This window comes from Rhizobium azibense (assembly GCF_004342325.1).
GTDB classification, from domain to species: Bacteria; Pseudomonadota; Alphaproteobacteria; order Rhizobiales; family Rhizobiaceae; genus Rhizobium; species Rhizobium etli_B.
Genome location: NZ_SMBJ01000011.1, coordinates 173,015 through 230,685, shown reverse-complemented (window position 1 = coordinate 230,685; position 57,671 = coordinate 173,015). Strand labels below are relative to the sequence as shown.

The 57,671-nt window shown below is 59.0% G+C and carries 53 protein-coding genes and 1 pseudogene (1 of these 54 cut by a window edge); 21 read left to right on the top strand and 33 right to left on the bottom strand.

Features of this window, described 5'->3' with window-relative positions:
* Positions 1-497 precede the first annotated feature (497 nt).
* The 4 genes from EV130_RS25920 to EV130_RS25905 form a co-directional block, all read right to left on the bottom strand.
* Entirely contained in the window at positions 498-797 is a 300-nt protein-coding gene (locus tag EV130_RS25920) for a putative quinol monooxygenase (RefSeq protein WP_132553606.1), read from the bottom strand.
* A gap of 121 nt (positions 798-918) precedes the next feature.
* Complete coding sequence (locus tag EV130_RS25915) at positions 919-1,617, bottom strand: DJ-1/PfpI family protein (RefSeq protein WP_281029329.1); 699 nt, start codon at positions 1,615-1,617, stop codon at positions 919-921.
* A gap of 205 nt (positions 1,618-1,822) precedes the next feature.
* Complete coding sequence (locus tag EV130_RS25910) at positions 1,823-2,578, bottom strand: alpha/beta fold hydrolase (protein WP_132662098.1); 756 nt, start codon at positions 2,576-2,578, stop codon at positions 1,823-1,825.
* A gap of 353 nt (positions 2,579-2,931) precedes the next feature.
* Positions 2,932-4,482: an ATP-binding protein gene (locus EV130_RS25905; RefSeq protein WP_132662182.1), complete on the bottom strand. Its 1,551-nt coding sequence runs from the start codon at positions 4,480-4,482 to the stop codon at positions 2,932-2,934.
* Between the two features lie 416 nt (positions 4,483-4,898).
* Here EV130_RS25905 and EV130_RS34395 point away from each other — a divergent pair.
* Positions 4,899-5,192 (top strand): annotated as a pseudogene (locus tag EV130_RS34395) (winged helix-turn-helix domain-containing protein); the annotation flags it as partial.
* 381 nt (positions 5,193-5,573) lie between these two features.
* On the top strand, positions 5,574-7,742 hold the full coding sequence (locus tag EV130_RS25900) for an ATP-binding protein (protein ID WP_245520124.1): 2,169 nt from the start codon (positions 5,574-5,576) through the stop codon (positions 7,740-7,742).
* A 27-nt stretch (positions 7,743-7,769) separates the two neighbouring features.
* Here EV130_RS25900 and EV130_RS25895 read toward each other — a convergent pair whose 3' ends face one another.
* The 11 genes from EV130_RS25895 to EV130_RS25845 form a co-directional block, all read right to left on the bottom strand.
* Positions 7,770-9,479: an FAD-dependent oxidoreductase gene (locus tag EV130_RS25895; RefSeq protein WP_132553598.1), complete on the bottom strand. Its 1,710-nt coding sequence runs from the start codon at positions 9,477-9,479 to the stop codon at positions 7,770-7,772.
* Positions 9,480-10,110: 631 nt separating this feature from the next.
* Positions 10,111-10,530, bottom strand: coding sequence for a putative quinol monooxygenase (locus tag EV130_RS25890; protein ID WP_132553596.1), 420 nt, complete (start codon positions 10,528-10,530; stop codon positions 10,111-10,113).
* Positions 10,531-10,617: 87 nt separating this feature from the next.
* Positions 10,618-11,472: a VOC family protein gene (locus EV130_RS25885; protein WP_132662094.1), complete on the bottom strand. Its 855-nt coding sequence runs from the start codon at positions 11,470-11,472 to the stop codon at positions 10,618-10,620.
* A 323-nt stretch (positions 11,473-11,795) separates the two neighbouring features.
* Positions 11,796-12,560: a bestrophin-like domain gene (locus EV130_RS25880; RefSeq protein WP_132662092.1), complete on the bottom strand. Its 765-nt coding sequence runs from the start codon at positions 12,558-12,560 to the stop codon at positions 11,796-11,798.
* A 37-nt stretch (positions 12,561-12,597) separates the two neighbouring features.
* Complete coding sequence (locus EV130_RS25875) at positions 12,598-12,936, bottom strand: DUF2147 domain-containing protein (protein WP_132553590.1); 339 nt, start codon at positions 12,934-12,936, stop codon at positions 12,598-12,600.
* 407 nt (positions 12,937-13,343) lie between these two features.
* Positions 13,344-13,742: a hypothetical protein gene (locus tag EV130_RS33505; protein WP_074062255.1), complete on the bottom strand. Its 399-nt coding sequence runs from the start codon at positions 13,740-13,742 to the stop codon at positions 13,344-13,346.
* A 271-nt stretch (positions 13,743-14,013) separates the two neighbouring features.
* Positions 14,014-14,802, bottom strand: a complete 789-nt coding sequence (locus EV130_RS25865) for a hypothetical protein (RefSeq protein ID WP_132662090.1) — start codon at positions 14,800-14,802, stop codon at positions 14,014-14,016.
* 120 nt (positions 14,803-14,922) lie between these two features.
* Positions 14,923-16,113: an alpha/beta hydrolase gene (locus tag EV130_RS25860; protein ID WP_245520112.1), complete on the bottom strand. Its 1,191-nt coding sequence runs from the start codon at positions 16,111-16,113 to the stop codon at positions 14,923-14,925.
* A 252-nt stretch (positions 16,114-16,365) separates the two neighbouring features.
* The gene (locus tag EV130_RS25855; RefSeq protein WP_132662088.1) at positions 16,366-18,177 is read right to left on the bottom strand and encodes an adenylate cyclase; all 1,812 of its coding nucleotides are present in this window, start codon (positions 18,175-18,177) and stop codon (positions 16,366-16,368) included.
* A gap of 199 nt (positions 18,178-18,376) precedes the next feature.
* The gene (gene fabF / locus EV130_RS25850; RefSeq protein WP_132553582.1) at positions 18,377-19,678 is read right to left on the bottom strand and encodes a beta-ketoacyl-ACP synthase II; all 1,302 of its coding nucleotides are present in this window, start codon (positions 19,676-19,678) and stop codon (positions 18,377-18,379) included.
* A gap of 165 nt (positions 19,679-19,843) precedes the next feature.
* On the bottom strand, positions 19,844-20,431 hold the full coding sequence (locus EV130_RS25845; RefSeq protein ID WP_132662086.1) for a TetR/AcrR family transcriptional regulator: 588 nt from the start codon (positions 20,429-20,431) through the stop codon (positions 19,844-19,846).
* 96 nt (positions 20,432-20,527) lie between these two features.
* Between EV130_RS25845 and EV130_RS25840 the strand changes: the two genes are divergently transcribed.
* The 5 genes from EV130_RS25840 to EV130_RS25820 all read left to right on the top strand — a co-directional run bounded on the left by EV130_RS25840 (position 20,528) and on the right by EV130_RS25820 (position 27,570).
* On the top strand, positions 20,528-21,646 hold the full coding sequence (locus tag EV130_RS25840) for an efflux RND transporter periplasmic adaptor subunit (protein WP_132662084.1): 1,119 nt from the start codon (positions 20,528-20,530) through the stop codon (positions 21,644-21,646).
* Positions 21,643-24,756 (top strand): efflux RND transporter permease subunit, encoded by a 3,114-nt coding sequence (locus EV130_RS25835; RefSeq protein ID WP_132662082.1) that lies wholly within the window; start codon positions 21,643-21,645, stop codon positions 24,754-24,756. Before EV130_RS25840 ends, EV130_RS25835 begins: the two co-directional genes overlap by 4 nt.
* Positions 24,757-25,145: 389 nt before the next feature.
* Positions 25,146-26,126 carry a quinoprotein relay system zinc metallohydrolase 2 gene (locus tag EV130_RS25830; RefSeq protein WP_132553574.1) on the top strand — a complete coding sequence of 327 codons (981 nt, stop codon included), beginning with the start codon at positions 25,146-25,148 and terminating at the stop codon, positions 26,124-26,126.
* Positions 26,127-26,155: 29 nt separating this feature from the next.
* Complete coding sequence (locus EV130_RS25825) at positions 26,156-26,974, top strand: quinoprotein dehydrogenase-associated SoxYZ-like carrier (protein ID WP_074062249.1); 819 nt, start codon at positions 26,156-26,158, stop codon at positions 26,972-26,974.
* A gap of 11 nt (positions 26,975-26,985) precedes the next feature.
* Positions 26,986-27,570, top strand: coding sequence for a rhodanese-like domain-containing protein (locus EV130_RS25820; RefSeq protein WP_074062248.1), 585 nt, complete (start codon positions 26,986-26,988; stop codon positions 27,568-27,570).
* 294 nt (positions 27,571-27,864) lie between these two features.
* Here the strand turns inward: EV130_RS25820 and EV130_RS25815 are convergent, their stop codons facing one another.
* From EV130_RS25815 to EV130_RS25770, 10 genes are all read right to left on the bottom strand, one after another.
* Positions 27,865-28,998 carry an ABC transporter ATP-binding protein gene (locus EV130_RS25815; protein WP_074062247.1) on the bottom strand — a complete coding sequence of 378 codons (1,134 nt, stop codon included), beginning with the start codon at positions 28,996-28,998 and terminating at the stop codon, positions 27,865-27,867.
* Between the two features lie 84 nt (positions 28,999-29,082).
* On the bottom strand, positions 29,083-30,288 hold the full coding sequence (locus EV130_RS25810) for an ABC transporter substrate-binding protein (RefSeq protein WP_074062246.1): 1,206 nt from the start codon (positions 30,286-30,288) through the stop codon (positions 29,083-29,085).
* A 74-nt stretch (positions 30,289-30,362) separates the two neighbouring features.
* Entirely contained in the window at positions 30,363-31,220 is an 858-nt protein-coding gene (locus tag EV130_RS25805) for a carbohydrate ABC transporter permease (protein WP_074062245.1), read from the bottom strand.
* Complete coding sequence (locus tag EV130_RS25800) at positions 31,217-32,101, bottom strand: carbohydrate ABC transporter permease (RefSeq protein ID WP_074062244.1); 885 nt, start codon at positions 32,099-32,101, stop codon at positions 31,217-31,219. Before EV130_RS25800 ends, EV130_RS25805 begins: the two co-directional genes overlap by 4 nt.
* A 13-nt stretch (positions 32,102-32,114) precedes the next feature.
* Positions 32,115-33,272: a Gfo/Idh/MocA family protein gene (locus EV130_RS25795; RefSeq protein ID WP_074062243.1), complete on the bottom strand. Its 1,158-nt coding sequence runs from the start codon at positions 33,270-33,272 to the stop codon at positions 32,115-32,117.
* Positions 33,273-33,402: 130 nt separating this feature from the next.
* Positions 33,403-33,927, bottom strand: coding sequence for a GNAT family N-acetyltransferase (locus EV130_RS25790; RefSeq protein ID WP_132662080.1), 525 nt, complete (start codon positions 33,925-33,927; stop codon positions 33,403-33,405).
* Positions 33,928-33,945: 18 nt separating this feature from the next.
* Positions 33,946-34,824 carry a carbohydrate ABC transporter permease gene (locus EV130_RS25785; protein ID WP_074062241.1) on the bottom strand — a complete coding sequence of 293 codons (879 nt, stop codon included), beginning with the start codon at positions 34,822-34,824 and terminating at the stop codon, positions 33,946-33,948.
* On the bottom strand, positions 34,821-35,720 hold the full coding sequence (locus EV130_RS25780) for a carbohydrate ABC transporter permease (protein WP_074062240.1): 900 nt from the start codon (positions 35,718-35,720) through the stop codon (positions 34,821-34,823). Before EV130_RS25780 ends, EV130_RS25785 begins: the two co-directional genes overlap by 4 nt.
* Positions 35,717-36,832 carry an ABC transporter ATP-binding protein gene (locus tag EV130_RS25775; RefSeq protein ID WP_074063287.1) on the bottom strand — a complete coding sequence of 372 codons (1,116 nt, stop codon included), beginning with the start codon at positions 36,830-36,832 and terminating at the stop codon, positions 35,717-35,719. Before EV130_RS25775 ends, EV130_RS25780 begins: the two co-directional genes overlap by 4 nt.
* Positions 36,833-36,954: 122 nt before the next feature.
* Positions 36,955-38,211: an ABC transporter substrate-binding protein gene (locus tag EV130_RS25770; RefSeq protein WP_132553568.1), complete on the bottom strand. Its 1,257-nt coding sequence runs from the start codon at positions 38,209-38,211 to the stop codon at positions 36,955-36,957.
* Between the two features lie 193 nt (positions 38,212-38,404).
* On the opposite strand from EV130_RS25770, the gene EV130_RS25765 reads away from it, so the two are divergent.
* Positions 38,405-39,169 (top strand): GntR family transcriptional regulator, encoded by a 765-nt coding sequence (locus EV130_RS25765; protein ID WP_074063286.1) that lies wholly within the window; start codon positions 38,405-38,407, stop codon positions 39,167-39,169.
* Between the two features lie 101 nt (positions 39,170-39,270).
* On the opposite strand, the gene EV130_RS25760 is transcribed toward EV130_RS25765, so the two are convergent.
* From EV130_RS25760 to EV130_RS25735, 6 genes are all read right to left on the bottom strand, one after another.
* Positions 39,271-39,942: an RES family NAD+ phosphorylase gene (locus tag EV130_RS25760; protein ID WP_132553566.1), complete on the bottom strand. Its 672-nt coding sequence runs from the start codon at positions 39,940-39,942 to the stop codon at positions 39,271-39,273.
* Positions 39,939-40,463, bottom strand: coding sequence for an MbcA/ParS/Xre antitoxin family protein (locus EV130_RS25755; RefSeq protein WP_074062237.1), 525 nt, complete (start codon positions 40,461-40,463; stop codon positions 39,939-39,941). Before EV130_RS25755 ends, EV130_RS25760 begins: the two co-directional genes overlap by 4 nt.
* A 175-nt stretch (positions 40,464-40,638) precedes the next feature.
* Complete coding sequence (locus tag EV130_RS25750) at positions 40,639-41,172, bottom strand: DUF1003 domain-containing protein (protein ID WP_132553564.1); 534 nt, start codon at positions 41,170-41,172, stop codon at positions 40,639-40,641.
* Positions 41,123-41,524, bottom strand: a complete 402-nt coding sequence (locus tag EV130_RS25745; protein WP_132662078.1) for a hypothetical protein — start codon at positions 41,522-41,524, stop codon at positions 41,123-41,125. The genes EV130_RS25750 and EV130_RS25745 overlap by 50 nt, the downstream gene beginning before the upstream one ends.
* Positions 41,525-41,750: 226 nt before the next feature.
* Complete coding sequence (locus tag EV130_RS25740; protein ID WP_132662076.1) at positions 41,751-42,782, bottom strand: Gfo/Idh/MocA family protein; 1,032 nt, start codon at positions 42,780-42,782, stop codon at positions 41,751-41,753.
* Positions 42,779-43,768, bottom strand: a complete 990-nt coding sequence (locus EV130_RS25735) for an MDR/zinc-dependent alcohol dehydrogenase-like family protein (protein WP_132662074.1) — start codon at positions 43,766-43,768, stop codon at positions 42,779-42,781. The genes EV130_RS25740 and EV130_RS25735 overlap by 4 nt, the downstream gene beginning before the upstream one ends.
* Positions 43,769-43,945: 177 nt before the next feature.
* Here EV130_RS25735 and EV130_RS25730 point away from each other — a divergent pair, with 177 nt between their 5' ends.
* From EV130_RS25730 to EV130_RS25695, 8 genes are read left to right on the top strand one after another with little or no spacing between them, the layout of a single operon-like run.
* Positions 43,946-45,052, top strand: coding sequence for an NAD-dependent epimerase/dehydratase family protein (locus tag EV130_RS25730; RefSeq protein ID WP_132553556.1), 1,107 nt, complete (start codon positions 43,946-43,948; stop codon positions 45,050-45,052).
* Positions 45,049-47,091, top strand: a complete 2,043-nt coding sequence (locus EV130_RS25725; protein ID WP_074062233.1) for an NAD-dependent epimerase/dehydratase family protein — start codon at positions 45,049-45,051, stop codon at positions 47,089-47,091. Before EV130_RS25730 ends, EV130_RS25725 begins: the two co-directional genes overlap by 4 nt.
* Positions 47,088-48,200, top strand: a complete 1,113-nt coding sequence (locus EV130_RS25720; RefSeq protein WP_132662072.1) for a glycosyltransferase family 4 protein — start codon at positions 47,088-47,090, stop codon at positions 48,198-48,200. Before EV130_RS25725 ends, EV130_RS25720 begins: the two co-directional genes overlap by 4 nt.
* Before the next feature lie 2 nt (positions 48,201-48,202).
* On the top strand, positions 48,203-49,333 hold the full coding sequence (locus tag EV130_RS25715; protein WP_132662070.1) for a CgeB family protein: 1,131 nt from the start codon (positions 48,203-48,205) through the stop codon (positions 49,331-49,333).
* Positions 49,330-50,421 (top strand): CgeB family protein, encoded by a 1,092-nt coding sequence (locus EV130_RS25710; protein ID WP_132662068.1) that lies wholly within the window; start codon positions 49,330-49,332, stop codon positions 50,419-50,421. The genes EV130_RS25715 and EV130_RS25710 overlap by 4 nt, the downstream gene beginning before the upstream one ends.
* Positions 50,418-51,518 carry a CgeB family protein gene (locus tag EV130_RS25705; RefSeq protein WP_132662066.1) on the top strand — a complete coding sequence of 367 codons (1,101 nt, stop codon included), beginning with the start codon at positions 50,418-50,420 and terminating at the stop codon, positions 51,516-51,518. Before EV130_RS25710 ends, EV130_RS25705 begins: the two co-directional genes overlap by 4 nt.
* 13 nt (positions 51,519-51,531) lie before the next feature.
* The gene (locus tag EV130_RS25700) at positions 51,532-52,578 is read left to right on the top strand and encodes a UDP-glucuronic acid decarboxylase family protein (protein ID WP_132553546.1); all 1,047 of its coding nucleotides are present in this window, start codon (positions 51,532-51,534) and stop codon (positions 52,576-52,578) included.
* A gap of 18 nt (positions 52,579-52,596) precedes the next feature.
* The gene (locus EV130_RS25695; protein ID WP_132662064.1) at positions 52,597-53,331 is read left to right on the top strand and encodes a TIGR04290 family methyltransferase; all 735 of its coding nucleotides are present in this window, start codon (positions 52,597-52,599) and stop codon (positions 53,329-53,331) included.
* A 514-nt stretch (positions 53,332-53,845) separates the two neighbouring features.
* On the opposite strand, the gene EV130_RS25690 is transcribed toward EV130_RS25695, so the two are convergent.
* Both EV130_RS25690 and EV130_RS25685 read right to left on the bottom strand, forming a co-directional pair.
* Positions 53,846-54,049 (bottom strand): cold-shock protein, encoded by a 204-nt coding sequence (locus tag EV130_RS25690; protein ID WP_132553636.1) that lies wholly within the window; start codon positions 54,047-54,049, stop codon positions 53,846-53,848.
* 164 nt (positions 54,050-54,213) lie between these two features.
* Positions 54,214-54,600: a MarR family transcriptional regulator gene (locus tag EV130_RS25685; protein ID WP_132662062.1), complete on the bottom strand. Its 387-nt coding sequence runs from the start codon at positions 54,598-54,600 to the stop codon at positions 54,214-54,216.
* Positions 54,601-54,692: 92 nt separating this feature from the next.
* Between EV130_RS25685 and EV130_RS33500 the strand changes: the two genes are divergently transcribed.
* The 5 genes in view from EV130_RS33500 to EV130_RS25660 are tightly spaced (at most 5 nt apart) and all read left to right on the top strand, a layout consistent with a single transcriptional unit that may run on beyond the window.
* Positions 54,693-55,214 carry a hypothetical protein gene (locus EV130_RS33500; protein WP_132662060.1) on the top strand — a complete coding sequence of 174 codons (522 nt, stop codon included), beginning with the start codon at positions 54,693-54,695 and terminating at the stop codon, positions 55,212-55,214.
* Positions 55,215-55,217: 3 nt separating this feature from the next.
* A complete protein-coding gene (locus tag EV130_RS25675) occupies positions 55,218-55,880 on the top strand; it encodes a lysozyme family protein (protein WP_132662058.1) in 663 nt (220 codons plus the stop codon).
* Entirely contained in the window at positions 55,877-56,176 is a 300-nt protein-coding gene (locus tag EV130_RS25670; protein ID WP_132553538.1) for a TrbC/VirB2 family protein, read from the top strand. The genes EV130_RS25675 and EV130_RS25670 overlap by 4 nt, the downstream gene beginning before the upstream one ends.
* Before the next feature lie 5 nt (positions 56,177-56,181).
* Complete coding sequence (locus EV130_RS25665) at positions 56,182-56,520, top strand: VirB3 family type IV secretion system protein (RefSeq protein WP_074062223.1); 339 nt, start codon at positions 56,182-56,184, stop codon at positions 56,518-56,520.
* On the top strand, positions 56,513-57,671 hold the 5' portion of the coding sequence (locus EV130_RS25660; protein ID WP_132662056.1) for a VirB4 family type IV secretion/conjugal transfer ATPase. The gene runs 1,208 nt beyond the window's last position; 1,159 of the gene's 2,367 nt are visible here — the first part of the coding sequence; it begins with the start codon at positions 56,513-56,515; the stop codon falls past the right edge of the window. The genes EV130_RS25665 and EV130_RS25660 overlap by 8 nt, the downstream gene beginning before the upstream one ends.

The window sequence follows — 57,671 nt, the reverse complement described above, 5'->3', positions numbered from 1 at the left end:
CTGCGGCAGGTTCAGAGGCTCGACATCCAGCGCCTTAAAGGAATAACGTGCAAATGGATCGGGAGGGTGTGGTTCGAGGTGGATCAGATCGAAGACTTAGGTCTTGCCGCGCTCGGGCTGGCGATGAGCGGCGGCAAGTCCCCTTGTGTTCGGTTTCCGGCCAGGCGACGTCGTTGGTTCTCCAGAAAAAACTCAGCAGGTGCAGCCGGGATGAGGCGATAAGTGGTCGGTTGCGGCGCCAAGCCGACTTAGTTGCCCTCTTCAATCTGGTATGCGGTGCAAACGTGTCCGGTAGTGTGATCAGCAAAAGATCAACGATCGCTCACGCTGCCACTTTTGGTATTTGACGCTCGGCCAATCGCAGTGGCTGTGAGCCCCCGCAACCAAAAATCCAAAACATAATAACTAAAAAAAGCCCTCCGATCGAGGGCTTTCTGCGTTTCTAGGGGATGACGTCGCGGAGATCCTGCGGATTTGAATACGCCATGCGTGGCCCATTATCCGACCTCTATCGCATCCAGTATCCACGCCGTTCGCTCGGCAAGTTTGGGAATCGTCGCCAGATAGGCCTGATAATGGGGCGTCATACGATGCGCGTCGACGGCGGCGGCATCCAGGTAGAGCTCATCGAGCACGTAGCGCTCGCCATGTGCCCGGTCGCGCCAGACATCCCAGCGCAGATTGCCGGGTTCGGCTCTGCAAAGCGGTGCCATGCCAACAAGCAATGCTCGTAACTCGGCGGCCTTGCCGAGATGGGCAGTTAGGATGGCCGTGATCTTGGTTGGCGATTGGGTCATACCGAAGGCTCCCGACGGAATGCACGAAGGTCAGCTCGTTTGGGTGGGCGAGACGAAACGTTGCGACTGTGGGACAACAGCATGGAAGGCACGCCGGCACCTCCATGCCGGATTCGCCAGATCACGCCGACACCGCCACCCGGCTGAGGGCCTCGACCAGCTTCGCTGCAAGGGGATGATCCGATCGCGGGTTCTGGCCTGTAATAAGCTCGCGGTCCTCAACAACATGAGGGGAGAAGTCGACAGGCGTTGTGGTGACGTCGCCGCCCGCCGTCCGCAATGCATCGGGCATGTTGAAATAGAGCTTTCCGTGGAGGACCTGTTGTTCGATCGGTTTCTCCTCACTGGCGGAAAATACGGTCATCTTATAGCCGGCATATTGCCATCCTTTCGCCAGTTCGGACGCCTTGGCCAGGTCGCCGGAAATCAGCGCGGCCCGGTATTCCTTTGCCTGCGGCAGCGCGGCAAGCGCGGCGATCGGCCCGTGACACAGGAAGGCAGTGGGTTTCCGGCGCGCATGGACGTGGCGCAGGATCTCTCCTAGATCGGCGTCCTGCATAAGATCGACGACCGGCGCCTGACCGCCGGGCACGAAGACACCCGCATAGCCGTCGAGCCTTTCGTTGGTCACCGATCTCAATGTCCTCACATCGTTCATCGCCGGATGGCCGTCGAAGAAGGCGCGCCCGCGCTTGTGAGCAACTCCGTCGCCGCCAAAATGCTGCGCCACGTCCGACACCGGATCGATGTGCGGCTTGGTGCCGTTGGGCGTTGCCAATACGATCTCGTATCCGGCGTCAACAAGCGCCATGGCCGGCACCACGGTTTCGTTGAGGTATTGGCCTGTCGGCCCCGTGCCGCCTCGCTGAATCTCGATCCGAGTGGCATTCGACCCGACGATAAGAACTTTCCCCTTGCTCATGGAACTCTCCTCATTTGATGTTGTTGAACCGGTGCGGTTCAGGGCTCAGCAAAAGGGGTCTTCTTGCCCCCGCGCGCCCGTTGATACTCCTTCGGGGGCTACTCTATTGGGCAGCCTTCACAATTAGATCCGCAACCTCTTCGGGATGGGAGAGCATCGCCACGTGGCCGGACGGCACTTCGAGCATCTCGGCTTTCGCGGATTTCACCTGGTCCCTTTGTAGCGAGGGAGCGATGATCTGATCCTCCGTGGCCACAACCATGAAAGACGGCTTGTCACGCCAGGCGGCATGACTGACGGGGGTGGTGGTGGCGCGAACATGGAACCGTCCCTGCACGACGGCAACGAGCCTCTGCTCGTCCGGAGGCAGGCCAGCCGCGAAGTACCTGGAAATACCGCCGTCGCTTATCTTGAGATAACCATCCTCGTCCTTGACATAAGACTTCCGGCTTTCCTGGTCAGGATACTTGGAGGCGATGTCGACCAGCGATTGGCCGGCATCAGGTGCGTAGGCAGCCACGTAGACCAGTGATTTGACCTTTTGGCCATTACCCGCTTCGGTGATGACCACGCCGCCCCACGAATGACCGACGAGTACGACGGGTCCTTCGGCATCTCGGATCGCGCGTTTGGTGAAGGCCACGTCGCTTTCCAGGGACTCCAATGGATTTTGGACAGCGATCACTTTCAGACCGGCCTTTTCCAAAAGCGGGATGACCTTCTGCCAGGACGATCCGTCGGCGAAAGCGCCGTGAACAAGGACAACGGTCTTGGCTTTGAGATCCGCCGCGACCGCGGCGGGAGATGTGCTTGCGAACGCCACGAGGGCGCTGAAGATAAGTCCAAGATTACGGGACATGTGACGTTCTCCGATCATTGATCTCGATGGCGACATTGGGGATGATCATCCAATCAGGCCTCGGACGCATATTAATTGTGGTTAAATCCTGCGATTATGCCGTGAGACGCACGTGAGACGACCGGATCATTCCGGTTTCGCCTTCAGAGCCGTCGCCCCACCTCGTTTGGGCAAGTTCGCAAATGGGAGATCAGGACGGCCAGTGGGCGTCGTGTCGATAGCGCGTGCCAGACCATTCGCATCGGTAACAACTGCGAAATCCGCGGAACACGGGAAGAATCTTCGGGCGTTGATCATTCGCCAAGTGATGATCGGGCGAATGCAGATCGCTGCACGAACTCGAGATTGCAAGTTTAAGATGCCTGCAGCTGGATCGCTTGTCCGGTATCCCAAGAGCCAACCATGCTCGCGCTGCACTCTTGAGGTACTTGATCATGGTACAAGGACTGGCGTTGTTCGATGAGTGCGCGCTTCCGAGAGGCAAGAAGCTTGAACGCCGCATAGGTTTTAGCGATGCCGGATAGCTTGAGGTGGCCAGGTCCCATTCCGGGGTGAAGTGAGAGGAGGGACTTGTCGATAAGATTGCCGATCGATTTGATGATATCTGCCTGCTCGAAGTCATCGTCTTCCATCACTGCGAGGGCAGCATCAACGGAGAACTCGCCCGGGAATACCGACAGTTGCCTGAATACCCGTTGATCCATGTCGGATAAAAGAGCGTAACTCCAATCCATCATCGCTTCCGCGGTTTGATGGCGCGGGTTGGCGTATCGACTGCCCCTCCATCGCAAGGAGAGCTGGTTGTCCAACAGCTCCGCGACCCGATCCAGACCGTACGGGCCCATGCGGCTCGCCACAAGTTCGATCGCCAGCGGATTGCCGTCCAATCTCCGGCAAATAGCCGCTATTGTCGCTGCTTCCTCGTCGCCTAACGACTCCAGATAGCCGCTATCGACCGCACGTTCCACGAAAAGCTGGATCGCGGGCCAAAGTAGCGCCTGAGCGGCAGTCAAACGCCCTGGGTGCGCAGGAACACCAAGTGGCCGGAGAAGATATACGGCCTCGCCGGGCAAACGGAACGCTTCTCGACTCGTGGCGAGAATATGCGCACTGGCGGTCCGCCTGAGCAGCGGACCCACGATTTCGGCCACGGCGTCAATAACGTGTTCGCAGTTGTCAAGGATCACGAGGGTGCTTCGTGGAGACAACTGACCAATGATGTCGCCGATGGCATCGCTTGCTGAAAAGGGGATCTCCAGAGCCGAGGCTACCGCTCCCAATACGGCCGTTTGATCATCGATCATGCCGAGATCGACAAAACACGCATGGTCGAACATGTGGAGGGCGTGCGCCACCAAGATGGCCAGAGTCGTCTTGCCGACCCCTCCTGCACCCACAACGGTCACGAAGCGGCGCTCAGCCACCATCTGCGAAAGTTTGGAAATACTCTCGTCTCTGCCGATAGGGTGGCTCAAACGAGGCGGAAAAGAGGTAGTCGTTGCGCCGTCAGATCCATTGCAGCAAGCCTGGTGGCAGCTCAAGGACGCATACCTGTCCTCCGGCTCGGACGCCTCTTCCCATATGACCGGGGCGACGAAGCTGTAGCCGCGGCCCGCCACGCTGACAATATAGCGATTGCCGTTTTCGCCACAGCCGATTTCGCGCCTCAGATGTGTCATTTGCACTCTTATGTTAGAGGTTTCGACGTGGAGACCGGGCCATGCGAATGCCATGAGCTCCCCGTGAGAGAGGACCCGTCCGTGATTTTGAACGAGAGCGGCAAGGATGTCGAAGGCACGGCTGCCTATCGCAAGCAGATCGTCGCCTCGCCGGAGAACCCTTGCAGCCGGATTCAAGCGATATGGTCCGAATCCGAAATAGCCGTTCCCAGCGTGAGATCCCATATTGGTTCCCCTCAATGGTTTTGCACTCGTAGGGCAGTCAATCCATATATATTCAGTTTCAATATTATAAGAGTTCGCTCCCAAAGGGGGGTAAAATCCGGTAAATATTAGCGCGGGATGGTTTGCCACGGCAGAAGCTTCGGAGGCACTGACGAGCAGACCTTTGCGGCGACGTTGTTTATTGATTTTAAGATCAAGTATCGGGTGTCCCGTCGAGGAAAGACTTAGCGGCGGGCGGTGGGCGGCCCGTAAGAATGAGGCAACTGGGGTAAGTTCGTCCAACAGGCCCCCACAGGTGGGAGGCAAACCTCCCGTGTTCGTTCGCTTAGAGTGATGTGGAGATTGCCGCGTCCGCCCGCGATAGTGACCTCGATATCATTCTTCCGGCGGGATCATCAGCGCGTGAAGGGGAACACATGGTATCGACGGATCCGAATGATGTGGTGGCATTTGGTCCCTTTCGCCTTCACCGGGAACATCGCCGTTTGTTTTGCGGTGCCGAAGAGGTTCAGCTTGGTGGTCGGGCAATGGAGATGCTTGTGACGTTGGCCCGGAAGAAGGGCGAATTGGTACATAAGCAAGAGCTATACAATGCTGCATGGCCCGGCATCTTTGTTCATGAGGCCAATCTGAAAGTGACAATCGCTTCGCTCAGACGGACACTCAAGGAATATTCTCCCGCAGAGGACTATATCAGGACGCTTATAGGCCGCGGCTATTGGCTAAGCGATCAGGTGAATAGCGGAGATATCCCGGGCATTGCGGATCTGCCAGTTGTGGCAAATACCCGGTTCCCCGAATTGGGAACGGTTATTGGGCGGGATGCCGAAATCGCTGCATTGCGAGACAATGTTGCTGCCAACCGTTTGACGACGATCGTTGGCCCGGGGGGCATCGGAAAGACAACGGTTGCCGTGGCTACTGTGCAACTGCTCGAGGACGAGGAGGGAGGTCTCGTTACCTTCATAGATTTCTCCCGCGCGGCCGGCGAGGAATTCGTCATCTCTTCAGTTGCCGCGGCTCTCGGCATCAGTTCAGGTAGCCAGGATCGGCTCGAGGCGATCTCATCCATCCTCGCTCGAAGGAAGACCTTGCTCTTGCTGGACACGTGCGAGCATGTGCTCAATGCCGTTGCGCATCTTTGCGATGTCATTCTTGTGAACACTAGTGACGTCAGGATCGTTGCGACGAGCCGCCAGGCTCTTCGCGCGAAGCGAGAAGAGGTCTTCTGGCTTGCTCCTCTGCAAGTGCCACCGCCTGGCCGTACCTACACGGCCGAACAGGTCCTTGGCTATTCCGCACCACAACTTCTCGTCGAACGAGCCTCCGAGAAGGGTCAATACACGATGGAAGAGGGGGATGCGCCTGCGATCGCTGAGATCTGCAGGCGGCTCGATGGATCGCCTCTTGCCATCGAGCTAATTTCGTCACGACTGTCAAGCCGAAGTGCTCCTGACGTCCTTAAAGAACTTGACGATCGTTTCACCACGCTGGTTGGTCCCGACCAGGAAGGACCGCTTCGTCAACAGACCCTGCTCGCGACGTTGGAGTGGAGTTACGCGCTCCTGACGAACAACGAAGCAGCCGTGTTGCGTGCCATCTCAATCTTCATGGGTACGTTCGACATGGATGCGGTTGTGAGCGTCGTTATCCACCATGAGCTGGATCCAACGGCCGTTTTCGATGCCGTCGCAGGGCTGCGCGCCAAGTCGATGCTGATCGTTGAACGGATAGCGGGTGGGATGCGATACCGCCTTCTCGACAGCACTCGAGCCTTCGCAGGCAAGCTGCTGGAAGCTTCGGCGGAGTTGACCGCCGTGTCGGAGGCTTATGCCCGCCTTGTATTGGGTGTCTTCGCGCGTGCGAATGCCGACCAGGCAAGACTTCCGGCGCGGCAGTGGCACGCCGCCTACGCCAGTCATGCGGACGATTTACGCAGGGCCATCAGTTGGGCGCTCTTTCTTGGCGGCGATCCGCTACTTGGCATGCAACTGGTCGCGTCTGGCATACCTTTATGGCATGAGTTGTCGTTGAGCGAAGAAGCCCGCATGAATTGCGAGCGTGCGCTGGCCGAGTTCGATCGCATCGGCTGCAATGATCGAGCTCTGAAGCTTAAGCTGATCGTAGGGCTGGCGGCCGTAAGCAGCTACATATCAGCCGATGCGGAGAAGGCCATTAAGACGTTTGAAACCGCAATTCGGTTGTCACGTGAGATCGGCGATACTCATGCCGAGTGCCAGGCCTTGGGCGCCCTGGCGAGATATCGGCTTCTGCCTGGCAACCAGACCGAGGTCCGGAAGATCCTCAAGGAGTTGAAGCGTGTCGCAACGCGCTCGAACAATCGCTCGGCGCAGTGGGAGCATGAGTTTCTTCTTACTGAAATGGACATCATCCATTGCCAATATCCACCCGCAATAGCTCGGATGGAGAAGTTGCGTCAAGAGCTGCGGAGCGCTTCGGAGGCTTCCTTTTCGCGTTTTGATCTTGATCCCAGGATCAGATCGGAAACGGCAATAAGCGCGCTCACGTGGCTTGGCTCGCGCAGACCCGGAACAGGCCTGAGCGGCGCCCAAATTATTGCGCGCGAGGCGTTGGAGGCCCACCATGGATGGACACTAATCTACTCTTATGTGCACGGAATACTTTTCGTTCTGAGCGAATGTCAGGAGTGGGCTCAAGCCAAGTATTACGCCGAGCTACTGAAGGACACGATCTATCGTCACGGTATGCCGGCGTGGATTCCGGTCGCAAACTGCCATATTGAAGCTTTGGACGCGCTTTCCGGCGTTCGAAAGGATCCGGATGGACTAATGTCAGCGTTTGATGAGCTCCGCATGGGCCTTAAGCAGATCGGACGTCACGTTTACTATGCGCTTTTGATAAGGGCCCTCTATGCGAACGGGCACGTGGACCAAGGCGCACGGATTCTCGACTATTTGTTCGAGGTAGGGCCGCAACGTTCGATGGTGCCTGAGCTGCTACGTCTTAGGGCTGCCAAGGAACGGTCGGTCGGCCGCGACGAAGAAGCGCTTTCCACCCTGCGGCAATCTTTGATAGTGGCAGAGGAAAATGGAGCATGGGCGTGGCGGATCCGTTGTGCAACCGATCTTGCCGTCCTCTTGAAAGACCAGAGGCAGATCGACGACGCCAAGCGGGTGCTTGAGCCGGTATACGGCCGCTTCCTTGACGGATTTGACATTCCTGACTTGCAACAGGCCCGAAGTGTCTTGACGGAGCTGCAGAATTTTGGGGTGTCGTGAGTTCATAGCGGATAATTCGGTGTTTGCTCATACGCCCACCGGCCGGTCAGCGGTTTTTCGGGTCACAACATTGCTTGCCAGCCAGCCGTGTATCGAATGCACCACGACCGATCCCTCGCCAACACTCGATGCAACGCGCTTCACGGATTGAGAACGAACATCGCCGACCGCGAATATGCCAGAGACACTGGTCGCATATGGCGAACCCTTAGGCACGCCATTGTTGTCGTTCCCGGTAAGAATAAAACCGCGGCTGTCGAGTTGGACGCAACCGTCAAGCCAATCGGTGTTCGGGACAGCCCCGATCATCAGAAAGAGATTTGAAATCGCCTGCTCGCACTCCTCCTTCCCGCGTTGTTGCCATCGGACGCTGGAAAGATGGTCTTCGCCGAGAAGTGAAGTGATTTCGCTCCGGGTATGCAGCGTGATCCGGGGGGACATGGTGATGCGCCCGACAAGATAGTCCGACATGGTGTCCGAAAGCCCGGCTCCTCGGACGAGCAGATGCACGTGACGGGCCTGTGCCGACAGGAAGATCGCGGCCTGCCCGGCGGAGTTTCCACCACCCACCACCGCGACTTGCGTGCCTGCGCAAAGCTGTGCTTCGATCGACGTGGCCGCATAGTGAATTCCCTTCCCTTCGAAGCGCTGGGACTCAGGAGTATCCAATCTTCGGTATCGCGCGCCAGTCGCAACAACGACAGATCGGCCAAATACGACGTTGCCCCCTTCCAAATGCACCCCAAACGGATAGCAAGTGCAATCGAGACGCAAAGCCGCATCGGCGACGACGAACCGGGCACCGAACTTCTGAGCCTGTATTTGTGCTCGCCGAGCAAGATCCTGTCCCGAAATACCCATTGGAAATCCGAGGTAGTTCTCGATACGCGAACTCGCGCTCGCCTGCCCACCGGGTCCAACTGCCTCTATGACCAGCGTGTCCAATCCTTCGGATGCAGCGTAGACCGCCGCGGCGAGTCCCGATGGCCCGGCACCCACCACAACCACGTCGTATACATGCGAAGAGTTTAGCCTCTCGGTGATACCAAGAGCTTCGGCAAGATCATGGTTGGTCGGCTGAATGAGCACCCTCAGGCCATTGAGAACTACGATCGGCAGGCTGTCGGCATCTGCATGAAAGGATTCCATTGCCGCCCGCGCATCGTCGTCGACATCGGTGTCGAGGCAGCGATAGGGATAGCCGTTCATTTCCAGAAAGGTTTGAATTCGTACCGTATTTCCGGAGCGGCAACTGCCCACGATCACGGTGCCGCCCTCGGCGTAATCCAGAAGTCTGGCGCGCCTCAATATAAGCGCGCGCAGAACGATCTCTCCGATATCCGGTTCGGCGTTGACCAGCCTTAGAAGCGATGCGCGGGAAAGGCGGATGACAGACGTGGAAGCCGTGGTTTGCGCGCACACCAGGACCGCCCGCCCGTTGAGATGATGCAACTCTCCGGTGAATTGGTTTTGCCGGTGCGTGGCGACAAGCGCATGACCGCCGTGCCCGTCGCTTTCGAACACGTCGACCGACCCGTTCAGAATGACGAAGAAATCGACCTCCCGATCACCGACTTCATACAAATATTCACCGCTGTCGAAGCGATCCTTTCGTCCGAACGGGGCAATGCGTGCCACCATGTCGGGCGTGAGGCGAGGAAACGCCTCGCCGGGGATCTCCCGCAGTGCGGCGGAAATCGGGCTATTGGCCGTGCTTGAGTCACCGCTATGGGCCATCAGGAAAACCTCGGTACGGCCCGCGCTGCGACGTTTGGATGTGCCGTGGCGAAAAAATGCGCGGTCGAAAGTTGGTTTCTGTCATCGCTGGGTCATCCAACGGGAATTACTCGATGATGAGCCTAACCGCGCGTGCTTGCTGCGGCTTGTAAAAAAGCGCTTATCGTCGCGAAATTCTGCAAACTCGAAGTATTGTTCGGGCCGTACTTCCTCATGCGCTGGCCTGCATTGCGTACCGACGTAACTACCGTACTCGACGAGCGCTATTTCGGCACGCGTTGCCGGCAATATGATCCGAGCCGCCCTCGGCAAGGTGATCGAGTTTGCCCGGAGGTTAGGATCATGGCCCGGTTCACTTCATTCGAATTGCCTTGGGGCGCGTCAACGTCATCTCGAATTAAGACCGATCAAATGATGCCGCTACCGTGACGGGGCTATAGCCGTTGTTAAATGAGGTTAAACTCCGGAAAAATGTGCTGCTTTTCGGCGTGAGCCGTCTCGGCTGCATTTGGGCGCTCGACGACTGCTCTTTCGCGTTTGGGGCCTGGTAGGTTGCAGGCCGCTTGTGGGACGGGCGTGTCCTGTTGGTAATCGGGGCTTCGTTCGTCGACGCTGATTCGCGGGAAGTGTGCTAGTTGCCCGCCGGCGCGAGAACTTGCATTCGTATCACCTTCACGCCGCCCACAGCCAGGTCCGGCAGCCTGGCAAACCAGTCTTGGACATAGGGCATGGCATTGTGAGCCTCGAAGTCGGCCTCGTTGGCGAAGATCTCATAGAAGATGAAGTGCCCGGGGACTTCACGGTTTTCCTGGAGAAAATAGACAAGGTTGGCGGGGTCGGTGCGGACAAGATCAATGAGCGGCAGCGTAATGGCACGCAATTCTGCCTCCTTGCCCGGTTTGGCGTGAACCTCGGCAACAACTGAATAGGCTCCATTGGCAATCTTGGCGTAGCCTTGGCCCGGGCCCTGCTGCGCCGCGGCCGCGCTGGCGCTGAAAATCGACCCCGCGAGCAGGACGGCTGAAGTCTGCAATCGTAGCGGTGTGAACATTCGTTTCTCCATATCCTGCAAAGTCGCAAGGTTGACCGCAACCCAACTGGCTCAGGGTCGAAAATCAAACGCGATTGCCTGCGAGGTTCACTTTGCTCCTGCAACGGCAAGATGTGCCTGCAGCCCATCGGCGAACCGCTTCTTCACGGGGCCGAGCGCCTTGACGAATTCGAGCTGTTCGCCCTCCGGCCCCTTGCAGTAGATCAGCTCCCAGCCGTCCGATGGCGCAACCGTAACCTTGTTGGTATTGGCGCTGAGGGGGGCCGCCTTTCGTTCCTCTTCCGTCGAAACTCGAATGATGCGATTGGCCCGCACCTGGGTCATGCCGCGCCTGGCGGACTCCGCTTCGAGATCGGCGATGAACTGGTTGAAGTCGACATCATCCCGAACATAGAAGCAGATGTGCATCATGCGCGGGAACGCCGGGCTCATGTGCTCCAGCGGTTCCGCGAAACTTTTGGAACCGCCCATGGGCTGGTCGGCATCGCGATACTGCAGGAGTTCGATCACCACATTGTCGAACTGGATGAACCGCACGTCGAGGCGCTGGGCGCCGTCCCTCAGGTCGGGCACGCCGATCGTTCTTGGATTGACGCCCTGTTGCTTGGCGAGGATTTCCTGGTCGGCAAGCAGCGTGTTCTGGACAGCGTCGCCTTGAAAGTCACCGTGGCGAAAGACTTCTGTCCCACCAAGAACTTCGGTGTAGAATTCATACGCGCGTGTCATGTTCTGCACGGTGAGGCCGAAATGCTGTATGCCCTGGAGCCGGGCACTCAGCAAACCTGGATCGCGGATTGCGGCGGGCGTTTCCTGAGCGGATGCAGTTGTGTTGGCTGTGAGGGCAGCGGCAAATCCGCCAATTGCAGCGCCTCCGGCGGCGCGAATGATGGCGCGGCGATCCGGGTTGTCCGGTTGTACAATGGTCTCTTGCTGGTGAGACATCGTCGTCTCCTGTTGATCGGGAAGTGACCGCCCAAACATTAGCGCAACCGCAGTTGCGGTGGTTGTTAAGATGGGCGAAATTTGGTGAATCGAGATTGTCGTCCTGGTGAGACGAGCGTTCTGGCTACGCGGAAGCGGGCGGTCGTCTCAAGCTGTTAACCGGGCATGGCCCGTTGAATGCAAGTCTCCGTGCAGTCAGGGCGGGCCCCCGGGTACCGGCAAAACTGCTCCTGCAAATCCCATTCTTTGTCGTCTCGACCCCGGCTGCGAGGCGGTGACCTCAACCATGTCGGCGGTCAACACCGCATGCTTGATCACAGCCTTCACTGCTTGCCGATATGAGCGAGGGCAGATCTCAGCGGCTCGTCGGAGACATGAACGGCGCCGAGGTACGGATGCGCCATGTCCACGATCAGAAATACCGCTCCCGCAACCGAGACCGCGCATACAAGGATGATGCAGACAACCGTTGCATTCGGCGGCGCCTGAAGCCCGAATGTCGCGAACAGCCACGCCAGCCAGAACACGAGGATCACAAGAAACGCGGTCGGGAGCCCTTCCGTACCGGTCTCCACCATCATCCAATGCGCTTCGGCGATTTCGCCGCTGACCACCAAGGCGCGGGACTGAAGTGTGCGATGAGCCTCGTCCACCCGCGCCAATGCACGGATTTCGACCTGTACCGGCTCGACAGTCTGCGATGCGTCATATGGATCGACAGGCGCCTCGTCCTCGTTCCTGTCGCCCCAACCGCTTCTCAGCCTTGTTTCGATGAGCTCACGCAAACGGCCGCGCGCCTCCGAGGTCTCGTCGCCGTACTGGGCCAGGATGCGGTCGAGCAGAATGACACGGGCGACCGAGCTTCGAAGTTCCGCGTCCGCATTGTCGTAGACGTTCTTCGCAGAAACGATGAGAAGGCCGAGCGCGAGCGCTGACAATGTTCCAACGATAGCCGTCGCCAAGCGGATGACCTCCTTGGAGTCGGCATCCAGATGATCGTTCGGCAGGCGGGCACGCAGCGCCATGCCGGCAAAGGTGGCGGCGACCAGGGATGCGAAGACGATCCCGCCGACTAAGATGGAGCCCATCTCGCAGTTTCCCTGTCGTGCGTGGTTCCCGATGATCTCAAAGGCGTGGCCAGGTCTGCGATTCACACACTACTTTCAGGACGCAACCCTTCAGTTTCAGTGCCTTGCCTGATACCGTCAGAGTACCGTCGTATGTCTTGTTGGCGTCGGGATCGGTGATCTTGCCTTCATAGCTGCCGTCCTTGCCCCTGAAGGTACCAATCTGCTTTCCAACATGCTTGCCGGACTTAAGCGTGATGCAGTAGCCTGCACCGCAGGACGTGATCGCGGCAGTGTCTCCAAGCTCAGTTTTCCAGTTTCCCACGATCGGATCTTCTGCATGGGCGATGGCGGCGCCGCCAGCGAGTGCGGTGATGGCAATAAACATGCGCTTCATGTCGTTCTCCCAGGTTGGATTGCAATTCCTTCAGTTTCATTCTCGGCCACAGCCATTGTTGGCTGGCCTCCGCTACAGGCCCGCAGGGCTAGGCCGGCGGAGCGTTCCAATTTCGGGGTGGAGCAGCAAACGGAGCACAGCACCGCAAGTAAAAGGAGCCCCACGCCAGATGAACCCGCCCTCGTGCAGCCCGAAATCTTGAACGTTCGATACCAATGGGCGCCTTGCAACAGCGCAACGTTCGGCGCAACCATTGCGACCATCGGCGCATCCGCGGGCACCAGCACGTGACCGGGATCGTCCAACAACATTGGCTCAGCAGAGTCGCGGACCCAGTCGCCTGTATGGTCAAGAGCCATGAAGATAGCGCTCGCGGAAGTCTTCATCCGAGCTTCGTCCTGGCCGCTCTACGAGGGGCACACGTCCCAGAAGCCAGTCGTTTTGGCAGGCGTCGTATAATACCAGCAATATCCCGGCTTGGGAGGCGTGCCCGCTATCGAGGCCGCTGTCGCCCCGGCGATGAAGCCTATCGCGGCGCCTGCAGCGATGGCGCCGCCTGGCCTCCAGTAGCGATGGGGAGAGATGACAACGACGCCACGGCGTGGAACAGGACGATAAACCGGAGCGGTTCGTGCCCCGGCGGCACAGCCGCGTGGTCCGCACGCCGCCGCCGCACAACCTCTAGGTCCGCACGCGGCTGCTGCCCGCCTCGCCTCCGCGGGCGAGGGGTCGAGTATCGGCGCGCAGACAAGCGTCAAAACAGATATCGTTGCGAGTAGGTTGGCGGTGGGTTTGAGAAGGTTCATCAGTAATCTCCTTGTTGGATTTGCGGGCGCCTGACCGGCTTTCCGACTGGACCTACTTCGCAAACAGAAAGATGAGAGCCATCCGCAAGCCCGCACCACTGGGGCCGTTTTCCGGCGCTTCGGCCCAGAATGGAATGACAAGAGCGTAGCCTTGTCGCCATGGTCGGGGTCGCAACCGTGATCGTAGTTCACCTGGAGAGCGAACCGGATTGGAGAGCTTCTTCACATCGATGCCGTCTCCGTTGAACAACATTTTCACGCAAGCGGCGTCCTAGAAGCGAAACGCTACGCCGATGATCGGCCCCTGTTCCACGACGTCGAAGACGAACCCGTCATTGTTGTAGTTCACACCGACCGCCCGGTAGCCAGCGACTGCCGAGATCGTGTCGGTGAACCTGTAGCCGAGGGCAAGGGAGACATCCCAGTCGAGATCGGCGCCGCCGCCGCCGACCAGGCCCCATCCAGTCACGTAGATTTCGGGTGTGAAAAAGTAATTGCCGCGGACACCAGCGAGGGCGTCGACCCAGGTCGCGCCGTCGTCCGCTTCACGGCCACCGAGCAGCCCGCCGTTGAATCCGATGGTCGTGTCGACTGACCACACACGGACGCCGGCGACGATGTCGAGATGCCCTGACGGGTTCTCGAGCACGGAATATCCGGCTCCGAGCAATCCGGCGAAGGTTTTCGAGGTCACGTCGACGCTGTCGGCCAGGATGCCGTTTCTCGTGTTCGCGTCTGCTCCAAGCTTGGTGTACATGACGTCGGCAAAGATGCTGAAACGCTCGTAGCGTGCTTCACCCGCTGCCATGAAGGCGAAGTCGAGGTTCTCCAGTATATCGTCGACGCTGGAGTCGATGTGGACTTCGGGCAAACCGAATTGCGCAATGTCTCCCGAAAGCCCTGCTGCCCAGAAGTAGGGCGCGGCCGTATAGGTCCATCCGCTTTCACTCTCGATCACCTTCGCTTCGGGAACCCCGGGCGCGATGTCGGCCGATTGAACCGCAGACGCAACGCCTAGGCCGGCCCAAAACACGGCAGCCTGCAATAATAAAACCCGCATGGAGTCCCTCTGTTTGCCTGAGACTGAATCGCCCTGATCGACCGTCTCGCAGTCCCGATGGGAATATGCCGTAAAAGCCGCCTGTGCCTATGTATCTTACAGTATAATCTGTCCGCGGATTCAGCGCTTGCAGTTCCGTGCCGGTCGGGTTTGATCGCAATTTTCTGCGGCGGTCTGCTGTGTTCGGCCTGTACCTGCCACGCTTCCGACATGGGTTGCGTAATTGTCGCGTGTATTCTGATCGACGACAGCAACGGGTGCGGCTAGAACGAGACCGGCGACGTTGCCGGCTGTAGCCGCAGCCCCGGTCGTTGCAACGAGGATCTGGTCGCCAAGTCCGACCCTGCTGTCGGTCAAAGTCTGCCCCTCGGAGATGCGCTGGCCGATAAGCTGGACGATCTGGGGCGATTCAGCGAATTTCCCGTGATTCATCCTGTCACCGGATTTTACCTTGGTAAGATCGATGACCATAATCTTGTTGGCTTCCAGTTCTTTCTTGTAGGGAGCTTGCTCGGGGTCGATAGCACCGAGCCTTGAGACGTCACCCCAGACGCGGCGGGAAAACGCCAGAGCCTTGTCGTCACGGGATACGAACAGCGTGAACTGCGGGTGCTGCTTACCCATGTCGGCGATCTGCTGGCTGAAGACGTCAACGTCGACGTCCGGTGCCGCGAGCATCACGTTCTTGAACTTCTGGGGCAGGCGCCCGTTGCGAATGGCCATCTGGCGCAAGGATTCCAGTGCCAGCCAGTTCCCCATCGAGTGAGCAAGGATCGATACTTCCTTCACCTCGGCGTCGTTTGCCAGATATTGAAAAAGCGTCTCCAACGCATTGCGTGTGTAGTTTGTGCTCTCACGGTCATAACCGTAGGCAAGCAGGCTGCCGCGCGAGGGCCATGTCACCAGGACGGGTGCGCTTTGAACGCCGGCGTCGTGCACGATCTGCGCGAAGCGGTAGACAGCATCTTCGAAGCGGTTGTTGAAGCCGTGAATGAAGACCAGCACGCTACCGTCTGGGGTCCTTTTGACGCTTGCGCTCAACCATTTCTTGGCTTCGTCAACGTTGAGGTCGCCGGCCTTGATGGTGGCGAAGTCGGTAGCGGGATTGGACGGCAATCTCTTCGGCCAGGCGACCTGTCCCTCCTTGCGCACTTTGCTCGGCGGAATGGATATCGTCATGTCGGCAAACGCGGGAGCCCGCGCACGTTCTCCGTTGAACATTTCACCTGGCACGGTCGAACGGGTGCGGGTCGTGGCGATCAGCATGTCCACTTTCGGCGATTGCGGAGATGTATTTGCCACTGGGGTCAATACACCCTTCGGATGGCCGCCACATCCGGTAAGCAGTGCAACTACTACACCTACAACAAACCAACGAAGCCAGCTTTTTTGAACCGACGCTACCCCACAACCGATGCTTCCCACGAAACGCCCTCAATTGAAACCCAATGCATCCGAAGCCAACAATCCGCCCCCGGCAAGAAAACCTATCCCCCAAAGGCGCAGAGCGCCCGTAACTTCTGGTATGTTCTATGCCGTAACGGCCATCTTCGGGATGAGCCCCTAGGGCAGAGAAACCGGGCGCTCCTTCGTCGAAAGCACCATCGACGCCTCAACTTCATTCACCGCAGGCAGCCCGGCCTTCCTGATGTCTGCGATCAATCTTGCCCGATCCGCGGGCTGGAAGTTGCGCGATTTCAATTCGGCCACGATGTTCAAAATGAAGTCAGGGCGCATTTCGTTGAACCGCCTAGCCTCTCGGCGGGCGTCGTCCATCATGTCCGCGTCCGCGTAGATAACCGCCGCAACTGCATGATACAGCGGGAACTTCTGCAGGTCCGCCTGACTGATCTCTATGAGCGCAGTTCTCTTGTCATGAAGCATATACGCTGCGAAGGCACGCATTCCGTGATAGTAGCCCCCGCCACCGGGATTGAGCTCAAGCGCACGATCAAGTAACGCTGCTCCGCGTTCCCATTGTCCGCTCTGGGCTACACGCGTGCCGAAGTCGCCCAGAAGTTCTGTGTCGTTCGGGTTGGTCTTCAACGCCTGTTCGCCGACCTTGAACGCCTCGGCGACCTTCTGGTTGAAGAACAGCGCGGTCATCAGAGACTGCAGCGCACGGGTGTTGCCCGCGTCCAGTCGAACCGCGCGCCGAGCAGCGCTTAGGCTGCGCTCGACCGGCGTCGGAGTGCCGGATCTTGCGTTGAATCGAAATCGTTCCTCGTCGAGATAAATGATCGACAGCATCGCCCATGCGGTTGAGAAGGACGGATATCGCTCGACGGCACGCTCGAGACAATTGCGCACGTTCGAATGCTGGTCTACCGTCAATTGCGCGCGATAGGCGTAGAAGCCCAGCGTGCAGGTGTAGGCTCCAACATCTCCAGGGGGAGGATTGGCGGCATCCACCTGGGCCATGATTCCATATGGCTGGGCAACTGCGGTCGCAACCTTGCTTGCCACGTCGGATTGAATGCTGAACAGATCGCGGATGTGAGTGTCGTCGTCATAGGTGTCGGACCAGAGAATCCTGTCGGTCCCGGTATCTACCAGGCGTGCTGTCACGCGCACCCGATTGGCTGAAACACGCACGCCGCCTGCGAGCAGGAACCGCGCCCCAAGCTCCCGGCGCACCTGCGAGGCAGGAACGCCCGGCGACAGCGATTTGGATGCCTCCCGCCCGAACACGTGCACCTCCTTGAAGCGAGGAAGGACTGTCAGCAATTCCTCGGTCAGGCCGACGGAGTAAAGTTCCGCTTGTGGCCCGTCGCCAAGATCGGCGAATGGGGCAACGACCAGTGTCGGGCCGCCCGCCGACAGGAGCGCGTTCGACCGGCCTGGAAGCAGGTGAGCGAACAGGGACATAGCGACGATACCAACGCCGAACATTGCGCCAGCCCCGATACCGAACGGCATCAGTTGAGGCAGCCGGAAGCCCAATCTTCGGGGTAAGGGTATCGTGACATCGGGCAGAGCGACGTCATCAACCTTGTCATTCCAGACGAAGGAAGGCGCGTATCCACCCTTGGGAATGTCGATCCTTATGGGATCATTCTGTCCTGCGACAAGGTAGTAGCGCTCCAGCAAACGCCGCAGACGCCCAGCTTCTATCCGAACGACGGGATCGTCCTGTTTGAAACCTTCATTGCGATTGAAGACATCGACCGCGATCGTATAGCCCTTGATGCGTTTTGCACGGCCAGCAAGCGTTTCTTCTGTCACGTAGATCAGGAATGCGGCACTGCGACCAACACGCGGGAATTCGGGGCTGGCGATGATGAGGTCGAGCTGACTACGAATGTCATCCGGAGTCGGAGCCGGGCGTGACAGAGGCGGTGCATACTCGCCCTCAGGTGGCAGCTTGTTATGCACGGCCTGCACCTCACCCGCTCTTGAGGGTCATCTATTGTAAATCATATTCACCTTTGCGAATGCAACCTACTGCAGAAATTGGGCATCGTCCATAAAGATAGTTGAAGAGCTGCCCGAAGTTCTTTGAGTCCTAAAGCAACGTGCTCCGTTCCAAACGAGCGGGACACGTCTTAAGTTGTCGGAACGATTAGAAGACCGCTTAACGCGGACGCGGATTTCCGGTGCCAGCCAGCTTGTCCGGCCAGTGTCGGAACACTGCGCTGGCATTGACTCCTCCGAAGCCAAAGCCGTTGGAGATCGCGTAGTCCATCTTCATGGCCCGAGCCTTGTTTGAGACAAAGTCTATACCGTCGCTGGCCGGATCTGGCGCATTCAAGTTCAGAGTGGGTGGCGCCACCTGATCTCTGAGCGCCATGATCGTAAAGATGGCCTCAAGCCCGCCGGCAGCTCCAAGCAGATGCCCGGTCGCCGACTTCGTTCCACTGACAGCTATGCTGGAAGGAGTACCGAACACCGTCTTGATCGCCTCGATTTCCCCCAGATCGCCGACCGGTGTGGATGTCGCGTGTGCATTGAGGTGGTGGATGTCACGCGGCGAAATCCCGGCTTGGGCAATCGCGATTTCCATGGCCCGGCGCGCACCGTTGCCGTCCTCGGGACCGGAGGTGACGTGATGAGCGTCTGCCGTCGTTCCGTAGCCGACGAGTTCGGCGAGCGGCTTTGCGCCGCGCGCAAGCGCGTGACTTAGGGCCTCGATGACCAGGATACCGGCGCCTTCCCCCATCACGAAGCCGTCACGCAGCATGTCGAAGGGTCGTGAGGCCCGATCAGGTGTTTCGTTGAAGCCGGTCGACAGGGAGCGCGCGGCCGCAAAGCCACCCAGGCTGACGATGTTCATGCAGGCTTCCGTTCCGCCGCACACGGCAATATCGGCTTCATTGGCGCGAATAAGACGCGCCGCATCGCCAATCGCCTGAACGCCTGCCGCACAGGCGGTGACCGGCGCACCGAGCGGACCTTTAAAGCCGTATCGAATCGAAACCTGCCCTGCTGCGAGGTTCACGAGGAAAGACGGCACTGTAAACGGCGAAAGTCGGCGGACACCACGCTGATCAACCGTCCGCACCGCTTCGGTTATGGCGGGGAAGCCACCGATCCCCGAGGCGATGATCGTCGCGGTGCGGGCCCGGTCAACTTCCGATATCGGCTTCCATTCCGCCTGAGCAAGCGCCTCTTTTGCCGCCGCCAATGCGAATAGAATGAACCGATCTACCTTCCGCTGGTCCTTTGGAGCAAGGACCGCATTTTGATCGAAGCCAGCCTCGGGATCTTCTTCTAGGGAGGGAACGACGCCGCCGAGCTTGGCCGGCAGGTCTCCCACCACATCGTCCGGGAGCCTTCGAATGCCCGAACGGCCAGATAATAGCCGAGCCCAGGAAATTGCCACACCGGCGCCAAGGGGGTTAACTGTCCCCATTCCTGTAATTACGATCCGACGCATGTGTTCTCCAGACAAAGCATTCATCCTTGTGTGTGTGCCTAAGCCTTACGGACGTTCGATCGCCATCACTGCTTATTGACACGGTGATCCCGCTCGAGCGGCCAGGTTTTGCATCAAGGGCCTGCGGGGATCTTGAAGGATCCGGCAAGCAAACTGCGGGGCATCTCAGGCTTTTCCCCCCGGTGCCGCCATACGCCTAACCTCATCGGCGGCTGCATTGAGAAAGCCTTGCGACAAACCCTTATCGTTCAAGATGCGAGAGATCGTTACGGCGCCTACCATCAGAGACAGGACGGCCATGGCTTTTTCGTAAGGTTTTGATCCCTTCGACGTCGGCATTAGCTCGTCGAGGACCTGAAGATGGGCTTCAATCCCATCCTGGAACGGAACCCGCACCTCCTCGCTCTGACGCGCCGCGTCGGATCCAAGCGCCACTAAAGGGCAGCCATCGGCCTTTTCTTGCTGATGGCCCTGCGAGAGATAAAACCCGATAATCGCCTCAAGAGGGTCGGAGCTAGAAGCTGCAACAGATGACCATCTGCGGGTCGCGCTTTCCATTGCACGCCTCGATGCTTGCGCCACAAGATCATCTTTGGACTCAAATTGCTTGTAGAAACCGCCCTGAGTGAGGCCGGCACCCTTCATCAGGTCTTTCAATCCGATGCCGTCAAAACCGCGCTCCCGAAAGAGCCGGCTTGCAGCGTTTATCACCGCTTCGCGATTTGCTTCGGCCTGAGCACGACTGACTCTCATATCGACCTCTTTAGATTTCGTTTGACATCTATATAGCATTTAGAGTTATATCATAATCTAATTAAATTCCTGCGCCCGTCAAGAAGGGTAATGAAAATGGACCGCAAGATCGTTCTCGTATCATTGGCCGCTCTGGCGGCGGCCGCCGCAACCGCGTTTGCCGTCGTCGCCGAAACATCGGGAGGTGAAACGGAGGCCTTAGATCCTCGCGTGGCGCCGCCGCTCGTCAGGCTGGCGGAAGCGGAGAGGCCAGGTTCGGCCGAGCGCACCTTCACAGGCACGATCGCGGCCCGGGTAGAGAGCAACCTCGGCTTCCGGGTGCCTGGCAAGATCATTCAGCGCTATGTGGACGTCGGCGAACAGATCAAGGCCGGCCAACCCCTGATGCGCATCGACGAGACCGATCTGCGCCTCGCACTCACAGCAAAACGCAATGCAGTCGTCGCAGCTCGGGCTGTCTTGGTGCAAGCGGAAGCAGACGAAAGGCGTTACACGGCTCTGGTGAAAAACGGATTAGCCGCGACGCCCCAACGTTATGAACAAGCAAAGGCTGCACTCGACACTGCTACCGCCCAACTTGCAGCGGCAGAAGCCGAAGCAAAGGTCGCAGACAACGAGGCAACCTATTCTCTGCTGGTTGCCGATACCGATGGAACTGTCGTCGAGACGCTCGGAGAGCCGGGACAAGTCGTGGCAGCCGGACAAACCGTGATCAGGCTCGCTCAAGCTGGGCCCCGTGAAGCGCTGGTCTTTCTTCCGGAATCCCTTCGGCCACAGATTGGCGAGGTAGCCCGGGCCGAAGTTTACGGAAACGAAAGCTTGCAAGACAAGGCGCGGCTTCGGCAGATTTCTGACGCCGCTGACCCGAAAACCCGGACCTACGAAGCACGCTGGGTCCTGGATGGCGCGGCAGCGTCAGCCCCCCTTGGTGCGACAGTTACGATCAAGATCTCTACTGGCAGTGAGCAAACGCATGCAGCGGTGCCTGTAGGCGCTGTCCTCGATGACGGCAGTCGAACCGGGGTCTGGATCTTCGACGAGAAATCTTCGACCGTCCACTTCAGGCAAGTGAAGATAGAACGAGTGGGCGAGGAAATCGCGGTGGTTTCCAGCCTGAAGGCCGGCGAGTCGGTCGTGGCTCTTGGAGCCCATTTGCTGCAGGACGGAGCGAGCGTGCGAACCAAAGTGGCACAATCAGAGGCGGCAGAACAATGAACTTTAACTTATCCGCGCTCGCAGTCCGCGAGCGAGCCGTCACTCTGTTCTTCATCATCCTGCTGGCTGCTGCCGGCGCCTATGCATTCGTCAAGCTGGGGCGCGCGGAAGATCCTTCATTCACCATCAAGACCCTGACGGTGACAGCCGCATGGCCAGGCGCGACAGCGCGCGAAATGCAGGATCTCGTCGCTGAGCCGCTCGAGAAACGCATTCAGGAACTCACCTGGTATGATCGCGTCGAGACGACAACCCGGCCCGGATACGCCTTTTTGACCGTCACCTTGAAGGACAGTACGCCCCCCAACGGAGTAGAGGAAGAGTTCTATCAGGCCCGAAAGAAGCTTGGAGACGAGGCCCGGAATCTGCCCCAGGGCGTCATCGGCCCCTTTGTCAACGACGAGTATTCCGACGTCAGCTTCGCTCTCTACGCTCTGAAAGCCAAGGGCATGCCGATGCGCGAGCTTGTGCGGCAGGCCGAGTTGATCCGCCAGGATCTTCTGCACGTGCCAGGCGTCAAGAAGATCAATATCCTGGGCGAGCTTCCAGAGCAGATCTTCGTCGAGTTCTCCTATGCCAAGCTGGCCACACTCGGCATATCGGCGCAGGACATTGCCGCGGCCCTGCAACGACAGAACACCGTGACGCCAGCAGGCTCGATCGATACGCGCGGACCTCAGGTATTCATCCGCTTCGACGGTGCCTATGACAGCATCCAGGCGATCGCCGACACGCCGATCGTTGCTGGTGGACGCACGTTGAAGCTCTCCGACGTTGCCGATGTGCGGCGCGGTTACCAAGATCCAGCCACCTACATCATCCGCCATGAGGGCGAGCCCGCCATTATGCTCGGTGCGGTGATGCAGCAGGGCTGGAACGGGCTGGAGCTCGGCAAGGCGCTCGAGAAGAGATCTGGCGAGATCGCCCAGAATCTTGCGCTCGGCATGACGCTTGCAAAGGTCAGCGACCAGGCCGTCAACATCGACGCTGCGGTCGGCGAGTTCATGATGAAGTTCGCCATGGCGCTCGCGGTGGTGTTGCTGGTGAGCCTCGTCAGCCTCGGTTGGCGCGTCGGGATCGTCGTGGCTCTGGCCGTTCCGCTCACTCTTGCCGTCGTCTTCCTCATCATGCTGGAAACCGGGAGGTTTTTTGACCGGATCACCCTCGGCGCATTGATCCTGGCGCTGGGTCTTCTCGTTGACGACGCCATCATCGCCATCGAAGTGATGGTGGTGAAGATGGAAGAGGGCATGGATCGCATCAAGGCGGCCGCCTATGCCTGGAGCCATACGGCAGCGCCCATGCTTTCCGGCACACTCGTGACGATCATCGGGCTGATGCCAGTGGGCTTTGCCAGATCAACCGCCGGCGAGTACGCTGGCAATATCTTCTGGGTCGTGGGCTTTGCGCTGATCGTCTCCTGGATTGTTGCGGTAATCTTCACCCCTTACCTCGGCGTCAAGATGCTGCCGGCGATCAAGCCTGTCGAGGGCGGCCATCACGCCATCTACGATACGCCCAATTACCGGCGTCTCAGGGCCGTCATCAGATTTGCCGTGCATCACAAGTTCATGACATGCGCTGTCGTCGCCATAGCCATGGCTCTTTCTGTTGTCGGTATGGGAGGAGTGAAGCAGCAATTCTTTCCGACATCGGATCGGCCCGAAGTGCTCGTTGAAGTCCGCATGCCTGAAGGCACCAGCATTGGGACGACGACTGCCGCGGTCAAGAAGCTCGAAAATTGGCTCCAGGAACAACCGGAAGCAAACATTGTCACCAGCTATGTCGGGCAGGGCGCTCCTCGGTTCTTTTTTGCCATGGCACCGGAATTGCCGAACCCCGCTTTCGCAAAGATAGTGGTGCTTACCCCCGATTCTCAGGCGCGTGAGGCCTTGAAGCTTCGGCTCCGCGCGGCAATCTCAGATGGCCTCGCCCCTGAAGCCTACGTTCGCGTCACGCAGCTCGTATTCGGTCCTTACACGCCGTTTCCGGTCGAGTTCCGGATCATGGGACCTGATCGGGAACAACTCTACAAGATCTCCGAACAAGCTCTCGACATCATGAAAAGCGTACCGGACGTTCGCCAGGCAAACCGCGACTGGGGCAATCGCACGCCTGTGCTGCGTTTTGTGCCTGACCAGGATCGGCTTAACCTGATCGGTCTTTCGCCGACGGAGGCAGCCCAGCAGATGCAATTGCTGCTGACCGGAATTCCGATCACGCAGGTTCGCGAGAACATCCGCAACGTGCCTGTCGTCGCCCGCAGTGCTGGCGACAACCGCCTCGATCCATCGGCATTGGCAGACTTTTCGCTGATGAGCCGGGATGGCCGACAGGTTCCGCTCGATCAGATAGGCCACTCCGAAATCCGCTTTGAAGAGCCGATACTGAAGCGTCGCGATCGAACGCCCGTTATCACCATCCGTTCGGACATCAACGAGGCGACACAGCCCCCGGAGGTCTCGCAGCAGGTGCTGAAGGCGCTTCAGCCGCTGATTGCCTCGCTACCGGTGGGCTATCGTATCGAGATGGGCGGAAACATCGAGGAATCACTGAAGGCGAACGTCGCTCTCGTTCAAATCTTCCCGGCGATGATTGCCGCCATGCTGATCGTTGTCATCCTGCAGGTTCGTAGCCTGTCTACGATGACCATGGTGATGCTGACCGGCCCGCTTGGCCTGGCCGGCGTGGTTCCGGTTCTGCTCCTCTTCAACCAGCCATTCGGCTTCAATGCCATTCTCGGCTTGATAGGACTGGCTGGAATTCTGATGCGCAATACCCTGATCTTGACTGAGCAGATCAAGGAGAACCAGGCAGCCGGTCTCGACGACTATCACGCCGTCATCGAGGCGACCGTACAGCGCACACGTCCGGTAATCCTGACCGCGCTTGCCGCCGTCCTTGCCTTCATTCCGCTTACACACTCGGTGTTTTGGGGATCCATGGCATATACCCTGATCGGTGGCACGGCGGTCGGCACCGTGATGATCCTGCTCTTCCTTCCCGCTCTCTATGCCACCTGGTTCCGGATAAAGCCGACCGAGCATCAGACGCACAAGAATGCCCAGGAGGAAGAACCGGAGCAGCCAACGGCCATGGCTGCGGAGTAATCTTCTTGCTCGAACAGCGTAATGCGCTGTGTTGCCAAGTGGATGAGCGGACAATGGATGTGGCGGAGAATATTTCCGCCACATCGCCACCGGAACAACCGTGACCGATATATTGCCTCCGGTCTTTGCATGAGCCGGGCGAATGTGATCCATGAAGAACCGCGTCAAGGGTCTTCGCATCAATTGATTTGCGTGCGTTTCTGCTCTCGCCCAGAAAATTCGGGCGAAAGTCCGAGCCATGCGATGATCCGCCTCAAGTCGTGAATCCAGTTCGCCCGAGATGGAAGACAGCGACGATCGCGATCGGACCGATATCGTCCACAATGGCTGCGGCAGTCAGCAACTCTCTCAGCTCGACCGAAGCCCGGCGGAACGTGCTACTCTTAAACATGTCAACAGATGAGCTCACCCGGGTCGAATATGCCGGACCATCCGCCGGTAGCGCTCGCTTCACGCGACGTGAAGCCTTGGCGCTTGGTCTTTGCATGTGCTGTCTGCCGGCACGTGGATCTGCTAGCGAATGCTTTTCGTTGAAGGACGTCGGGAACGGCCTCTTCATTCGCGAGGCGCCGCACGAGGAAGCCACTCGTGAAAACAACGGAGGCATTGCAAACATAGGCTTCATCATCGGACGCGACGGCGTGCTCGTGATCGATCCGGGAGGCAGTCTGGCAGACGGGCAATGGCTTCGCTCGCAAATCAGGAAATGCACCGACAAGCCGATCCGGTATGTCGTGATGTCCCACGTCCATCCCGATCATTGCTTTGGCGCTGCGGCCTTTGCGGAAGAACAGCCGGAATTTATCGGCCATCACGCTCTGAGCCGTGCTCTCGATGCGCGGGGAAGTTTTTATCACGAGCGTCTCGTCGACATTCTCGGATCCAGGAGCGTAGGCGCCATTGTTTATCCCACCCGCGAGATTGAAGATGTGGCCGAAGTTGATCTCGGCGACCGCATTGTCCGCATTACTGCGCATGATACCGCCCACACCGATTGCGACCTGTCGATGTTCGATACATCCACGGGAACCCTGTTTCCTGCCGACCTGCTCTTCGTCGGTCGCGTTCCCTCGCTGGATGGTAGCCTGCCCGGATGGTTGAATGAAGCCAAGCGGCTCGACGGCATTGGTGCTTCTCGCGCAGTTCCGGGTCATGGACCGGCAATGGTCGATTTTCGACCGGCCATGGCAAAACAGGTGCGCTATCTTACGGTTCTGCGCGATGAAACGCGCAAGGCGATAGCGCAGGGCCTTGGGATAGAAAAGGCCAGTCGAGTGGTCGCGGCGGGAGAAGGCGAAGGCTGGGCGCTGTTTGAGGACTATAACGGCCGAAACGTCATTCAAGCTTACAAGGAGCTTGAATGGGAGTAATGTAGAGGGGTGAAAGAAGGAGGAGACCCATGATGGAGATAGTGCGACCGATCTTTGCGGCGGCTCTGCTCACGGCGATCTGCGCCGGGTCGGTTCCTGCAGCAGAACCCTCCCAGGCGGATGCCCAGCGGGAGCAGCGCTGGCAACTGATTGCCGATTACCTCTTCGACGACCGCGAAGTCGTCCCGACCGATTCATTGATCAAGATTGATGCGCCGAAGCGCGCGCAGGATGCTGCGCTCGTGCCGATCACTTTGACAATGCCCCAGAAGGACAAGATCAAATCGGTTTATCTTGTCATCGATGACAATCCTGCGCCGCTGGCCGCTCATGTCACCTTCGGGCCGGCCGCGGACTCTGGAACCTTGCAGCTGCGTGTGCGGGTCGACACCTATACGAACGTTCACGCCGTTGCCGAGACGAAGGACGGGAAGCTGTTTTCGACTGCCGCCTTTGTGAAGGCATCGGGCGGCTGCTCTGCGCCTTCCGGCCCCAGCGACGCGGAAGCGATGAAGGGTATGGGGGAAATGAGGATCAAATTCGCCGAGAGCATCCAGCAGGGAAAACCTGCAGAGGCAACGCTAATGATCCGTCACCCGAACTTCAGCGGAATGCAGATGAACCAGCTTACTCGGCTTTACACGCCGGCGCGTTACCTCGAGAAGATGACCGTCTCCTACGGCGACCAGACCGTGCTGGACATTGTGGGCGATATTTCCCTGTCTACAAATCCCGTCATCGGCTTCAATTTTGTTCCGCAGGGCAATGGGCCGATCAAGGTGGTCGCTTCCGATACCAAGGGTGCGCGTTGGGAACAGAGTTTCAAGGTGCCGCCGGCCACGAATTGAGGGGTGCGGGCATGTCGGGACTGATTGTAACATTGCTGAGGGTTGCCTCCTCACTGGCGATTGCGTCGTTTGTAACCGCCGCCAGCACGCAATGGTCCTGGGCCGAAGTGCCGGAGCCGAGCGGCTTGTGGACTGGCCCGATGCGCGGGCAGACGCCGACGACGCTGACAGGTGCCACCGTCATTGATCTGGCAGGACTTGAGGCGCTCATGCCAAAAGATCCGGTGCTTCTTGACGTTGGCCCCGCCGATCAGAAGCCGGAGGACTTTCCCAAGGATCGACTTTGGCTGCCGACACATCGCTCCATACCGGGCGCGGTGTGGATGCCGGGTGCCGGAGCAGCGGCTTTTGAGGCAACGAAAGAGGAAGCTTTTTTTCGTCGCGTAAATGAACTGACACAAGGGGACAGTTCAAAGCCCATCGTTACCTTCTGCCGTCCCGAGTGCTGGGGTAGTTGGAACGCTGGCAAACGGCTGGTGATGAAGGGCTTTACCGGCGTTTATTGGTTCCCTGGCGGCATCAGCAGCTGGCAGGAGGCCCACGACACGGTCGAAGTGAAACCAGAAAAAGATTGGCAACCTCCACCGGCGAAATAGTTACAGGGCAGCTTCGATCCTTCGCCGAGCTGGAATCGCAAGGGCGGCAACCGTGGGGACGAGTTGCCGCTTTCTTCGGATTGTGGCCGAACCGCTACTTCCTCATGGGCTGCCGCAACCTGGGCTCACAGACAAGGAGAAAATTGGCTGGTCGGCGTCGCGCCGCCTAATCGACTTGCGCGCAAATTGCAGGGTCGGTTCGCACTCGCCGAGCGGCTCATGGGTCAGTCGAAGCGCATCCGATGATCGCCGCCTTGCGGAATATTCGACTTCTTCCATATAGGGTCGCCTGGTCTAGGCTGCCGTCGGATCAAGCACGGCCATGTCAATTTCCGTGAGTTCCACGCGGCGCTCGAAGGAAAAGCCGGCCTCGTCGAAGAGGTGGCAATCGGTGGCGTTGATCCCCGTGACCACAGGCCTATCGGGACGAATCCCGACACTGCCGGGAAGCATCGCGCAGAAGTTCTCGCCCTCGCCGTTAAGCGCTGCATAGGCGACCGTATGGGCGCCAAGCCGTTCGATGACCGTCGGCGTAACGGTCAGCGAGATATCGCCGGAACCAAGCTGCACATGCTCCGGCCGGATGCCGAGCGTAAGCGTCTTGCCGATCATGCCTTCGCGCGGAGCAACCGGCAAAGTAGCGGTCTGCCCGCCATGGTCCACTTCCACGCCGGCCTCGCTGACGCTTTTGCAGGTAACCGGCAGGAAGTTCATTTTGGGATTGCCGATGAAACCGGCAACAAAGAGGTTGGCCGGCTTGTGATAAAGCTCCAATGGCGCACCGGTCTGCGAGATATCGCCGGCATCCAGCACGACGATGCGGTCGGCCATGGTCATGGCTTCCACCTGGTCGTGCGTCACATAAATCATGGTGGCCTTCAACTGGCGATGCAGTTTTGCAAGCTCGATGCGCATGTCGGCCCGCAGTGCGGCATCGAGGTTCGACAGTGGTTCGTCGAAGAGGAATATCTTCGGCTCGCGAACGATGGCGCGGCCGATTGCGACACGCTGGCGCTGGCCGCCGGACAGCATTCCGGGCTTCTGCTGCAAGCGCTGGTCGAGGTGGAGAATGCGTGCCGCATTCTCGACCTTTGCCTTGAGTTTTGACTCCTCCATCTTCTCGACGCGAAGCGGAAAGGCGATGTTCTCGAAAACGGTCATGTGCGGATAAAGCGCGTAGGACTGGAACACCATGGCAATGCCACGCTTGACCGGCGGCAGGTCGTTGACCCGGATTCCGTCGATGACGATATCGCCGGCAGTTGTCGCATCGAGGCCGGCGATCATGCGCAGGAGGGTGGATTTGCCGCAGCCTGAGGGACCGACGAAGACAACGAACTCGCCGTTCTTCACATCGAGCTGCACGCCCTTCAGAACTTCGTAGTCGCCGTAGAATTTCTGCACATTATTGAGAAAAAGCTGTCCCAAAACCTGTCTCCGGTCGCTGCTGTAGCAGCACTTGCACAATCAGGAAGGATCGCGGGTTGTTGCTCCCCGCGATCCCCACGAAGGCTACTTGAACGCCTCGATTTCGCCGGCAGCCTTCTTGAGTGCATCGGCCGGTTGAGCCTGACCGGTCACGACGGACTGCACCATCGCAATCATCGAATTCTGGAAGCCCTTGTAGTCGGTGAAAAGGGGTTCTGGACCACCGTAGCTGATGCCGTCGATCAACGGCTTCCAGTAAGGCTTTTCAGTCACCAGCTTGTCGATGTTCGGCGACGGACGAAGCGGCGTCAGACCGGATTCGCCGTTGAGCTCATATTCCTCCTGGGGACCGGGAGAGGTGATGAACTTGGCGAATTCGATAGCCTTGTCCTCGACGCCCGAACCCTTGAAGATCGCAAGACTGTCGGTGATGAGCAGAGTGCCTGGTCCCTTGGCCTGCGGTCCAAGCGGCAGGGTCGTGATGCCCCAGTCGATCTTGGTATCCTTCAGGCGATAGGCAGCACCGGAACCTGCCTGGATCATCGCGACCTTGCCGTCGAGGAAGATGGCGCGCACTTCGTTCTGCTCGTAGGCCGTCGGGCCTTCTTCGGAATAGGGCACGATGCTCTTATAGGCCTCCAGCGCTTTCAGCACTTCGGGGCTGTCGAGGGTAATTTTGCCTTCCGCGTCCGTCACCGTACCGTTGTTGGTGTAAACCCAGTGCATGAACTGATGCATTGTGTTGTCGAAGGTCTTGGCCGAAAGGCCGAAGCCGGGGATTCCGGTTTTCTCCTTGATGATCTTGGCATATTCGATTTCCTCGTCCCAGGTCTTCGGCGGCTTCTCGGGATCAAGGCCGGCCTGCTTGAAGAGATCCTTGTTCCAGTAAAGCGCCTTTGTCGAGAAAGCGATCGGAACGCCCCATTGCGTGCCGTCGAAGGTGACGGTGTCGACGATGTGCGGATAGTAGGCCTTCTTTTCTTCGTCCGTCATCGGGACCTCGACGATCAGATCGTTCTGGGCAAACTCCTTGAGCGTACGCGAACCGACATAGGCCATTGCGACTGGCGTGCCAGCTGCAGCAAGCGTCGTTGCCTTGTCCTGGCACTGGGCCCAGCCAACGACTTCCGGCGCGATCTTCCAGCCGGTGTTCTTTTCTTCCCACTGCTTGATGTACTTCGCGTGGATATCATCGAGCTTGTCGCCGCAATAAATCCAGCTGATCTCCTGGTCGGCGGCTTGGGCCGTGACAGCGGTCAACGCCGTCGAACCGAGCAGGGCGAGTGCCATGAGGCCTGTTCTGATGGTAATACTCACGTTGTGACTCCCATTCTTGTGTTAGCTGTTCACTCGTTTTCTTGATCTTATTGTTTCACCGCACCGGCGGTCAGCCCGCCGACGAGGTAGCGTTGCAGGAAGAAGATGACGACCATCGCCGGCAGGATGCCGACGAAGGAAGCCGCCATCAGTTCGTTCCAGATGACCTCCTGCTTACCGAAATAAGCAAAGAGCCCCACCGGCAAAGGCATGTATTCGGTCTTCGAGTTGAAGGTCAGCGCGAAGATGAATTGCTGCGCATAGGCGCCGATGAAAGTGGTGATCGCGACCACGATGATGCCGGGCATGGCGATCGGCAGGATCACGCGGCGAAGCGTGTAGAAATGGCTGGCGCCATCCATATACGCGGCTTCGTTCAATTCCTGGGGAATGCGGATCATATAGGTCCTGAGAAGCCAGATCGCCGATGGGATGAGGAAGGCCACGCCCGGCACGATCATGGCGAGATAGGTATTGAGGACGCCCATGCTGCGCATCAGCCGGAAGAGAGGGATCAAGAGTACGGCGCCGGAGAACATGTTGACCGTCAGGAAGGCGCCGAGAAGGATGCCCATGCCCCTGAACTCGAACCGCGCAAAGGCATAGGACGCCGGGATGACGAGACACAGGACGACTATCGTGACGATGATCGATATGAAGAACGAATTGAAAATATAGCGCCCGAAACCTGGAACGCTGACCCACATCGTTCGGTAGGCCTCGAAGGAGCCGTTCTCCGGCCAGAACCGGTAAGGCGAGGAAAAAAGCTGGCTCAACGGTTTCAGCGAAACCAGAAAGCCTTCGACGAAGGGCGAAAGAACGAAGGCCAGAAACAGCGCAATGCCGCAATAGATCAGCACGATTTCCCACCAGCGGTAGCGATCGATCATAGCGGGGCTGCTCATGCGCGCTTCTCCGGGTTGAGACGGCGGGTGACACGGAAATAGGCAAAGCAGAAGAGCGACAGGAAGATGCAGATCAGCACCGCACGTGCAGCGCCTTCACCGTATTTCTTGGAGCCGATGGCCGTCTGATAGGTATCGATGATCATTGTCGTCGTTTGACCGCTCGGGCCGCCCTGGGTCAGAATCCAGATGATATCGAAGGAATTGAACGTGGCGATTAAAGACAGCATCGACATGGTAATGATCGCCGGGACCATCAGCGGCAGCGTGATGCGGCGGAAACGATAAAATCGGCCGGCGCCATCGGTCCAGGCCGCCTCGTAGAGATCCTTCGGAATGGACTGGATCGCGGCCAGAAAATAGATGGTGACCAGAGGAACGCCGATCCAGACGTCGGTGATGATCGTTGCCCAGAAGGCAGTGCTGCCGTAAGCCAAAAATGCCACCGGTCCGTCGGTCAGGCCGAAACGCTGCAGAAGGCCGGAGATCATCCCGAACTGTCCGTTGTACATCCACCCCCACATGAAGATGCCGATCGCCATCGGCACGATCCATGGCGGCATGGTGAGCAGGCGGAACAGCGAACGCCCGGGGACGGCAGCGTTGAGCATGGTCGCGCCGAAGGTACCGATGATCATCTTGATCGAGACCGAAAAGAACGTCCATATGAAGGTGCGCAGGATGACTTCCGCAAATGTGGCGTTGAAGATCTTCTCGTAGTTGACCCAGCCGACCCAGTTCGTGGTCTTCCTGAGCGATGCGTCGGTGAAAGAAAGAATGAACGTATCGACGAGCGGATAGGCGACGATCGCCATGACGTAAAGGACAGCTGGAAGGAGAAGGATCCAGGCGAAGATGACGGTGCTTTTTTGAACACTCATCCTGCCACCCCCCTCAAGCCGCTCTGGCGTGGAGCGCCTCGTCGAAGCGATCCCACACAGGACGCAGATCGACGACTGTCCTCTTCATCCGTGCTTCGTCCATCGCCAATGCAAGGATGCCTGCCTCGAGCGCATTCAACGTCGAGACGGGGAGTTCGGTGCCGCTGCGGACGCTGTCGAGCAGGTCGGCTGCCATCTGTTCGTCTGCGCCGTAATGCTGGGAAAGTTCGGTCGCGGCGTACTTGGTCTCAACGATCTTCTTGCCGGTCAGCTGCTCGTGCACATCGAGATAGCCGCGCACGAAGTCGCCTTCCGCCATCCCGCGCGAACCCATGATGGCAAAGCGGCGGAACTGGTCCGGAACGTTGAGGTTGGTGTGGAAATTCATGCCGACGCCATTTGCATATTCGACGATCGCCACCTGGTAGTCGATGATGTCGGCATCGCTGTCGAAGACCCTGTCCGATCCCATCCAGCCGCTGGGTTTGCGGTGAAAGAGTTCGAGGTCGTTGATCCCTTCACGCGCCGGATCATTTGCCGGAATGAAGCTCTTCCGTCCGCCGAAGCTTGCCACGCGTTCGGCTCTTGCGCCGACCACACCGTTGTAGAGGTCGAGGTCATGGCAGCATTTTTCCAGCATGAAGCTGCCGGAATACCGCTCGTAACGCCTCCAGTCGCGCATGAAGAACGCGCCGTGATAGGGTTCGATATGTTCGGATGCCTCGATCGAAACGATCTGGCCGAGCTTGCCGGCCGCCTGGATGGCGCGAAGGTCCTTGTAGAGCGGCGAATACCGCAGCACCAGGCCCACCATCAACCGCTCATGGCCGAACTTTGCCATGAGCCTGGCGAGCTCGATGCTTTCGGCGATCGTGGTGACGATCGGCTTTTCGCAAAACACTTTCAAGCCGGCCTCAAGGCCCAACCTGATGTGTTCCAGATGCATGTGGTTGGGCGAACCGATCATCAGCAGATCGAGCTTTTCGCCGGCAAGAAGCTCCTGAGGCGAGGCGTAGGCCTTGCCGACCGAAATACCCTTTTCCGTCAAGCCGGGGAGACCGGCAGGCTCCGGATCAACATAGCCTGCGATTTCGAAGCTGCTGTCGATAGCCTTGAAAACATAGCCAAGATAACCGAGCCGAAATCCCAGCCCTACGATTCCCACTTTCATGCTTAAGTCGTTCCCATTTCGTAATTTATTTTCTTCAGGTTGGGGCAAAAATTACAAGTCGTCAACCATTAACGCGGCTTCTCCCGAAATCATGAAATTAATTTTCATGGACAGAAAGCGGACCGCGATATCATCGCTGCATTGCGGTTGGCATTTTTTCAGATTCGGAGACTTCGCTTGGCTTGGCTATCGGAAGCATGTCGCGATAAATTCCCGGAACAGAACCTTCGATCGGGATCGCGCCCACGCTGCGGCGATAAAACTCCATCGGGCCGGCGCCGCCAATGACGCCATAGGCGTAGCCCTGGGCGTGCATGTCGAGCAGGGTGGCAATCAGCAAGGCCTGACCGACGCCATGGCCGCGGGCAGAAACATCCACGCCTGTCGGCCCGAAGAAACCTTTGGCCGTCGCCTCGTGGCAAGCAAAGCCGATGAGCTCGCCGCCCCTGACCGCAACAAAGCACGACGGCGGCTGGCGCATTGCCGCGACGGTCGCCTCCGATGCCCATCCGGCGCCAAAGCGCGGCTCGATCCACGATGTCAGCGCTTTGAGCTCGGGTGCAAGCATCCGACGGATCAGGATGTCCTGATCTGCCAAACGCTTGTCCAGCGCGTGATCGGGTTTAAGTTCGTAGAGTTTTACCAGCATGTCCATGATTATGTCCTTTGTCGTTCATCCCTTGACCGCGCCTGCCGTCAGGCCCGCAACGATGCGGCGCTGGAAGAAAAGCACCACCAAGATGAGGGGGAGGGTGACGGTCACCGAGGCCGCCATGATCTGGCCGAAGGGATATTCGTAGCGGCTGTTTCCGGCAATGAGGCCGATTGCAACCGGCACCGTTCGGTTCTCGTCCGTCAAAGTGAAAGTGAGGGCGAAGAGGAACTCGTTCCACGCCAGGATAAAGGCCAAAATGCCGGTGCTGGCAAGCGACGGACCCATCAGCGGCAGCAGGATCTTCATCAGAATGCGAAAATGCGAGCATCCGTCGATGATTGCCGCTTCTTCCAGCTCACGTGGAAATTCGCGGATGAAGGTCGTGAGAACCCAGGTCGTAAACGGCACTGTCGAGAGAAGATAGGTCAGCACCAGCGCGCTTGGACGGTTGAACAAGCCCATCCAGTTGATCAGCTCGAACATGCCGGAGAGAACGACGACCTGCGGAAAGATCGAGATCATCAGGATGATCATCAGCAATGCACGGCGCTGTGGAAAATCGATCCGCCCGAGAGCATAAGCGGCACTGAGGCCGATGAAGAGCGACAGGAACGTCGTCGCCACCGCGACATAGGCGGAATTAAGCAGCGAACCCATGAAGACCGGATTGTCGATCAGCTGCCGGTAGTAGGTGAAATCGAGTGCAGGAACGAGCGCAGCCCGGTAGAGGGCTGCGCCCTGTTTCGTCGAAGACACGAAAGCCCAATAGTAGGGGAAAAGCGTGTAGAGCAAAACGAGCAGGAGCGCTGCGGACTGAAGCAGCCTCACGATGCGTCGCCGCACCCGGTAATAGGTGGCAGGTTTGCGAACCGTTCTGTAGAGTGCAATATCCGTCATTTCGTCAGCTCCCCGCTTGCCCGATCAAGACGCAGCGCGCCGATGATGATGATGGCGGCGAGCGCCACCAAGAGGAACACCCATGTCGATGCGGCCGAGCCGACACCCAGCTCCTGGAAGCTGATGAGCCTGTCACGCGCGTAGATCGACACGGTCATGACGTTCTCATTGCTGGCAGCCATGACATAGGCAAGGTCGAACATCCGAAGCGCATCGAGCACGCGAAAGAGCACGGCCACGCCGATCGCCGGCCGGAGCATCGGCAAGGTGATCGACCAGAAGCGCTTCCATGCCGGAACGCCGTCTACCTCTGCAGCTTCGAATATCTCCGGCGAAATAAGCTGCAGTCCGGCGAGGATCAGCAGGACCATGAAAGGCGTCGTCATCCACACGTCGGCAAAAATGATGACGCCCATGATCAGCGAGCTGCTCGCCGTCCAGGCAATTCCGTGATCGATAAAGCCCAGTCCGATCAGGATCTTGTTGAGCACCCCGAACTGGTCGTTCAGCATCCATTCCCAGATTTTCGCGGAAACGACGACAGGGATCGCCCAAGGGACGAGGATGGCGGCACGCACCATCCCCCGTCCAGGGATGGCCTCGTTGATCAAGAGCGCAATCGCAAGGCCGAGAACGGTTTCGATCGCAACCGAAATGACCGTGAAGACGATCGTGTTCCTGACGGCCACCCACCAGCTTCTGTCGTTGATGACGTCGAGGAAATTGTCGATCCCGACCATGGAATAGGTCGAAGGATCATCAAGATAGGCATCGGTGAAGGCAAAGAAGAAGGTTCGCGCCAGCGGCCATACTGCCACGAGCAGCATCACGATGATGACGGGGACGAGAAAAAGCCACGCGGCTACGTGGTCGCGGCGTGCCAGACGCGCACTCATTGCTCTGCTGCCCTTGCGGGAGTGGCAGCCGCTCTTACGTGCGGGATCCGCCGGTCCGTCGCGTCGAAGACGAAAACCGCCTCGTCAGCAAACCTCAATCCGATCCGCCGGCCGATCGTTTCCCTGGCGGGCGGAACAGTCACACGGATCACCCACACGACCTCTTCTGTAATGCGGCAATAGGCAAAATGCTCATGCCCGAGATCCTCGACGCGCTCCAGGACGCCGGATATGCGCCCGGCGCCGTCGGCTGCGATGGTCAGGGCTTCCGGCCTGACGCCGATGGTCGCTGCCGCTGCATCGGAACTGAGAAATCCGGCGTCAACAGAAAGTCCACCGGGGCCTGCGATCACCTTGCCCCCGGCGGCATCTTGCATGGAAACGGACAAGAAATTCATCCGCGGGCTTCCGATGAAGCTTGCCACGAAGCGGTTGTCTGGCGCGTGGTAAAGGGTTTGCGGCGTGCCCACCTGCTCGATGCGGCCGTGATTGAGGACAACGATCCTGTCGGCGAGCGTCATGGCTTCCGACTGATCGTGCGTCACATAGATCATCGTCGTCTTGAGTTCGTCGTGGAGCTTGGCGATCTCCATGCGCATCTCCATGCGCAGATCCGAATCGAGGTTCGAAAGCGGCTCGTCGAAAAGAAAGATCTCAGGCTGACGGACCAGCGCCCGGCCGATCGCAACACGCTGGCGCTGGCCGCCGGACAGCTCTCTCGGACGGCGATCCAGCAGATGATCGACCTTGAGCATTCTTGCAACGGCAAGCACCTTGTCGCTGATGGCGGTCCGCGCAAGACCGAGCGTTTCAAGTGCAAAGCCGATATTGCGGGCAACGCTCATGTGCGGATAGAGCGCATAGGATTGGAAGACAAAGGCAACGCCCCTCTTGGAGGCGGGAACGTCGGTAACATCGTCGCCGCCGATGCTGACGGCGCCCTTTGTCGGAGACACCAGGCCGGCGACGATACGCAGCAAGGTAGACTTGCCGCATCCCGACGGGCCGACGAAGACGATGAACTCGCCGTCCCTGATCCCGAGATCGACATCCTCGATCACGGAATGCGTGCCATAGCTTTTTGAAACGGAGTCCAGTGAAACCGATGCCATCTTACACCCGAACTTGATGATGCTGAAAAGCAACGGCCACTTCAGTGGCCGGTTGCGCGGCAAGCAAGCCGGCTGCGCGAGCAGGCAAGGGGTCCTGCTCGCGCCGGCTTGTCAGAAAAGCCTCAACGGCTCTCCTTCAGCTTCTCAAGGCGTGCTGCAAGGGCGCTCAGCCCGCCCTTGATATCGCCGCCGCCCGAAAGCATGTCGTGGACCGAACGATAAAAGGCTTGCGAAACGCGGTTGTAGCTCGTGCCGGTATAGCCTGAGGGTCTGCTTGCACTATCTGCGAAAGCCTGCTGGTTGTCCTTGAGGAAGGGCAATTTGGCAAGGACGTCCGCATCGCTGTAAAGGGCCTGGATCGACGGGTTGTAGGCCGCCTCGATCGCTCGCATTTTCTGCATCTCCGAAGCGGTGATGAAGTTGACGAAATCGGCTGCAATCTCAGGCTTGGCGCTGAACTTGGAAACGCCGTAATACATCGGGCCGAGGCAGCCGCTCGACTTTTGGCCCTCCTTGCCGACGGGAAGCGGCATCACGCCGACCTTGTCGATGACGGCACTGCCTTTCTGGTGGCTCGTTCCCCACACATAGGGCCAGTTGCGATGGAAGACGGCGTTTCCCGACTCGAAGATTGCACGGGAGGCTTCCTCGTCGTAATTCAGCACGCCTTCCGGGCTGATGCTGCCGATCCAGCCTTTGGCCTTCTCTAACGCTTCGGCAGCCTGCGGATTGTCGATCGTCACCTTGCCGTCGTCGGAGATAATCGTGCCGCCGCCGTTCGAGGCGATCAGTTCGATGGCGTCGCAGGTCAGGCCTTCGTAGCTCTTGGCCTGCCAGGCATAGCCCCACATCTCGCCATTGCCGGCGGCGCGTTCCTTTTCCTGGATTTCCTTGGCGCTGGCTGCCAGCTCGTCCCATGTCTTGGGCGGCTGCTTGCCATATTTCTCCAGAAGGTCCTTGCGATAATACATCAGCCCGACATCCATGTAGGCGGGCATGGCGACCAGTTTGCCGTCAAGCTTGGCTGCGCCGAGCGTCGAGGCGAAATGCTTGTCTTGGTCTGCCTGCGGCACCAGGGTCTTCAGGTCGAGCAGGTTGTTCTTGAACATGCCGAGCCAGATGACGTCCAGGAACAGGACGTCGATGTCCTTGGATTTCGAGGCCAGCAGCTGCTGGTAAAGCGGGATGGCATCATCCAGCAAAGCCGGCATCTTGTTGATCTTCGCCTCGTTGCCGGTCTTTTCCTTCCAGGCATTGGCGACCGTTGTGCAAAGCTCGAACTCGGTGGGCGAGCAGAATACGGAAATGGCTTCGGCATGGGCGTTGCCGGTCCAGATGCCGACGGAGACGGCTAAGGCAGCAAGACTTCTCTTCAACATGGATTGTTCCCTTTTTGTGATAGCGCTTCGGTATCTATGGAACTCTTTGGCTCCTGGGCACACATTAGGACTGGTTATATCCAGTCATGTCAATATAGACTTTATCGAGAATTGCGTGGAGAGTGGTTGCAAAATGAACGCAAAGGAAAGGGGAACAGGTTTGAACAAGCGTCAGGAGCACCCGCTTTCCATCATGACTCAAAGTCTGGTGGACCGCGAAGATCCCCGGCCGCTTCACAAGCAGGTTTACGAAGCGCTTTTGACCTCGATCCGGAACGGCAAGCTGCCCTTGAGAGGGAAATTACCCTCGGAACGCGAATTAGTTGATCTGTTCGACGTCAGCCGCATCACGATTCGACACGCAATACGCGAGCTGGTCCAGCAGGGCGTGGTGACGAGCCAGCCGGGCAAGGGGCTTTATGTTGCAGAACACAGCGGCGGCTTCGAACTGCAGGTTCTCAAGAGCTTTACAGCCACGGCCATTTCGAACGGCCGGGTTCCTGGACATCGCCTGATAGAGGCACGTGTTCTTCGCGCGCCGCTGGAGATCAGCCGGCCGCTTTTCCTGCCGCCGGGCGCAGATGTCGTCGTGCTCTCAAGATTGCGCTTGCTTGATGAGATCCCGGTCGTCATCCAGACCGATTGGCTGCCGGCGGCCCGCGTTCCTGGGCTTCTGGATCTCGATTGGACGATCGGCAACCGTTCTCTCTATGCGGAGCTTCGCCAGCACCATCACATCCATCCATCGCGCGGACAGACAACGCTGAGTGCGCGTCTCGCCTCTCGCGAGGAAGCAGAGATGCTGGACCTGCATTCGCCCGCGGCCGTCCTGACTGTCGATCAGATCGCATTCGACAGCCGAAACCGGCCGGTGAACCTCACGGCCCTTGTGCATCACCCGGAGCGCTATCCCCTGACGCTTGCGCAATCTGAAAGCGGCGATATCGCGCAGTACTGAAAAGATGCCGAAGCTACGGCGATGTTTACTGCATCGATGAGGGTTCCGTCTTTTCCATCCATCCTGCCTTTGCGAACGAGACGGTTTACCGGTTTCCACGGCTAGGCCGCTAGCCTTCGCACATCGATACGTCGATCGGCGGCAGACACGGTAATCTCGAAGTGGTCGGCCTGCACAACCTCACGAATGTTTCGCGCCCGGTGTGCGACAATGTTCACGCCGGCTCTGCGCCGCAGGCTGTCATAGACTATGCCGGCCCCGCCGTTCGAACGAACCTGCTCACCAAGGGCCTGCGAAGCCGTGTAGCTGGTGCCGTCATAGATCTCGGGCCGCAGTGCCTGTTCTCCACGAATGTCGAGGTAATCGCCAAGCAGGATGGCCGAGTAGCTTCTATAGGTGCGCGTCATCGTCGCCACGCCGCGCGCAACAACTTCACGCCGAAGATGATGACCAACCTCGGCTGCGGCTGTACGGAGATCGTCGGCAGCATACCAGGCGCCGAGATCGGGACCGTTAAATCGCATGCCGCCCGGCGCAACATGCAAAAATGCCGCCATCACAATGCTGGAATTGGGCATGCCATAGACCCATTCGCCCTTGGGAAGCCGTTGGATGCGGTCTGCAACGAGACGGTCATTGGTCCAGCCGGCGAGCTCCATCACGGCTTCGAGATCGGCCGTCGTCGCAACGGTATCAAAAAGTCCGATCGGCGGGAATTGCGATGGGATCAGCCGGTAGGCAGGACGCGGCGCCTTTGCAACACGATCACTCACCGGAAGACGATGTCCCCGTCTTCGTACGGCGCAAATCTTTCATCCAGGGTGTTCGGATGCATGTAGATGCCACCCCTTGCCGCATCGAGGAACCGACGAACGGTCATCAGCCCGTCTTGGGTTCCGCTCGTGACAACGCTGAGTGGAGGATGGCCGCCGAAAACAAGCGCATCATGCGGCGTCCGCAGCCACGCGAGGCCGGCGCGTTCGTCGGGAAACAGGATTCCAAGCGCCTGATGAATACCGAGCACGGCCGAGATTCGAGTGAGGGTATCGACGTCCAGCGTGAAGGCACCATGTTCGCGCGCTTGCTTGGCCCAGTTGTGATAGGTGGACCGAGACGGGTAGCCCAGTACAAGCAAACGCTGCTCTTCGTTCAGGCCCCAGAGGTCGGCGATCGCCAGAAAGGTTCGCAGGGCCGGCGCGCTCAGCCTTTTGCGGCTTGCGGGAGCAAATCGGTCCGGGTCCAGGCGCTGCAGGCCACTCTCGTCTCGTTCCTCTGTGCGGCGCGTACGCAACATCATGATCTCCTTATCCCGATCAAGATATAGTCCAAATCAGGACATTCGGCAAGTGTTCTTCAGGAGTATTATCAAAGCCCAAGGCCGCCGACGCGATTTTCATGGCTGGCGAATGAAGGGATCGGCAATCGCATTTGACGACTGCTTACTCGGCGGCTGGCTTCATTGTTCAGGCCTACAGTCCGTTTCTGGCCTTTTCTTCAATCGTGTCGAGAACCTCCTCCGGGGCGACGTCTTCTTTCAGTTCTTCGATTTCCGCAGTCTGCTCCACCTCAACGCCAAGCTTTTCGGCAATTGCCGCCACGATCGTGAGAAGTTGTGTCGCCTCATGTTCGGCCAGAAGCGAAATCTGGAGGTTCAGATCGGATCGCTTGTCATCGGCCTCGGCCATTCTGTTCTGACTGATCAGAACGAATGTCGAGATGAAGATCGCCTCGACGGAGGCAACCATGGCAAGGATCACAAGGGACGGATCGAATTCCGGGATGAAGGGAAGCAAGCCGACATTGGCGAGAATCCAGGCGCCGAAGACGACCGCATGAAAGTAGACGAAATTCATCGAACCGGCGAAACGGGTAATTTCACCGGCCACCCGATCCTGCAACGGAGCGCTCCGTTCCTCGACCTGCCGCCGTCGAAGAAGCGTCTCGATATTGCGGTCAAGGCGTCGCGAGACATTTGCCGAGTTTGCTGCTGGCGAGGTCGACATGCACCATTCTCCTAAAGTTTTTAAACTGGCGGCTCGGCAACGGCGGCACCGCTGTGCTGCTGTCGGCGGGGCGAAATATCCTCCTTCGAGGCGGCAGACATCTGTTCGCCAGTCTGAGACGGACATTGGGTCGCTGCTGTTCCCGCAGGCGAAACTGCGAACGGATCGATTCGACCTGTGCCCAAAGCAGCAACCATGGCGGCTGCGACAACTGACCGGCGGCCAGCAAGCGCCTGGTTTCGAGGCGAGCCTTTTCATGCCCCTCGGATCGAGTGGTGGTTTCGGTCAAAAAATCGGTCCCTTGTTGCAGTTCCATCGCGGCATGGGAATTTCCTTCGGAGAAAGAAACCATGCACTGTGTTTCAGGTTCCAGTCCGCGACGAAACGCGCTCAACGGCGCTGGAAACGCTCTTTGTCTCTTGGAGTTGGAGCGCGGCTCGGCGCTTTTCGACCTTCCCGCCGGGGCGACGCCTTGGTCCGGTTCGAAAAAGCCATCCGCTAACGCTGCGGCGCAGACCTTGGATGCCGAATACCGGAAAATTTCCCGTTCGGTCCGCAGTTGGCAAAGGCCAGGATTGTCATTCCTCGCCATGGTAGATGCGGTCGATTACTTCGGCGACCGCCAGGAATTCCTCGCAAGCGCTATCATGGCCAGGTTCCCGGGCCAGCTTCCTTGCCCAGTCCACGGCAGCCCGTCCGCCCCATTCGTCGGGAGGCTGGACAAGGTTTTTACGCGAGGTGCCCAGCAGCTTGTCTGCGGTGAAGTCGTAGAACGAGCCGTCGACATTTCTGAAGGAAGCCCCTCCCTCGGTTCCGAAAAATTCAGCTCCGATGATCGCCTCACAGCCCGCCTGAAGCCGCCAGGAGCATGTCAGCCGCACGACTTCGTCGCCTTCAAGCGTCAGCGTAGCAGTTGCGAAGTCTTCGACCTGGCCGCCTGCCTGCCCCAGCCGTTTCCCACCCGCTCTCAACCGGCTCGTGACGGTTTTGACAGACGGAAAATCAAGACTCCATAGGGCCAGGTCGACAAGGTGGACGCCGAGATCGATGAGGCAGCCGCCGCCGGAAAGGCTTCTGTCATAGAACCATGGCTTGTCGGGACCGTAGGCATTATGGAAGGTCAGGTCTGTTGCGAACACCTTTCCGAGCGCGTTTGCGCGAATGAGCTCCCGAATCTTTTGCATGCCTTTCGTGTGCCGATAGGATAGATCGACACCGAGGAGCCTGTCGGCTGCCCTGGACGCATCGATGACGGCCTTCACCTCGGACGCCGTCCGTCCCAGCGGTTTCTGGCAAAAGACGGGAATACCTGCTTCAAGGGCGCGAATGGATTGTGCGGCGTGGTTTGCGCTCGGTGTCGCAATCACCAGGCCGTCCAGGTGCTCGCAAAGCAAATCGTCAAGGTCGGCTGCGATCCTGGCCCCGGGTGCTATCGCCTTGGCTTCTCGCGCCATCTCCTCGGAAGGATCGGCAATGGCGACAGCCTCGCCGAGGCCGCTGTCGCAAATTGCCTTCATCCGGTGACGGCCAATCCATCCCACGCCCAGAAAGCCGAGCTTCAGCGGCCTGGCGGTGACTGCCGCACCTTGCCTGGAAACGATCCCGTTCATGAATATTGCACCAATGCCTTAAGGAAGCCGTCGGGGCGGTCGCGCGTTGCGTCAAGAGCCTCGTCCAGCCTTTCTAGAGGATAGACGTGCGTATAGAGCGATCGGGGATCGATCGTTCCGCGTCGCACAGCCTCTATCGCGTCGCGGATGCCCTGCATGTAGACGGCTGGGTCACGCTCGTGGGCGTTGATGACGTCAAGTCCGCGCCAGTTCCAGAGCTGCATGTTGACCTGTCGGGGACCGTCCTGGTGGTACCCGGCAATGATCAGCCGCCCACGCTCCTTTGTCAGTTCGCCAGCAAGATCGAGTGGCCACTGCTTGCCGACGGCTTCGATCACGCAATCACAGAATTTTCCATCCGTCAGCTTTTGGACGCTTTCGATGATGCGCCAGTGATCGTCCATCAAGACGGTCTCGGCCGCCCCCATCCGTGCAGCGACTTCCACGGCGTAAGGGCGTCGCGAGATCGCGAGCACGCGCGCTCCCGCTGCCGTTGCGAGTTGGGTGAGCAGCGAACCGAGAAAGCCGATGCCGATAATGGCGACCGTCTTGCCGTTTTCGATGTTGGAACGACGAAAGACGTTCATGGCGCACCCAAGTGGCTCGCCCGGAAATGGCTGACCGTCCAGTTCCTCAGGCAGCGGCACAACCATGGCGGCGTCGGCAATGTCATGGGTGGCATAGGCGTGATAGGAGAGGATCGCGACGCGGTCTCCGATATGAAGTCCTGTGACGTCTTCACCAATTGCATCGACGCTTCCCCAGCCCTCGTGACCCAGACCCCCGGGCTCAGTCGGGAATGTCATCCATTCGGGTCCCGCCCAAGGCGTCAGGTTCGACGCGCAGACGCCGCATCCTTCCAACTTGACTCTCACCTGGCCCGAAAGCGGCTCCGGCAGGGGGCGCGTCTCGACTGACAATTGTCCGGGGCCGGTCACAATTGCAGCATGCATAACGTCTGGCGCGGATCCGTGCGCAGTATCCATCAGATGTTCTCCAGGGTGCATCCCTAGAACTGCGGGGCACTGCGATGGGTTCCGGTAGAAGTCAAAGAAGTCATAGATGATGAAGTCAATAAAGATGTCATTGATGAAGGAACTTTTACTTTCGAGGCCAGTTCGTTGGTCGTCTCCGAAACGACTTTTTCAATGGGACAGATCAAAATGGCGAGGATCTTGATCACGGGCGGGTGCGGCTTCATTGGTCGCCATGTCGCTGAAGAACTTATCGAAAACGGCTATGACGTGCGCATTCTTGATGCGCTCGTCGATCAGGTGCACGCCGATGCCGAGGTCGCGGTGCCGGAAGGCATAGAGGTCATCTACGGCGATGTGCGGGACAAGGTCGCAGCGCATGCGGCGCTCGCCGATGTTGACGGCGTGGTTCATCTTGCCGCCGAAGTCGGCGTGGGGCAGTCGATGTACGAGATTGCCCGCTACGTCGGTTGCAACGACCTCGGAACTGCCGTTCTCCTCGAGAACATGCTCGGATTGCCAGTGAAAAAGATCGTCGTCGCTTCCTCGATGAGCGTCTATGGCGAAGGGCTCTACCAGACTGCAGATGGCCGAAGGCTCGGACACGTCCGGAGAAAGGCGCGTGAGACGAAACGCGGCCAATGGGATCCTCTTGGTGAGGATGGCGATCCCCTTGTTCCGATCGCGACGGATGAGGAGAAACCGGTCGATCTGGCGTCGATCTACGCTTTGACGAAATATGCGCAGGAAAGGCAGGTGCTGATCTTGGGCGAAGCTTACGGCCTGCATGCCGTTGCCCTGCGGCTTTTCAATGTCTTCGGCGCCGGGCAGGCACTTTCCAATCCGTATACGGGTGTGCTTGCGAATTTCGGTTCGCGTCTTGCCAACGGGCAACCGCCGATGATCTTCGAGGATGGAAGACAACGTCGCGATTTCGTCCATGTGCGAGACGTCGCGGTGGCTTTCCGCCTTGCGCTGGAGAAGCCAGCAGCCGCCGGCCATGTCATCAACATCGGCAGCGGCCATGCCTACTCGATTTCGGATGTTGCGACGCTTCTTGCTGATGCAATGGGTGTGCCGGAAATCCGCCCGGACATCATGAACAAGGCGCGCTCCGGAGACATCCGCAACTGCTTTGCCGACATTTCAAAAGCGCGCGAACTGCTCGGCTTCGAACCGAAGGATCGCCTTGAGAATTCGCTCGCGCCGTTTGCCGACTGGATCAGGCAGGTAGGGGCAATCGACCGCGGGGTCGAGATGAAGCGGCAACTGGAAGAGCGGGGCTTGATCTCATGAGCAAGAACGGCTCTCGCCTGTCCAGCCAGAAGGAGACAAAGCGGTTCGGTTTCGTCGAGTGGTTCCGACCAGGCGAATATGAGCGGACCGAAGCGGTCCTTCCCGATATCCTTTCCGGCGGCGCCAGTTATCTGCGCACGCATCTGTCCTGGGCGGAGTATCTGGCGCCGGGCGGTCAGGAATGGTTCGATTGGCTGATTCCGAAGGTCGGGAGCGAGATCGATCTTCTCCCCTGCATCCACTATACGCCGCCTTCCATGTCGCGCACGGGCCGGTCTTCAGGACCGCCGGCCAATCTCAAGTCCTATGCCGATTTCGTCGATCACGTCCTAACCCGCTATGGCAAGTATTTCAGCCACATCGAGCTTTGGAACGAACCGAACAACTTGCTCGACTGGGACTGGCGACAGGACAGCGATTTCCTGCTCTTCTGCGAGATGGTCGGTGGCGCCGCCTACTGGGCAAAGCAGAGGGGTTACAAGCCGGTACTCGGCGGGCCATGCCCCTTCGATCCCTATTGGCTGAACCTTATGGGCATGCGGGGCGTGATAAACGTCGTCGATGCAGTCGGCTTTCACGGTTTTCCTGGAACCTGGGACAGCGAAGCAGGGACCTGGGGCGGCTGGGACATGCACCTCGGCGAGATGCGCGGGATCGTCGACCGTTACAATGCCGATGCCGAGATCTGGATCACCGAGGCCGGCTACTCCACCTGGCGCAACGACGAGATCGAACAGGCGCGGCGCTTCGTCAAAGCTCTCAACGTGCCGGCCGACCGCATGTACTGGTATTCGTGGCGCGATGTGCCGCCTGACGTTCCTGTGCAGGAGGGTCTGTGGTTCGATCCCCGGCATTACCATCTCGGCGCGGTTACCCATGACAACAAGCCCAAGCTTCTTGCCCGGCTGCTTGTGGAAGGGGGTGTGAGAAAAGTGCAAGAGGTTGCAGCGCTCGCAGCACCGCATCTTGCCTCCGGTGCTGCACCCATTGTCGTGACCGGCGGCAGTGGCTTCATCGGTTCCAATCTCGCCGACAGTCTCTTGAGCGATGGCGAAGACGTCATCATTCTGGACAATCTGGGACGAGCCGGCGTGGACCAGAACCTTTCCTGGCTCATTGAACGGCATGGCGCACGGGTTCATCCCGTTCTTGCCGATGTTCGCGATCTTTTGGGCATCGAGGCTTCCTTCAAGGATGCCAAGGCCGTTTTCCACTATGCTGCGCAAACGGCCGTGACCACCAGCCTTGTCGATCCGCTCGAGGATTTCGAAACGAATGCCCGTGGCACCCTCAATGTGCTGGAGTCGGTGCGCAAGGCGGGCAGACGGGCGCCGGTCATCTTCGCCAGCACCAACAAGGTCTATGGCGCTCTCGACGATCTGGGGATGGTCGAGCTCGAGGATCGCTATATCCCGGAAAACGAGGTCGTGCGGGCCAAAGGCATTGGCGAGGATCGGCCGCTCGATTTCTGCACGCCTTACGGCTGTTCGAAAGGCGTGGCTGACCAGTATATCCTCGACTACGCCAAGTCCTACGGCATACCGGCTGCCGTCTTGCGCATGAGTTGCGTTTATGGGCCTCGTCAGTTCGGCACCGAAGACCAGGGATGGGTAGCGCATTTTTTAATCCGGGCGCTCGGCGGCGAAGCCGTTTCGGTTTACGGCAGCGGCAAACAGGTGCGGGACGTCCTGCATGTGGATGATGCTGTTGCCGCCTACCGGTCTCTGCTCGACAAGATCGCTCGCGTGAGCGGGAATGCCTTCAACCTTGGCGGAGGGCCACGCAATGCCGTCAGCGTCGTAGCGGTGCTGCGCGAGATCGAAGAGCTTATCGGACGTCCCGTCGAAACCAGCTTCGGTCCATGGCGCGCCGGCGACCAGTTCTATTTCGTGGCCAATACGGAAAAACTCCGAAGCGAAACCGGCTGGGCAGCCAGCATCGAATGGCGCAGCGGCTTGCGGCATCTTGCCGAATGGCTGGTCGCCAACCGTTTCGGCGGCCGGCAGATTCGCAGGGAAAAGCGAAAGGCATCGGCATGATCGGTCAGCAGCGACCCAACCGGCACCGCCGCGTGCTGATGACGGTCGACGCCGTGGGAGGCGTCTGGCGTTACGCCATGGACTTGGCGGCAGCCCTGAAGCCGAAGAATATCGAGGTGGTCTTCGCAGGGTTGGGGCCGTCCCCGACAGAGGAAAAGATCGCCGAGGCAAACCGGAACGGCAAGCTCGTCTGGCTGGACGCGCCCCTCGACTGGATGGTGCAGGACCAAAAGGCAGTCGCAAAGGTGCCGCGCCTGGTCGTGGACCTCGCTCATCGAGAACAGGCCGATCTTCTGCACCTCAATCTGCCGTCGCAGGCGGCGAACATGAAAACCGAACTGCCGGTGATCGTGGTTTGCCATTCCTGTGTCGTGACATGGTTTGCGGCCGTCCGCAGCAGCGAAGTACCGCCGAATTGGCAGTGGCAACATCGGCTGAACCTTGCCGGTTTCGCACGCGCGAATGCCGTGATTGCCCCAAGCCGCAGCCATGCCGTTGCCATGGATGCGGCCTATGGCCGGATACCGAACCTTAAAGTCGTTCATAATTCGAGCGCCCTCGACACGTCCGACGAGCCCAAGCAGAACTTCATTCTTGCCGCCGGTCGCTGGTGGGACGACGGGAAAAACGGCGCCGTGCTGGATGCGGCGGCAGCCCTGGCGCGCTGGCCGGTGATCGCCGTTGGCGAAAGCAACGGCCCCAACGGTCAATGCCTGCAGTTTCGCAATGCCGATCATCGCGGCGAGCTTGCCCATGGCAGGCTGATCGCGCTGATGCGACAGGCAGGCGTCGTGGCTTCGCCCTCCGTCTACGAGCCGTTCGGTCTTGCGGCTCTCGAGGCGGCGAGGGGAGGCGCGGCATTGGTCCTTTCCGATATCCCGACCTATCGCGAAATCTGGAACGATGCCGCTCTGTTTGCCGATCCGTATCGTCCTCACTCTTTCGCTGATGCCTTCAATTGTCTTGCCGATGACCCTCAGCTGCGCGCCGCTCTCGCTTTAAAGGCACGCGCGCGATCTATCCAGTTCGGCCCCCAGGCACAGGCGCAGGCGATGCTCGGGATCTACTCTGGCATGTTCGACCGGGCGTTTTCAACAGCAGCGGAGTAATCATGAAGTTCGTTTTCTATACTCACTCGGTTGTTTCCGACTGGAACCACGGCAATGCGCATTTTCTTCGCGGCGTCATGCGCGATCTTCAGCGGCGCGGTCATGAAGCGCTGGCCTTGGAGGCGGAAAATGCGTGGAGCCGTGCAAACCTCGTCGAGGATCAGGGACAGGCTGCAGTCGAGAAGTTTTTCGAAACCTTCCCGCAGCACCGCTCGCAGATCTACGACGAGAACTTCGATCATGAAGCCGCGCTTGCCGATGCTGACGTCGTCATCGTCCACGAGTGGACAGAACCGCAACTGGTCGAGCGTCTCGGCCGCATCCGCCGCAACGGCGCGACCTTCACCCTGCTTTTCCACGATACGCATCATCGAGCAGTTTCCGCCGAAGGCGATATCGCCGGACTGACGCTCGACGACTACGATGGCGTGCTGGCCTTTGGGCAGACCTTGCGTGAACGTTACCTCCGCGCAGGTTGGGGAAAATCTGTATTCACATGGCACGAGGCGGCCGACGATGCCCTGTTTCGACCGTTGCCGGAAATCGAAAAAAACGGAGACCTCATCTGGATCGGCAACTGGGGCGATGGCGAACGGTCCGCCGAGATTGCTGAATTTCTGATCCGTCCAGCCCATGATCTCCGCCTGAACACTACGGTTCGCGGCGTCCGCTATCCCGATCATGCGCTCGAGGCCCTGCGCAATGCCGGTTTTTCTTATGGCGGCTGGATTGCCAACGCGGATGTTCCCGTCGCCTTTGCTCACCACAAGGTCACGATGCACATTCCACGGCGGCCCTATGTCGAGCATCTTCCGGGCATTCCGACCATCCGTGTCTTCGAGGCACTTGCCTGCGGAATACCTCTGATCTCGGCGCCATGGGACGATGCCGAACACCTCTTCAGATCTGGCAAGGACTTTCTTCTCGTGCGTGACGGCGAGGAGATGAAGAAGTGCCTGCGTGAAGTCCTCTTCGATGCCGATCGGGCCGCGAGCCTGACTGCGGCCGGCCTCGAAACGATCAAGGCGCGCCATACCTGCCGGCACCGTGTCGACGAGCTTTTCACCATCCTGGGGCACTGCGGCACGAGCAAGGTTGCAAAGAGCCTGCACTCGCGGGAGGCCGCCGAATGAAGATCGCTTTTTATGGTTCGAGTCTCGTCTCCGCCTATTGGAATGGTGCAGCCACTTATTATCGCGGCCTGCTGAGGTCGTTGGCGGAAAAGGGATACGAAATCACCTTCTACGAGCCCGACGTATACGATCGGCAGAAGTACCGTGACATGGAGCCGCCGGACTGGTGCAAGGTCGTCGTCTATGAAGGCACGATCGACGCCCTGAAGGCTGCAGCCCGCCAGGCCGCCGAGGCCGATATCGTGGTAAAGGCAAGCGGCGTCGGTTTTCAAGATGATCGGCTGCTTGAGGAAGTGCTTGGCAACGCATCGCCGAGGGCCCTGAAAATCTTCTGGGACGTCGATGCGCCCGCTACGCTCGCCGAACTCAAGTCCGACCCCGATCATCCGCTGCGCCAGGCACTCTTCAAAATCGATCTCGTGCTGACCTATGGAGGGGGCGATCCTGTCGTGAACGCATATCGCTCCGTCGGAGCAGCCGAATGCGTGCCGATCTACAATGCATTGGATCCGCAAACGCATCATCCGGTGCCGGAGGACAGCCGCTTTGCCGCCGATCTCGGTTTTCTGGGCAATCGTCTGCCCGACCGGGAGGCCCGGGTCGAGCATTTCTTCCTGGACCCTGCGTCTCGTCTGCCGGGCCGCAGGTTCCTGCTCGGCGGTTCGGGCTGGCAGGACAAGCCGATGTCGTCCAATGTCAACTATATCGGCCATGTGCCGACGCGGGATCACAACGCTTTCAACGTGACCCCCATGGCGGTCCTCAACATATCGCGCGCCAGCATGGCGGAGAATGGTTTCTCCCCCGCGACCCGCGTCTTCGAGGCGGCCGGCGCCGGCGCCTGTCTCATCACCGACCATTGGGAGGGTATAGAACTCTTCCTCAAGCCGGACGAAGAAATCCTGGTCGCGCGCGATGGACAGGATGTGGCCGCCTTGATTGCCGGCTTGTCCCGCCAGTCCGCTGCCCGGATCGGGGCGAGGGCGCGCATGCGTGTCCTTGCCGATCACACCTATGCTCATCGCGCTAGAGAAGTGGATGAGATTTTCCGCGCTCGTCTCGGCGCGCGGATGGAGGCAGCCAAATGACGAGACCGCTCGAAATCGTCTTCCTGGGACTTTCGCTTTCCTCCTCGTGGGGAAACGGTCATGCCACGACCTATCGAGCCCTCATCAAAGGCCTGCGGCTGGACGGCCATCGGGTTCTGTTTCTCGAGCGGGACGTGCCCTGGTATGCCAGCCACCGGGACCTTGCTTCGCCGGATTTCTGCGAACTCGACTATTATTCCGAAACCGACACCATGATCGAACTTTATCGGGAAAGGCTGCGCCGGGCAGATGCCGTGGTCGTCGGATCCTATGTTCCCGATAGTGTGGCGCTCATCGGCAAACTTGTTGCCTTGGAGCTGAAACGCCTCTGCTTCTACGACATCGATACGCCTGTCACGTTGGCAAAGCTCGATCGTGGCGATGAGGAATATCTGGCGCTGAAGCAGATTCCTCTGTTTGACGCCTACTTCTCATTCTCCGGAGGAGAGGTGTTGGCCCGGTTGGAACGCAGATACGGCGCAAGGAGGGCTATCGCGCTCTATTGCTCCGTAGATGAAGACTGCTATGCCAATACCGGCGAGCCCAGGTCCTGGGATCTCGGCTATCTCGGAACATATAGCCCGGACCGTCAGCCGACCCTGGAACGTCTCCTCCTGGAGCCGGCGCGCCGCCTGCCATCCATGCGTTTCGTCGTCGCCGGACCACAATATCCTGCACAGATCGACTGGCCGGCGAATGTGGAACGCATCGAGCATCTGGCACCTGCCGATCATGCAAGCTTCTACAGCCGGCAACGCTTCACCTTGAATGTAACGCGCAGCGACATGATCGCTGCCGGCTGGTCGCCGAGCGTACGCCTCTTCGAAGCCGCCGCCTGCGCAACGCCGATCATCAGCGATTTTTGGCGGGGGCTGGAGGAGTTGCTGCCGGATGGCGAGGCTTTGATCATCGCGCGCGGAGCGCAGGATGTCGTCGCGGCGTTGACGGAACTTTCCGACGGCCGCCGTTCGGCGATCGCCGCTGCCGCCAGGAAACGTGTGATGCGCGGCCATACCGGTGCTGCGCGCGCCGGCGAACTTGTCCGGGCCCTTTCGGAACTGCCGGCTAATCCAGCTTATCAACGCATCTCGGCGTGAAGGGAGAATATTCATGCAGAAAGGAAATCTTCGCGAAAAAGCCAAGACTGTTCTGGTGGCAGGCGGAGCCGGCTTTGTGGGTTCGCATCTCTGCGATGCGCTCCTTGCCCGTGGCCATCCCGTCATTTGCGTCGACAGCTTTATCTCCGGCTCGCGGGACAATGTCCGGCCGTTGACGAACCATCCGGGCTTCCGGCTCATCGAGCAGGACGTTTGCGAGTTTCTGGAAATCGACGAGCCGGTCGACCAGATCTACAACCTGGCCTGCGCCGCATCCCCGCCGCGATATCAGGCCGATCCCGTCCACACGATGATGACCTGCGTCGCCGGTACGGGAAACCTGCTTGCCCTTGCCGAACAGCACAAAGCCTCCTTCCTGCAGGCTTCGACGAGCGAGGTCTATGGCGATCCGGTCGAACATCCGCAGCGGGAGGACTATCGCGGCAATGTCAGCTGCACGGGACCGCGCGCCTGCTATGATGAAGGAAAGCGTGCTGCGGAAGCGCTCTGCTTCGACATGCTGCGTGCCGGTCGGGTGGACGCGCGGGTTGCCCGCATCTTCAACACCTATGGGCCGCGCATGCAGGCCAATGATGGCCGGATCGTCTCAAATCTGATCGTTCAGGCGCTTTCGGGAAAGCCCCTCACCATCTATGGAAGCGGCATGCAGACCCGCTCGTTCTGCTATGTCAGCGATCTCGTGGGTGGTCTTATGGCGCTCATGGACGTCGAGCCCAATCCGCGCATGCCGGTCAATCTCGGCAATCCCGGTGAGTTTACCGTCAATGAGGTCGCCGAGATGATCCGTTCGATGGTCCCGACCCGTTCGGCGATCATCTACAAGCCGCTGCCGAAGGATGACCCGCAACGTCGCCGGCCGGATATTTCCCGTGCGACCGAACTTCTCGACTGGCAGCCGACTGTGCCACTTGTCGAAGGGCTCGGCAATACAATCGACTGGTTTGCCAACAACCTCAGCGATCGCCCACAGCGACGGGCGGCGACGCCGCGTCGTCATCGCGCCACGGTTGCTTCACAACCGGTCTCAGCGCAAAGCTGACTTGAATGGATGCAAGCGATGATCGACCGAACTCTCAAACGTCGCATCAGCGAATTGGGGCCGTGGTTCCAGAACATGCGGCTCGGTGAAGTCGAAACCGCCCCGGATCACTTTCTCGGCGACTATCCCGCGTTTAAATGGCAAGGCTTCAAGCATGTGGTGCCGGAAGATCTGGGCGGGCGCAGCGTTCTCGATATCGGCTGCAATGCCGGCTTTTATGCGATCGAGATGAAGCGACGCAACGCCGGGCGGGTGCTTGGCATCGATTCCGATCCGCGCTATCTCGCGCAGGCGCGTTTTGCCGCCGAGCATTTCGGCTTCGACGTCGAGTTCGAGCAGATGTCGGTTTACGATGTGCCCAAGCTCGCAGAGACCTTCGACCTTGTGCTCTTCATGGGCGTGCTTTACCACCTGCGCCATCCGTTGCTGGCACTCGATCTCCTCTACGAGCACGTAGTCGGCGATCTGATGCTGTTTCAGTGCCTGCAGCGCGGCGACGAGCGGATTGCCGCACTGGAAGAAGATTACGACTTTTCGGAATGGACTGTGTTCGATCGGCCGGATTATCCGAAACTGTTCTTTGTCGAGAAGCGCTATGCCGCCGATCCCACCAACTGGTTCATTCCCAACAAGGCCGCCGTCGAGGCGATGCTGCGCAGCTCCGGGTTCACGATAGAGGCTAATCCCGAGCGGGAAGTCTATCTCTGCCGCCGGGGCCACCGGCCGTACATGGTCGAGCCACCGCCTGTCTAGATAAACGTTCCGCAATACTGCGGCTCCAGTATGCTGCCTGTCATGGTGGGGCAGGGTAACGATGATCCCGATGTCGGAGCGCGCGACGATTTCAATCGACTTTTTAGGGACACCAGGTGAGTTGGTGGAGGCGCCTTGGAACAGATAGTGCTGACCTGCGTTGGATAGCGTGGCTGATCACGGTTTCGATGGAGGATACATCCATGGCACCAAACGAAAACAAGCGCGAGACTGGCTCAAGCAAGGGCGGAAAGAGCGCATCCGGTTCTTCGTCCTCGAAATCCTCTACGTCCGGAAAACAGGGCGGTTCTCGCGAACAGCACGCCAAAGCCGGTCAGCAGAGCCATAAGAACTCGAAGTAACCGATCACCCGCTGGCTCGAAGCCCGCGGTCGATCCGCGGGCTTCCAATGGCAGCCCGTGCGACCAGCAGCCATGGAAATGACGAGACCCCTGTCGTGTTCGTCTGCCTCGTTAGGGGCGGGCTCAGCCGTTACTGAGCGAGACTTATGCCATCAGAGCGCGCTGACATTTTCCGCCTTCGACTTTCCGGTCTTGCGGTCCTGGCCTAACTCGTAGCTGACCTTTTGACCTTCTTTGAGCGTGCCGCCGCGCTGCAACGCGGAGACATGAACGAAGACGTCTGTTCCCCCGTTTTCAGGGGTGATGAAGCCAAATCCTTTGTCCTCGTTGAAAAATTTCACGGTGCCAGTAGGCATGATGGTTCCCCCTTCACGGTTGATGCGCCCACCGAACCTATTGTGCCTTCGCTTCACTATCAACAAGGTATCTTGCCCAGGCCCCCGTCGCAGGTGCCAAAATGGCGATGGGCGAACGTCGCGCGCCTCCCCGGGCCACATAAGTTTACTTATTCAAGACACTATTATTTGGCGTCGACGGCATCGTCAGCTCGGGCATGACTCCCCTGGAAGATGCGTATTTTATCCAGGATGGCCGGGGCGATCTCAAATCGGCGCGCCTTGCCGCGCCCCATCGAGTTCTTCACGAAGCTCTCGGTCAGGAGCCCGCGGCGAACCAGCGGGTCTACCGTTTCGGTCACGCCAGTGCGCGTCAAACCCGTGGTTTCGACGATATTTGAAAGGGTTAGCGTGTCATGCCCCTGATGCATGATGTAGAGGATGCTCATCATGCCGATCTGCTTCAAGCGCGACTGGGGCGTCTCATCTTCCAGCGGATTGTCGAAAATCTCCTGGAAGATGAAGGCTGAAAAGGCAATGTTGTGCAATTGAACGTTGAGTGCTCTTGTCATTTGTTTAACTGCATAATATAAGGCTGTATGAATTTCCAGACGACACGGACGCCGGCGGCATCGTTGGCGTGCGGATTGCGCAGGGACAGCTCATGAAAAACCTTCTGATCAGGACGTTCGTGGCTCTTCTCAATGCCTCGCCATCCTATCTCATTTCCGGGAGTCATGCGCGGGCGGATGATTGGGGATGCCAGGTTATCCTATGCCTTTCCAATTCCGGCGGCGCAACGCAATTTTCCGAATGCCGCCCGCCGATCGAGAAACTGTGGCGAGAACTTGCAAGGGGGCACGCTTTCCCGAGCTGCGACGGCCTTGGTTTTACGGCATCTGCGCCCGGATACGCCCCCTACTATTGCGACAAAGGCTACCGGTTGACGAGGCGATACAGTGATGGCGGACGGCAGGCAACTTGCATCTCGACCACACCCCAGACTGTCTCAAACAATGAATGCTCCCCAAACAGCGAGCGCGGAGTTCTGTCACCGGCCTGGTACTGGAATGACGGGCAGCGACAGTGCCGGCGCTACGTGACGATGCAGCCGCATATGCGCTTGCGCCCACATTACGTCGACGTGACCATCGACGGGATCGGAAACCAAAGGGTGTGGTACTAAGCAATGCCAGTCGCCTTCGTCGATCTTGCGGAGATATGCGCTCCCACCATTGCGATCGAGACGATTGCTGCCGTTGTTAGCCTGGAGAGCGGCTTTCATCCTTACGCCATCCGCATCAACAGTGGCCCGCCCCTTTTGGATCAACCGGCATCCAAGTCGGAGGCAATTGAGCTCGTCACTTCCCTCGTTGCGGCTCGCCAGGACATCCAGATCGGTCTTGGTGGTCTCGGCTTGGGGGAACTCAACAAGCTGAAGCTCTCTATATCGGATGCCTTCGATCCCTGCCTGAACCTCAAGGCGGCCGCCACTCTGCTCGACGGGTATCGTCGCCTTGCCTTGCGCACGGGCGCCGATGCAGCGCAAGCGGAAAACGTCATGCTTCAGTCGCTATACGGCCGGGGCGATCCGTCCCTCGGCAAGGTGGTCCGTTATGACGAGCAGGTCCGCCAGGAAATGGTCCGGCTATCTCCCAAACTGGTGTCGCTTTCCATAGCCGAGCCGCCCATTGAAGCTCGCATCGACCAGCCCGCAGACATCCAGGACGCGCCAGCGGTCGCAAAACGCCTTCCCCAAGCCGATGAAACCGCCTCATGGGACGTCTTCGCTTCCCGGCGGCGATCCTCGGTTCTCGTGTTTCAGAATGATCGATCGGAGCAAAGTGAATGACTTCAAGATACAGTCTTCGCCCTGTCGCGGCCTCTGCCTTTATGGCCGCAGCCATCGTTGCCTGCCTGGTCGAACCGGCCTTCGCCCAGGCTGCGGGTATCGAGACGGTTCTGCAAAACATCGTCGACTTGCTGACCGGCAATATCGCCCGACTGCTCGCCGTCATCGCCGTCATCATCATCTGCATCGCCTGGATGTTCGGCTACATGGATCTGCGCCGCGCCGGCTACTGGATCATCGGCATCGGGGGGATCTTCGGCGCCACAGAACTGGTGAACACCATCGTCGGGAGCTGAGCGACATGGCGACAGCCGAAGGTATCGAAGAAGACATCCTGTTCATTGCCTGCACCCGGCCGGCGATGATCGCCGGCGTGACAATGGAGGCGATGGGCCTGAACATCATGCTGACGACGATCCTCTACATCGCGGCCGGATCGGTTGCCTATGCGCTTGTCGGCGTCATCTTTCACTTCATGTTCCGCACACTCGTCAAGCACGACCACAACATGTTCCGGATCCTGGTTTCCTGGATCGAGACGCGCGGTCGATCGCGCAACACCTCCTATTGGGGTGGGGCCACGCTCTCGCCGCTCAAGCTCACCAGAGCCTATGACGAAAGAGATCTGAGCCTTGCCTAGAAACTTGACGCTTCGCTCCCGCGAACTCGGGCCGGAGACCTTTATTCCTTATGTGCGCCATATCGACGAGACGACGATCGGACTGGGTACCAGAGCGCTGATGGTGATGATTGCGCTGGAAGGTGTATCCTTTGAAACAGCCGACGTCATCGACCTCAACAGCCTGCACCGCAACCTCAACACGCTCTACCGCAATATCGCCGATGAGCGCCTCGCACTCTGGACACATGTCGTTCGCCGTCGCGACAACGGCTATCCCGAAGGACGATTTGCCAATCCGTTCTGCGACGCACTGAACTCAAGATATCGTGCGCGCATGATCGGCGAGGATCTGTTTCGCAACGATCTTTATCTTTCGCTGGTCTGGCATCCTGCACGCGATCCCGCCGAAAGGGCTCTTGATCTTCTTTCGCGGCTGCGCAGGGCACGCCGCAGCGATGTCGAGCTCGACGAAACGGCGCTAAAGCACCTGCGCGGCAAGCTATCCGACATCACATCGGGCCTCAAACGCTTCGAGCCTCGGGTGCTGTCCCTCTACGAGCGGGCCGGCGTCCTGTTTTCCGAGCCGAGCGAAGTCCTCCACCAGATCGTGGGCGGCCGGCGCGAACCCATTGCGTTGACGGAAGGAAGAATTTCATCGGCGATCTATTCGGATCGGGTGATTTTCGGCCACGAGACGATCGAGATCCGTCACGAGGCCGAAAGCCGCTATGCCGGGGTGTTCGGGTTCAAGGAATATCCGGCAACGACCCGCACCGGCATGCTCGACGGCATCCTGACGGCCCCCTTCGAGCTTGTTCTGGCACAATCCTTCGCCTTCACCTCGAAAGCGGATGCGCGCATCATCATAGGGCGCAAGCAAAACCAGATGGTCAGCGCCGGCGACAAGGCGGCGTCCCAGGTCGAAGAACTCGACGCTGCGATGGACGATCTCGAATCCAACCGCTTCGTGCTCGGCGAGCATCACCTTACGCTTTCAGTCTTCGCCTCCTCGGTCAAAGCGCTCACAAACCATCTGGCCGAAGCCCGCACGCACCTTACCAATGGCGGTGCAGTCGTCGCGCGTGAGGATCTCGGGCTTGAAGCGGCCTGGTGGGCACAACTGCCCGGCAATTTTCGCTACCGCGCGCGCTCTGGCGCAATCACATCCC

Bases quoted from the DNA above. Each gene is read 5' to 3' on its own strand.
- EV130_RS25920 (WP_132553606.1), bottom strand. From the start codon at position 797: ATGACCCAATCGCCAACCAAGATCACGGCCATCCTAACTGCCCATCTC.
- EV130_RS25910 (WP_132662098.1), bottom strand. From the start codon at position 2,578: ATGTCCCGTAATCTTGGACTTATCTTCAGCGCCCTCGTGGCGTTCGCA.
- EV130_RS25905 (WP_132662182.1), bottom strand. From the start codon at position 4,482: ATGGGATCTCACGCTGGGAACGGCTATTTCGGATTCGGACCATATCGC.
- EV130_RS25895 (WP_132553598.1), bottom strand. From the start codon at position 9,479: ATGGCCCATAGCGGTGACTCAAGCACGGCCAATAGCCCGATTTCCGCC.
- EV130_RS25890 (WP_132553596.1), bottom strand. From the start codon at position 10,530: ATGTTCACACCGCTACGATTGCAGACTTCAGCCGTCCTGCTCGCGGGG.
- EV130_RS25885 (WP_132662094.1), bottom strand. From the start codon at position 11,472: ATGTCTCACCAGCAAGAGACCATTGTACAACCGGACAACCCGGATCGC.
- EV130_RS25880 (WP_132662092.1), bottom strand. From the start codon at position 12,560: ATGGGCTCCATCTTAGTCGGCGGGATCGTCTTCGCATCCCTGGTCGCC.
- EV130_RS25875 (WP_132553590.1), bottom strand. From the start codon at position 12,936: ATGAAGCGCATGTTTATTGCCATCACCGCACTCGCTGGCGGCGCCGCC.
- EV130_RS33505 (WP_074062255.1), bottom strand. From the start codon at position 13,742: ATGAACCTTCTCAAACCCACCGCCAACCTACTCGCAACGATATCTGTT.
- EV130_RS25865 (WP_132662090.1), bottom strand. From the start codon at position 14,802: ATGCGGGTTTTATTATTGCAGGCTGCCGTGTTTTGGGCCGGCCTAGGC.
- fabF (WP_132553582.1), bottom strand. From the start codon at position 19,678: ATGCGTCGGATCGTAATTACAGGAATGGGGACAGTTAACCCCCTTGGC.
- EV130_RS25845 (WP_132662086.1), bottom strand. From the start codon at position 20,431: ATGAGAGTCAGTCGTGCTCAGGCCGAAGCAAATCGCGAAGCGGTGATA.
- EV130_RS25840 (WP_132662084.1), top strand. From the start codon at position 20,528: ATGGACCGCAAGATCGTTCTCGTATCATTGGCCGCTCTGGCGGCGGCC.
- EV130_RS25835 (WP_132662082.1), top strand. From the start codon at position 21,643: ATGAACTTTAACTTATCCGCGCTCGCAGTCCGCGAGCGAGCCGTCACT.
- EV130_RS25830 (WP_132553574.1), top strand. From the start codon at position 25,146: ATGTCAACAGATGAGCTCACCCGGGTCGAATATGCCGGACCATCCGCC.
- EV130_RS25825 (WP_074062249.1), top strand. From the start codon at position 26,156: ATGATGGAGATAGTGCGACCGATCTTTGCGGCGGCTCTGCTCACGGCG.
- EV130_RS25820 (WP_074062248.1), top strand. From the start codon at position 26,986: ATGTCGGGACTGATTGTAACATTGCTGAGGGTTGCCTCCTCACTGGCG.
- EV130_RS25810 (WP_074062246.1), bottom strand. From the start codon at position 30,288: ATGGCACTCGCCCTGCTCGGTTCGACGGCGTTGACCGCTGTCACGGCC.
- EV130_RS25805 (WP_074062245.1), bottom strand. From the start codon at position 31,220: ATGAGCAGCCCCGCTATGATCGATCGCTACCGCTGGTGGGAAATCGTG.
- EV130_RS25800 (WP_074062244.1), bottom strand. From the start codon at position 32,101: ATGAGTGTTCAAAAAAGCACCGTCATCTTCGCCTGGATCCTTCTCCTT.
- EV130_RS25795 (WP_074062243.1), bottom strand. From the start codon at position 33,272: ATGAAAGTGGGAATCGTAGGGCTGGGATTTCGGCTCGGTTATCTTGGC.
- EV130_RS25790 (WP_132662080.1), bottom strand. From the start codon at position 33,927: ATGGACATGCTGGTAAAACTCTACGAACTTAAACCCGATCACGCGCTG.
- EV130_RS25785 (WP_074062241.1), bottom strand. From the start codon at position 34,824: ATGACGGATATTGCACTCTACAGAACGGTTCGCAAACCTGCCACCTAT.
- EV130_RS25780 (WP_074062240.1), bottom strand. From the start codon at position 35,720: ATGAGTGCGCGTCTGGCACGCCGCGACCACGTAGCCGCGTGGCTTTTT.
- EV130_RS25775 (WP_074063287.1), bottom strand. From the start codon at position 36,832: ATGGCATCGGTTTCACTGGACTCCGTTTCAAAAAGCTATGGCACGCAT.
- EV130_RS25770 (WP_132553568.1), bottom strand. From the start codon at position 38,211: ATGTTGAAGAGAAGTCTTGCTGCCTTAGCCGTCTCCGTCGGCATCTGG.
- EV130_RS25765 (WP_074063286.1), top strand. From the start codon at position 38,405: ATGACTCAAAGTCTGGTGGACCGCGAAGATCCCCGGCCGCTTCACAAG.
- EV130_RS25755 (WP_074062237.1), bottom strand. From the start codon at position 40,463: ATGTTGCGTACGCGCCGCACAGAGGAACGAGACGAGAGTGGCCTGCAG.
- EV130_RS25750 (WP_132553564.1), bottom strand. From the start codon at position 41,172: ATGTCGACCTCGCCAGCAGCAAACTCGGCAAATGTCTCGCGACGCCTT.
- EV130_RS25745 (WP_132662078.1), bottom strand. From the start codon at position 41,524: ATGGTTTCTTTCTCCGAAGGAAATTCCCATGCCGCGATGGAACTGCAA.
- EV130_RS25740 (WP_132662076.1), bottom strand. From the start codon at position 42,782: ATGAACGGGATCGTTTCCAGGCAAGGTGCGGCAGTCACCGCCAGGCCG.
- EV130_RS25735 (WP_132662074.1), bottom strand. From the start codon at position 43,768: ATGGATACTGCGCACGGATCCGCGCCAGACGTTATGCATGCTGCAATT.
- EV130_RS25730 (WP_132553556.1), top strand. From the start codon at position 43,946: ATGGCGAGGATCTTGATCACGGGCGGGTGCGGCTTCATTGGTCGCCAT.
- EV130_RS25725 (WP_074062233.1), top strand. From the start codon at position 45,049: ATGAGCAAGAACGGCTCTCGCCTGTCCAGCCAGAAGGAGACAAAGCGG.
- EV130_RS25720 (WP_132662072.1), top strand. From the start codon at position 47,088: ATGATCGGTCAGCAGCGACCCAACCGGCACCGCCGCGTGCTGATGACG.
- EV130_RS25715 (WP_132662070.1), top strand. From the start codon at position 48,203: ATGAAGTTCGTTTTCTATACTCACTCGGTTGTTTCCGACTGGAACCAC.
- EV130_RS25710 (WP_132662068.1), top strand. From the start codon at position 49,330: ATGAAGATCGCTTTTTATGGTTCGAGTCTCGTCTCCGCCTATTGGAAT.
- EV130_RS25705 (WP_132662066.1), top strand. From the start codon at position 50,418: ATGACGAGACCGCTCGAAATCGTCTTCCTGGGACTTTCGCTTTCCTCC.
- EV130_RS25700 (WP_132553546.1), top strand. From the start codon at position 51,532: ATGCAGAAAGGAAATCTTCGCGAAAAAGCCAAGACTGTTCTGGTGGCA.
- EV130_RS25695 (WP_132662064.1), top strand. From the start codon at position 52,597: ATGATCGACCGAACTCTCAAACGTCGCATCAGCGAATTGGGGCCGTGG.
- EV130_RS25690 (WP_132553636.1), bottom strand. From the start codon at position 54,049: ATGCCTACTGGCACCGTGAAATTTTTCAACGAGGACAAAGGATTTGGC.
- EV130_RS25685 (WP_132662062.1), bottom strand. From the start codon at position 54,600: ATGACAAGAGCACTCAACGTTCAATTGCACAACATTGCCTTTTCAGCC.
- EV130_RS33500 (WP_132662060.1), top strand. From the start codon at position 54,693: ATGAAAAACCTTCTGATCAGGACGTTCGTGGCTCTTCTCAATGCCTCG.
- EV130_RS25675 (WP_132662058.1), top strand. From the start codon at position 55,218: ATGCCAGTCGCCTTCGTCGATCTTGCGGAGATATGCGCTCCCACCATT.
- EV130_RS25670 (WP_132553538.1), top strand. From the start codon at position 55,877: ATGACTTCAAGATACAGTCTTCGCCCTGTCGCGGCCTCTGCCTTTATG.
- EV130_RS25665 (WP_074062223.1), top strand. From the start codon at position 56,182: ATGGCGACAGCCGAAGGTATCGAAGAAGACATCCTGTTCATTGCCTGC.